Genomic DNA, 57,671 nt, shown 5'->3' on the forward strand with positions numbered 1-57,671 from the left:
GCATCAAGACAATATCCTCTTCCATTGTTTGTGTAGGAACTTCAATGATACAGGATATCTGTTCTTGATGTTTTTTATTGTCCAAAAAATTTTGAGACAGTGGCTAACTTGATTCTAAAATGCGCGAAAGGATGTTTTTTCGTACCATTTATTTCTTTTCCGCCGCCGCCAACGCCTGCGCCAGATCACCAATCAAATCCTGTTGATCTTCCAAGCCGATCGCGATGCGGACATGCTGCGGCGTTAAACCGGAACCTGCGCGTTTTTCTTCCGGTAGTTTGAACCATGGTAGTTTGACTAAGCTGGAGACGGTGCCTAGTGAGTCGGCGAAGTCAAAGACCTTGGTACTGTTGACGAATTTCAGCGGATCAATGTTGTCGGCGAGCTTAATGGACAATAGACCGCTGGCGCCGGTGGTTTCCTGTTGGGCCAGCGCGTAGCCGGGGTCGCTTGGCAGTCCGGGATAGTAGACGTGGGCAACATCGGGGTGCTGGTTTAAAAATTCAGCTACTGCCTGGGCGTTGGCTGTTTCCCGATCAAGGCGAACGGCGAGGGTTGCGATGCCGCGCGACACCAGGCTACAGTCCAGTGGGCTTAAGATGGCGCCGATCGTGTTTTGCAAGAAGGCCAACTTTTCACTGAGGTCAGGGTGGGCGGAGACGACCAGTCCGGCAATTAGGTCGCCGTGGCCGCCAAGGTATTTGGTTGCGCTGTGTAGCACAATGTCAGCACCCAGATCGAGTGGCCACTGGTAATAAGGGGTCAGGAAGGTGTTATCTACAATCGTGGTGAGGTGATGGGCTTTCGCAAGCGCGCTAATGGCCTTCACGCTGCTGACTTTCAGTAGCGGATTGGAAAAGGTTTCAAAGAAGATGGCCTTAGTTTCAGGGCGGATCGCCGCTTCCACCGCCGCCAAGTCGCGCGTGTCGACCGCCGTAAAGGTCAGGCCGTGCTGGGCGAAGTATTGGTTAATCAGCCGATCGGTCCCGCTGCAAAGCGAGTCGCCGATGATGAAGTGACTGCCGTTTGGAAAGATGGCCAACACGGTGGCAATGGCGGCCACACCGCTGGAAAAAGCAAAGCCGGCGTCGCCATTTTCCAATGTTGCAATCTGCCGTTCCAAATATTCGCGGGTCGGGTTGCCACTGCGCGCGTAGTCCCAGTGGGTTTCCTGTCCATCAGGGGCAAACCGGAACATGGCGCTTTGATAAAGCGGCGGCACGATGGCACCAGCCTGATCAGTCTGTAGTTGCGGTCCATGAACTAATTTCGTATTGAATTGAGTCATAAAAACCCGACCTCCCTTTGATGAACATGTTGACTATGTATGGCCGCGAATTTCGAACATTCGCGGCTTGAAAGTTTAAAAGCAATGCTACAAGTTATTTTGTCGTCAAGTCGGCACCGAAGTATTTTTGCGACAACTTCTTCAGAGTGCCGTCTTTGCGAAGTTCTTTGATACCTTTAGAAAGAGCAGCTTGGAGCTTAGGTGATTTCTTGCTGACCATTCCAGCAATGTCGTCGGGCTTTGCTGCGCTGACTTTAAGCGTTTGACTTTTTAGGCCCGCGGTTGAGTTACTCTTGGCATAAGCATACCAAGCAGCGCTGGAGTTAATGGTGCCGTCAGCACGCTTTTCTTTGACGAGGTTTAATGAAACCGTGAAGTCACCTGATGGCGTGATGGTCGCGCCGTACTTTTTCGCTAAGGCGGCGTTAGGGGTGCCAGTACCTTCAACGAATTTCTTGCCCTTGATGTCACTCAGCTGCTTAATTGAAGTATCATCGCTGCGAGTAATCAAGGCATAACGCGAGTACATATACGGTGTCGTGAAGGCATAAACTTTCTTACGTTGTGGCGTTTCGGCAATGTTGTTGAGCACCAAATCGAACTTTTGGCTGCCAAGACCGGCGATCAGGGAATCCCATTGAGTAGGGACGAACTTGGCTTTAACGCCGACTTTTTTGGCTAAAGCCTTGCCGAGCTCAACTTCGAACCCCTGCAGCTTACCGTCTTTGCGATAGGAAAACGGGGCATAGGTTCCTTCAAGACCGATCGTGAGCTCGTTCTTATTAATTAATTCGGTTTTGACGTCACTGTTTTTAGACGTGCTGGACGATCCGCTGCTGCAGGCCGTCAGGGTAAAGGCAACGAGCGCCATGATTGGCAACATGAACCACAACTTTTTCTTCAACATCATATTTCTTCCTTCCATAGATGAGGTTGTGCATTCACCGGCTTCTGCGCCAGTGAACGCGCGATGGTAAACACCTTACAACTGAGTCGACTGCGTGTTTGCCGTATAGCGCGAGGTGACTTTTTCGAGGTAACGCTGACCCCAGGATAAAACGGTGCAGACAATCGCATAGAGCAAGGCAACCAGTGAGTACATCAACAATGGCTGATAGTTCTCGGCCGCAATTTGCTGGCTGACCTGAAACATTTCAACAATGGTGATCGATGCCGCCAAAGAAGTGTCCTTGACGAGACTGATGAAACTATTTGACAGCGGCGGGACCGCGGTTCGCAGCGCCTGAGGGATGATGATTTCCCGCAAAACCAGGCGGTGCGGCAACCCCACAGCGTATGCCGCTTCCCACTGGCCGGAATCGATGGACAAAAGCGCAGCCCGAATCGTTTCCGCACAGTAAGCGCCAGTATTCAGCGAAAAGGTAATGATTCCCGCCACAACCGGATCGAGCTTAATGCCATGCGGGAAAATACCCGGAATGACTAGGCTGGGCAAGCCAAAGAAAACGATAAACAATTGAACCAACAAGGGGGTTGACCGGAAAAGCCAGACGTAAAACGATGCAACGCCCTTAGCGATGCTGATTAACACCCCTTTACGTGCCGAGATCCGTGTCAAGGCGGTGATTAAAGCGATGATGAGGCCAATGGCAAATGAAACAATTGCGATCGGAATGGTGTATTTAATTCCGGCGGCTACCATTTGCGGCACGGCGTCAACGATGATTTTCCACATAATGTTCCTCCTCTTAAGATACATGCCGGTACTTTCCGCTAAATGTCAAGCAGACTGCATGCTCTTAAGCTACTTTTCTTAACGGCATGCTGTAAACGAACGGGCAAATAAAAAAGCATTTCCGCCTCTGTCCATTTTTCATAGACAAGGACGAAAATGTTCCGCGTTACCACCTTGATTAGCCGAACTGATCCGGCTCCCTTTAAGTACAACACACCACCTCATGTGCGAATACCCTGACTCAATAACGGGAGCACCCGTCAGCTGCTTGCGGTGAACGTTCACAACTGAATGCATGAAAAGACCATCTTCGCCAGAACCCGATCATTGTCTTCCACCAAATGACAACTCGCTGCGGATCTTCGCCTGGCTACTCATCTCTCTGCCGCTAAGATATTGACATTACATTAGGCTAAAAAACAGGCGTTGTCAATAGCGGAGAGCGAACTGACGAGACAATTAGATAACGCTTTCGCCGCCTAATCTTCCGGCAAATAGCTTGTAAGACGGGCATTATGCTACCTGCAAAAGCTGGAACAATTGACAACTCCCAACATAAAGACAGACGCAATTTGAATGTTTGAAATTGCGCTTGTCTTTCGTTTCTCCATGAATAATCTTTTTAGATTACTTTTTTATGAACGTAAGCACGTTCTTCTTGTCTGATTTCATGCTTCCCGCCAAAAACGCAATTATGATTGCAATAGCAGAAAGCACAAACTCCAATACTGACCACTTAAAAACCAATGTTAAAACCAACAGTATCACCGCTGCAATTAACAAGATGCCATCTCTGGGGCCTAAGTTAATATAAGGATACATCATCATTGAGTGTCACTTCTTTCATTGCCGACGAAAATGTAAACGCTTGTCAGTCATTCCAACTACGTCATACGCTCATATCTTGTAACTGTCAATAGGTGACTTTGCCATTAAGAACGAGAGCCACCGGACCACGCCGCGCAATCTTTAAGCGAACGTTCTGGCCTTTTGATGCTTCTAACGTCATTAGGGAGCACCATGAGCGTCGAGGCTACTTTCTCTTGATGCTGCAGATTTGGATACGGTGTGTTAACTTGCCAGTCTGTTCTTCGACTCGAAATTGATCAGTTCGATGGCGATCTTGGAAGTTCAGCTCACGCTCTCTAGTCCTAAAGTCCAGTGACTTTATTTCATAAATGCGGTATATTAAATGCGGAGAAGTTATGTAAGATGTTAATGTTTTAGTGGAGGATAAGATGAAAAAGGCATGGGTTTACGGCTTAGCTGCCATGCTTGGCTTGGGTGTATCAACGGTGATTGGTAATCAGGCGTTGACGTTTGCAGCTTCAACGCCACCAGTTGCGGTACAGGCATCAGCACCAAGTTGCAGTAGCACACAACCAAAAGAAGACAGCGTGAAGACAACGCAAGACGCCACCGAAAAGACGACCGATGATCAGCAACCGGTCATCACAGTAGCTGACACGGATGAAACGACTGACAGTAAAGAAAATTCAAAAAGTTCCGTGGTGACTTCCGATAGCCAGGACGACAAAAAGTCATCTACAAGCACCGAAGCAATCAGCGGGGTCTCAGTACCAAGCAGCAAAGTATCGGAAACATCGGCAGACAAGCCAAGCAAGGTTTCCGAAAAAACAGTCAGTTCAACACCGACGATTAAAACCGAGCAGGAAGTCAATTCGCTGGCCAGTCAGTCAGTGACAAAGCCGACAGCAGAAGAGCAAAAGGAACAGGCCGTGGTTGCGGCAGCACAGGCAGCAACTCACGAGCATGACAAAGGTGGCCAGTCGTTACCGGTTGTTTCAAGTGGCATTAATCACTTTGCAACGCCAACATCAAAGCAGAAGCATCCGCGTAATGCTGTCGAACTCATCTGGCAGGCGTTAATCGACACGTTTTCCCAGCGGCAGCAATGTCCAAGTGATGTCAGTGACCGGCTGGTTGTCCATGAACCGACCGACGATCAGGGTATTGTCAAAACATCATTGGCGCTCATGACCAAAGAGCTCCACAAGGCGTTTTCTGTCAAGTCACTAGCGCAGAGTTTTCAAAAGGATATTCTGACACTGGCCAATCGAACAATTAAAGATGTCATCGGCTTACTTAATCAGGTTTTACTGAAGGACCTGATCAATACCGATTATCGGTGAATCTTTGCTAGGCTATATTTATAGAAGAAAACGTATAAAAATAAAGGTACCGATCGCAAAAACGTGATCGGTACCTTTTCATTTGGCGGGGAAATGTCTGATCAAGCAGCTTTTGATTAGCTGGCTTTTGGGATGATCAGCAAGAACGATGCCGTTTAATTTTGTTCAGCTTGAACCTTGGCTAAAGCCGTTGCCCGCCGTGTTTTAACGGTGTGGGCGACCAAGCCGATAACCAGACCGACAGCAGCCGGAACCAACCAGCCCAGACCCATTGCGGCGAATGGCAGGTAATGTAATTGGAAACTGTGTAAAGCCAAGCCAACTGCGCTTTGGCTCACAACTGCCGGGAATGCAGCAAACATTTCCAAAACAGCCGGTACTGCAGTAAAGGCAACGACGACGCGGTAAACGACCGGATCGTGATGGAAGGCTTTGCCGAAAACAGACATGAGGATGAGGACCATTGAGAATGGATATAGGAACATCAACATTGGCACGGACCAAGCGATGATTTGTTCAAGCCCGAAGTTAGCGGTCAAGAAGGACAGAAAACTGGTCAGTGCCAGCCATGCCCGATAGCTCACCTTAGGAAAATGCCGGTGGAAGTCCTGCGCGAATGCGGCGACTAAGCCCACAGCGGTTGTCAGGCAGGTCAGCGTTAGCAAGGTGGCTAAAACAGCGTGGCCAGCGGTACCGAAGTAATAAGTGACCACTTGATTGAAGGCAGTGCCACCTTCAGGACTCAGTTTGAAATGTGCCAGTGACATACTGCCAAGCACGATCAATGCAACGTAGATCAATCCGATAAAACTGGTTGCCATAACGCCGGCTTTAGCGGTTGCTTTGGCGACATGGTCATCATTTTTCAGCCCCAAGCCGCGAACCGCTGTGACAACGGTGACCCCGAATGCCAACGCAGCAAGTGCATCCATCGTGTTATAGCCTTGCAGGAAGCCATTCATGAAGCTGCCGTTTTTGTATGCAGCGGTAACGGTTTGCGCAGCCGGATTGCCCATTGGATGCAGGTAGCCGACGAAGAAGACGAAGAATAAGAGCACTAGAAAAATCGGGTTCAAAACTTTACCGACAGCCGTGGTGATCTTCCGTTCCTTATAGGACAGGAAAAACGCTGCGCCGAAGAACAAGGCGGAGAAAACAAGGAGGCCACCTTGCTGCCAATCTTTTGGCAACATTGGTAAAACGCCGGTGGTGAATGAGACGGTTGCAGTCCGCGGGGTGCCGAACATAGGACCGATCGTTGCGTGGATCAACACCATGAAGACGAGGGCAAAGACGCCACCAAGCGGCCGGCCAATATCATAAACGCCTTCCGCATGCGTGGCGGCGATGGCTAAAACACCTAGTAGCGGCAATGCAACCGCGGTGACCAAAAAGCCCAGCATGGCCGGGAACCAGTTAGCCCCAGCGAGCTGACCGAGGTGCAATGGGAAAATTAGATTGCCGGCACCAAAGAAGAGGCCGAATAAAAGTGATGCAATGACGACATAATCACGGGTTGAAAGTTTCTTTTCAGGTAATTCCATTTGAGTTCCTCCAATAAGTTTAAGTTAGACGTTAATTCATTCATGAGGCGACTAATGTGGGTAATGTCAGATTCCAATTGCATCACATCCTTAATTGGTTTGTTGATCTAGTTGCTACGCGAAAATACGGACAGGTTACGGAGATACAAAAAGTCGCCCTTAGATTTTCTAATATCTAAGGGCGACTTTGCGCGGTACCACCTTAATTCACCAAAGCATAGAGCCTTGGCCTTCATCGCATACGGTCCGTGGACGATATGCTAGCACTGTAATGGGTGCTCCCATGACACGTTACTGAAGGTTCGGTGTCCTGCTTGAAAGGGATCTTCATCATGCCCTGAATGCTTCCTCACACCAACCGAAGCTCGCTGAATCCATGAACATCACTACTTGTCTTTCGCGTTGCATTTGTATTTGATTATGAGTTTAACACGCTTTGCTTCCTTGTCAACAACTAATCTAAATTTAATGTTGCTAGCTGGGTCAGACAAAAACTCGGTGGCATTCAAAATAGTGCTCGGTAAACCTCGTGCGAAACAAAAATTATAATTTTTATATAATGCAACCAATAGATAACTTTGACTAAAGTTCATTAGTGCACAACTTATATTGGTTAACCAACATTCAAAATGACAATCACAAAAAATATTTTTTAATGGGTTCAATAACGCTGATTTGATGAACTGGTTAAAAACAAATTGCTAATGTTTATTATAAACTAACATTAATGTAAATGGCCTGATTTTATAAAAAATAAAATTTCAAAAATTCCGTAATATTGCCCGTCTTACGGGGCTGATTGGCTGATCGTATTGTTTGATTACCGATTCGGCAAGGTGCTATATTGATATTAGTAACACAGGTAAAGAAACTTTTCACAACACCCATGGAGGTAAAATCGATGAGGAAAATTAATTATATTGTAACTGGTATTTCGGCTTTGACGTTGGCAGGTTGTCTGGTACCAACAGGAAGTGTATTTGCTGCAAATGACACAAAGACTTCTGTGGCAGAAGTTAATATCCTTCCTGGTGATATTAACTTGGACAAGGTGCCTGATCTTCACTTTGGCACAATCAACATCAGTCAGATCACGGCAGGCAACGTTGATCTAAAGCTTGATAACAATACGATTGACGCAACAGGTCCGGTTAAAGACGGTACCAATGCCATGGACGGTAATGCTGACGGCGAACTAACTGTGTCTGATAATCTTGGTACCAGTGCAGGTTGGGCTCTGACCGCCCAATTAGGCGATATGAAAGACTCTGCCGGTAGAACGTTGAATGGGTCACTGACACTCAAAACTGCTGACGTCACGACAGATAACCCGACCCTCAATGCCGTTAACCCAACAGCTGGAACGACCCTTGATTTCGGTGGCGGTTCACTTCCGATCTGGAAGGCTGATGCTTTGGCAACCGGCACAAATGGGCAAGGGCAAGGTAAGAACACAGCCTTATTAAAGAAGGGCAGTGAAACGGTTCTTCACCTTCTCAAAGATCCAACAGCAAGCGCCGGCCGATACCAAGCAGCAATTACTTGGACGCTGGCTGATGCACCTTTGTAATTTAGTGTTCAAGCTAAAGGGCGGCGGGGCATCCGCTGTCCTTTTTTGGCAAATTAACGCGTTCGCTGGCGCAGGAGCCTGCGTGTAAGGACCTTGGTCGCAATGGCCTAAGTTCGGGCCATCACGGCCAAGGCCGCTTATACTCCGGCTCCTAAGCGCGCCGGATCACGCTCGGAGAGGGGTAAGCATGAAACGAAAAATTCTATTTGGCCTTATTGCACTGCTGGGCATGTTTTGGCTTGGCAATCTGCATCAGGTTCAGGCGGCTGAAGGCGCAGGTTTCACGATTAGCCCCGCTCTGCCGCAAAACCAGATTGACAAATCCACGTACTTCAATCTGCTAGTCAAGCCAGGCGAAACGCAGCGATTGCTCATTTACGTGAAGAATACGAGCGATCAAGCCAAGAAGCTAAAGGTCAGTCCGGTCAGTGCGTTCACGCAAAATAACGGAACGTTAGGCTACTATCCTAATAATAAAAAGGACAACTCGGCCGAATACACATTTGCCCAGCTGGCAAGTGAGCCGCAGACCATCGACGTTCCAGCCAATGGCCAAGTGCCGGTGACTTTTGATGTCAAAATTCCGGAACAAGGCTTCACGGGCCAAATTCTCGGCAGTTTGTACGTTGAAGACCCGAATGTGCATAAAAGCGGCGGTGGCGGCATGGCGATTAATAACAAATTTGCCATGCTGATCGGGGTGGTGTTGCAAACTTCAGAAACCGAAGTGGCTCCTGATCTTAAGCTGATGCAGGTCAAGCCAGGATTACAGGACAACCAAGCAGGCGTATTAGCGACCATTCAAAACTTTAAGCCGCGACTGTTTGGTGACATGACGTTAGACGGTAAGGTGTACCGGCAGGGATCGAATGAACCTTATTTAACCCGACATGAAAAAGGCTGGTCGTTTGCCCCTAACTCACATTTTGACTATGCCATTTTTACCAAAGAGGCGCTCGCTCCCGGAACCTACACCTTGGATTTGACTGCCAAGGCTGTCGGGAAAACCTGGCATTGGCGCCGTAACTTCACGATTACCCGACAACAGTCGAACGCCATCGAAGAAAAACTAGGCCGGACACCGCAAAAAACGCCTTGGGTATGGATCATCATTGCGATCATCCTTGCTGTGGTGATTCTGATCCTGCTTTGGCTTATTTGGCGGCAACGACAAAAGAGAGGAAGGGAGACTGATGGCGAAAAGAAAGCGTAACTTTTGGTTCATAATGCTCATGATGGTCGGTCTCACGGCAGGCGGAGCCGCAGCTCATAAGGTGCACGCCGAAACATCAGTGGCGCAAGTCGAACTCGTCGGCGAATTGCCGTCAACGGGACCGGATCCGACGCCACCACCGACCCCAAAACCTGATCCAAAACCCGACCCAGGAACCGATCCAAGCGGAAAGCCGAGCGGTGGTGATCCGAGTGATCCGACCGACCCAACCGATCCGGCTGGCGCAACCGATCCATCCAATGCAGGCGATCCGCATGGTGATCAATATGGAAAAGAACAGTCAATTCTGGACTACAGCCGCCTCCCACAAACGGGGGATGCGGTTCAACCATGGCTGATCGTGATCGGCGTCGAAGTTCTGTTGATTGTTATCTTAAGTGCGGTGCTCGTGCATGGACGTTCGCGGCAAGGAGGTAAAAAATGAAGAAAAAGACTTTAATCATGATTTGCCTTGCTGCGGTGTTCAGCATGATGCTTGGTCCGATACAATCCGCGGCGGCGGCAGCTACTTGGCCGGTTCCGAGCACTTATCAGTCACCGGGCGAAGGAAATTTTACGAGTTTGAACGGTGTTTTTTCACCAGTCAGCACGCAATCTCATATGATTTCAAATGGTCCAGATGAAGTTGGTCTTGAGCTGAATGCAAATATAGCAAGTCAGACAGGGAGCATTTGGAGTAACCACCCCTTTGTCGATTTAGATAAAAGCAGTTTTAACGCGCATTTTAGAATCAAGTTAGCCACTGTCTCAAAATTTTTTGGACAATAAAAAACATCAAGAACAGATATCCTGTATCATTGAAGTTCCTACACAAACAATGGAAGAGGATATTGTCTTGATGCAGAAACAGGATAGCACACACCGCCAAAAAGGTCAGCACTTAACATCACTCGAGCGCGGAAAAGTGGCCGGATTCCGCCAAGCTGGGAAGTCCAATCGTTGGATTGCTGCTGAAATTGGCGTCTGCCCGCAGACCATTAATAATGAAATCAAGCGAGGTACAGTAGATCAGGTCAAGAAGAGTAATGGCAAGCGCGTCTACCATCGACAATACCTGCCAGAGGCTGCTCAGGCACGTTACGAGACTGCACGCTTGAGCTGCCATCGTCCTGACAAGTTCGCCAGCGTACAGGTCTTCTTAGCCTGGTACGTACAGCGAGCTAAGCAGGACAAATGGTCGCCGGATGCTTCAATCGGCTATGCCAAGCGACACAAGCTGTTTACTCCTGAAGAGCTTGTTTGTGCCTCGACTTTGTACCAGTACATTGACGACCAACGCCTAGAGATTCGAAATATCGACCTGTTGGAGAAGACTAAGCGGAAGACCTCTCACCAGCACCACACCAAGGCTAAGCGCCTGGCTGGCCGCAGTATCGAGGAACGGCCTAAGGTCGTTGAACGACGCAGGCAGTTCGGTCACTGGGAGATGGATACCATTGTCGGTAAACGCAATGGCAAGGAGAGCGTCATCTTGACTCTGATTGAGCGCAAGACCCGTTGCCAACTTCTCCGCTTGATCGAAGGACGAGATGCAGACTCTGTGAGCTATGCATTGCGTGGAATCAAGCGCGAATGGGGAGCTTGCATCAAGACCATCACAGCCGACAACGGACCCGAGTTCACCGCCTTAAATACTGCTTTTGCTGGGACGGAAACTGAGATCTTCTACGCCCATCCTTACACGTCCTGCGACCGTGGCACCAACGAGGCACATAACCGGATGATCCGCCAGGACTTCCCTAAGGGCATGTCCCTAGATGACATTAGCCCTAGTCAAGTGCAGGCCACGCAAGACCGCTTGAATCAGTTGCCTCGCAAACAACAGGGCTACTGCACACCCCAGCAAAACTTTGAGGCCGAAGCTCGGCGCGTTCGCCGCATGGCCCAGTAGTCTCTCTAGCGCCACAACTTCTATTTGATAACGGCCTGTTCTGGGATTGTCCTCAACGACTGGCTAACTTGTTCTTGCAATTTACGAAAGCAGTTTTAAGTTGGACATGCGAATCTATTTGGGCAACACCACGAGTGGTGCGGATGGACTTGCCTTTGCGCTGGCAGGGGACAGACCAACCGAGACGAAGTCAGGTGGTGCGTCGCTTGGTGTCTGGGGCGTTCCTGAAATGAGTGGGGGAAATCCTACTCAAGTTGCTACGACTGGACTGCCTAACAGTTTTGTGATTGTGGTCGACACAAAGAAAAGTGTGGATCCGCTGAAAAGTGGTATGGATAAAAAAGTTGAATATGGAGGTTGGAACCCATCGAATCAATATATTGGCTCTGGGTACCCTGGCCAACCGAGTATGTATAATATTGGGCTTCCTTTTTGGCAGACCGAACTGGTGTTTAACAATTCACAATTCCCAAATAACGCCAAGGCTTTAAGCAAAAAGATTACGAATGGTTTATGGCAAGACCTGAGCGTAAGCTGGCGTAAAACCAGTACTGGCGGAACCTTGACTTATAGTTTGAGCGGTTCAGATTTAACAACTGTTAACCAGACACTCACATGGACCAATCAACAAATCAATGATATTTTTGGCTATAAGCGCCAGTTGTACCTGGGCTTCACGAGTGCTACCGGTAATGCCTTTGAACCACACGTGGTCGCAATTAAGAGTTTGGCCGATTTTATCACCGTCAATCCTGAGGTCACGTTAAAGCGTGAAGGTCAGGTCGTCGGAGAAACCACGATCCTGCAACCTGGCGATCAATTAACCTATGATTACAATCTTAATGTCGATAATCTTGATGGTAGCCCTTGGCCAATGCCGACAATCACCTTACCAAAAGGCGAGTACTTTGATTATCTGAAAGCTGACGGAAAGCCGGCCCAACCTGGCGACGAGTTGGAAGTGACATTAACCGTTGACGGCGTCGCGGGTCCGAAAGTTAAAGCGATTGTTCAGGGTGATCAAAAGTCAGCCGTCATCACTAACATGCCGGAGTTACCAAAAAATAAAAACACGACGGTAACGTTTAGCTTACCCGCCCAGGTAAAGCTGTATAATCTCTCCGCTAATCAAGCTTTTAGTGATGATGCCGGAATCATCAATGGTGGTTCGCCAGCTAAGGATTACAAGTTGATCAATACGGCTGATAGCTCAAATAAGATTAAGTATGTCCTTGGTGCCCACACCGGCGATCTGTTTTTAACACATGTACCGGGATTCGTTTTCAAGAAGTATGCGGGCGGGTTTAGCGATCCAAGTGTTGCGGATATTATTCGCGGTATCCCCGGAGATAATTCACTGCCATCAAGTCCTGAAGATTTCGAGAAGTGGTTGAACACGCTTAATGGTGGTGGTACCGAGGACTATCTCGAAGTGCTTGATACCCGTCCCGATCAACCGGGGTGGCACCTTCAAATGAAGCTTTCACCGTTTAAACTGGACGGTGGGGATTATGTTCTAGGTGACAACGGTAGTCAAACAGGTGGTGAGGCCGAAATCGTGCTGATAGATTCAAACGGCACCAGTGAAGTTGCACGTGTGAAGGATAACAACGATACAGTGACTGTCAAAAACATGCCAAGTGGGGGCGGTACCTGGCAAATTGGTGATGGTGCGCAACATGCACAAGCTTTAATGACCGTTAAAGGGACACCATCCGTTCGCACTGGGAAATACCACGCAACCGCCACATGGACCCTTGCAGACGCACCGGAATGATGCGTTAACGGACAAACAATTTCCTAAAACCGCAAAAATGAGTTGAACTATTCCGAAAATAAGAATATGATATGGACAATTCTTATTTTTAAATGTTGATTTGTCAGGATTGCGGTTATAGAGGGGTCTGCTAATGAAAAAACATTTCACACGTTCTCATTTACTGCCGGTTGTTGTTTTGGGCACACTGGCCTTCTTGCTAGAGCTGCCCATTCACGTTTTGATTGCCAGCTTTACCGGCTTCCTTTAGTCGATACTGGTTCTGGTCAATCAACGAATAAAAAAGAGATGCTGAAAGTTTCGGGATTTTCCCTAGACTTTTAGCATCTCTTTTTGATGTTCAGGACTTAGACTTTTGCCAAAGCTGGTGAATCAGCCGTTTTTGAATACCCTGAATTTTTTTGAACGGCAGCGCCTGCAACAAGGTGTTCAAGACAATGAGGATGCCGCCGAGCCATTCTGCCGGACCAAAGGCGATGTGTAGGCGGGTGACGGCGAGCGTGGTGGCGGTTAACGGTTCGAACGCGCTTAACATGCCGGTTGCCACGGGTGAAATGTAGTTGAGGCTGCCGAGTACCAGCAGATAAGCGAGCATGGTGCCGAAGATGACGACAAACCCAATTGCGCCTAGATCTGGCAGCGTGAGCATCGGGTTAGGATGCAGCACGTACTGAGGCAAAAATGGCAAGCTGCCGAGCAACATGGACCAGCCCGTGACGGCGCGCGCATCATATTTGGCCAGCAAGGTTCGCGGCAGCAACGTATAAAGCGCCTGACTCACGCCGGCCATAATTCCCCAGAAGACAGCGGCAGGGGCGAGCTGCAAACTGGTGAGATGGCCGCGCGTGACAAGTAAATAGGTGCCGATCAGGGCTAAGGTGATGCTGATAAAATCGATCCGCCGCGGCATTTGCCGGGTTGTCAGCGCCATGTAAAGCAAAATAAACACCGGCCCTAAAAACTGCAAAATCGTCGCAGTTGCAGCATTGCCGGCATTAATGGCAAGAAAATAAGTCAACTGGGATGGCACCATGCCGAAGAAGGCAAAAAAAATCATAAGACCAGCATCCCGCCGATTTTTCCAAAGGGCCAAAAACGATTGCGGATCGCGCACGGCACTCCACAATACAAGTAGCAACCCGGCGAAAAAGAGCCGAATGCCCACGAGCCAAAGCGGTTTAACCCCGGAATTGGTAAAAAGTGTTTGCGTAAAAATACCGCTGGCACCCCAAAAAATGGCACCCACAACGGCAAATGTAACGCCTTTTATTTTTCGATTCGAATCGTTCGTAAGATGAGCTTCAGTGCGCGGCATAGCAGTATTCCTTTCAAATTAAGACATCCAGACTACTATACGCAAAAAGAACCTGATTGGCTAGTTCGTGTTATTTTGATCAAACTTGCCACACGTGCATGGAAGCTTGCCGGCATTTTGCTCGATCAATCAAAATCGCCCCTAAAGACAAATTTCGTCTTACGGGGCGATTTCAGAATGATGTTCATTTTTGGAATGTTAAGTGGTTATTCTGGCTCAGTGTTGATTCTTAATTCGTAACGGAGATTGGTGCGGTAAAAGTGCCCTAGCAGCAAGCCAAACGTCAAACCTAAGAGTGTCAAAGCCAGTGGGAAAATCCAGCCGGAAAGAAAGCCGCCAACGAAAATAACTATGGCTCCGATGATCATGCCGCCGATGATGCTGATCATACCGATCGAACCGCCGTGCACGTTGGCGTTAGCTGAATAAACGCTGGCAAATGGAAACTGTCCGCCAACCATTGGCCAGCCCATAATTAACGTGATGCCATAGATGAGAACGATGATGGCAACGCCAGCCAGAAAAGCATCCAAGCCGCCAATAGCGGTCGTGACGATCGTAATCAACACCAGTGGCAACAGGAATAAGCGGGCAAACATTGCCTTTACGACACCACGCAGTAATAATCCGTGTGTGGTAAATGGCACATATTGAAAAATCGCCATGGCTTGTGGTTGGCTTGAAAACCGCAGATTAACCAGCGCCGGTGCCAACGCGACAACGATTCCGATACCGGCATAAGCAACATAATGGCTCGCGTTTGTAAAACTCATCTGGCGCAACTCATTGCTGACGATGACCAATGGCAAAATCAACCCATAAGCCAGCTGTGGATAAACGCGCAGCTTGTAGTCGCGTTCATTACCTAAAACGCGCCAACCTAAAGTGAAATAAGTCCGCTCTTCGCCTGGCCGCGTCATTAAGGCGCTGATGCCACGGAACCACCAACCGAGTTTACGAGTTCGATCGTTGCCTTGGTTTAATTTTTCCAAATAGGTTTCAAACGAACCGGAGAAGTGGAGGAAAATCAGGGTCAAGACAATTGGCATCACAATGCTTAAGCCAGCCAATGTCATACTTAAGGCGGTGACTTGTCCAGCAAACATCATCGGCAAGCCGGCAAACCATGCAGGGAAGGCCGGTATAAAAATCCAGTTAAATGAATCACTAAGAGACAAACCAAAAAATGACATCGAGTGCGGCAGTAAATTAGGTAATTGGCTGCCAACATAGATCCCGATCATTAGTAAAATCTGCACCAGATTCAACATGTTTCGCAAACGCTCGCCATCAAAGAATCGCAAAACCAGCAGGTAAACAAACAATGCCATCATCAGACTCAACACGCCGCTAAACACCAGCGCAATTAAGCCGCCAAGCGCTACCACTGGCCCATAATGCAAGCCGCTGATGATGATTCCCGGGCCACCCACGGCGAGCAGCGTCATCCCCAGATAGTAGCAAATGTTTAGAAGACGGGCAAAACTAAGCGTACGGTCATTGACGCCGCGTGCAGCAAAGACCGTGCGATCACGTGGATCCAGGATCAGGCTGGAGTAAGTGGTTAAAATGACTAGGAAACTGTTTAGAAGCTGGATCGTCATGAACATGGTAAAAGTTGTCAGGATGGAGGTAGGGATAAGCAGCACCAAACCTAAAATGGCGCCAACCAAAGCGTTCCACAAGAAAGCAGTTTTGAGGCGTGTTTCCTTCCGGCGTCTGTTGCTCCTAAACATGCTGCCTAGGCCGTTTGTTTCACGGGCAGCTAGCAAGCCTTTACTAGCAAGAATCAGCCGTAGTTGGTCAAACTGAATGCCGCGTTTTTCCAACGTTGGGCGGAGACGCGTCAACCAGCCAAACGCTTTTGGTAACGGCAGAGCGGCTGAATCAGTTGTTTCAGAAACATCAGGAGTTTTTTTTTTAAGCAAGTTCATGCGAGTCACCGCCTGTCACAATATCCACGAAGCTCTGGGCTTTTTGACCATGTTCCGCAAAACCGGTCAGATCATTGAAGAGCTGCTGCAAATTGGTGTCGGCTTCCTTGGCAATGGCTTTGAATGGCCCATCTGCCACCACTGTTCCGGCGTTTAAAACGATGATCCGATCCGACAGTTTTTGGACGACATCAAGAATATGGCTGGAATAGAAGATCGTTTTGCCTTGATCGCGCAAGTCCTGAAGCACTTCTTCAATGACCAACACGGTGTTGGCATCAAGCCCGTTCAATGGTTCATCCCAGAATAAAATGTCCGGATTGTGCAGCAAACTGGCAATGATCAGAATCAGTTGCCGCATCCCTTTTGAATAGGACGAAATCCGGCGATCAAAAGCGTCGCGTAAGTTGACCAGTTCCGCCAGCGCGAAGGCCTTTTGCTCGGCATCGGCGGCGCTCAAGCCGTAAAGTTGGCCAATGAGGCTCAAATATTCCCGCGCCGTTAACGCGTCGAAAACATCGGCACTTTCCGGGACATAGCCGATTCGCCGTTTGTAACTGGGATCTTTAGGGCTAATCGGTTGGCCGAATAATTCGAGTGTGCCATCATCTGGCTCAAGCAGGCCGAGCATCATTTTAACCGTTGTACTTTTACCAGCACCGTTGGGACCGATGTAACCAACGATACTGCCAGGGGTGATTGAGAAGTTGAGATCTTTCAATACTTCTTTGGGTCCGAAACTCTTCCGAATGTGACTGAGGGTCACGATGGGTTCTGTCATAAAAATGGCCTCCTCTTGACCGAGTTGTCTACATGCTGTGATGCGCTGATTATGACAGAAAAGATTATTGTTGTATAGGGAAATGCTTGTTGTATAACGCCGCTAAAAAGGCCCATAAAAAAACACCAAGCGTTCTGCTTAGTGTTAAACTAGTCTGCTGTTCGCCGGACTAGTCCAAAAGAAATCGTAATAAAAAAACGAAAGAATTTGTTCAGCCCGTAAACCGTTTGAAGAGCGGACGAAGGATAAAATACAATATCGGCACGATAAAGGCAGTTGCAATTGAGTTGATGACAGTTGCCGGAAGACTTAAAAAGGCGCCGACAATCGCAGTTTTAAAGATCGTCCCAACCATGAGTGCTTCAACGATGCCAGTGAGATAAGAGGTAACGATTTTCGTTAATCCGGCAACGATGCCAATGATAATGATGTTGCGCGGCTGATCGTCGTGCTTAAACGCCTTGACAAGCGCACTGACAACGACTGCCATCACGATCGCTTCCAAGACCGTCAGCCAAGATGTGGCGGCATAGCCGTTCAGCAAGTCGAACCCACCCAAGCCAATCGCAGCTGCTAAGCCGCCTAGCCGCCCGCCTAAGAAGAGAATGGCCAGCACCATCAAGGGATTGCCAAAGTGAATAAACGGCCGACCAACCATGGCCGGAATCGGAATGCGCAATAGTGAAATCCCAATATAAATAATTGCGGCGAATAAGCCGGTGAAAATGATGTTTTTCAAAGTGTTATGCGATGTTTGCATGTTTTACCCTCCAAAGATGAGCGTGAGCCCGCGCGGTTAGAAGCCGGCAGCACGCTAGCGTATTTGTATGATCTAAGGCAGTTGCTTACTCAATGCCGGGATAACCCCAGCGAGATTTAACCCATATTTTGGATCAGCATCAGCGGCTAGCGTAGCTTTGATCGCCAAGCGCGCGGCTACCATGGCAGTTGCTGCCGCTTGCCGCAAGCGCTGGCCTTTCAGCAAGCCAGTTGCCAAGGCCGCAGCGAAAAGATCGCCAGTGCCAAAATAATGCCCGGGTTCTTTTGGCTGGGCCAGTGCCAGCGTTTCTCCAGACGTATCTATCCCGACAACGGCAATCTGCTTATGGAACGGGACCCCAGTGATTAAAACCGCATTGTGGAACTGGGCATGCAGCCGCTTGGCCAAGGCCATGACGGCTGATGGTTCCGTCAGTGATACCAATGCTTCGTCTAAAAGCAGTTGTGCTTCGGTGACGTTTGGCGTCAAGACCGTTGCGCGGTAGGCTAACTGCTGCAACGTTTCGACGTAGGCGGCATCAAAACCTTTATAAAGCTTGCCGTCATCTGCCATAACCGGATCGATCAGAACCAGCGGCGCGGAAAATTTTGGCAGCCAGCGTTGCCATTGAAGCGCGGCATTTTGGCCAAGATAGCCGAGATAAATGCCGTCGGGTTGCAGTTGCAGCCGTTGCCAATGGGTCAGAATTCCTGACATCTCGGAACTCAGGTCAAGATAAGTATTAGCGCCCAGACCGCCAGTGTGACTTGACAGTAAGGCGGTCGGCAACACATACGGCGTCAACCCCAGACCGGCCGCTAACGGCAAAGCTACGCCCATGGAAACCTGGCCGACACCGCATAAATCCTGACTAATGATCAGACTTTTCGTGTTCAAAGTATGAATCCTTTCTAAAAGTATAGGTGCTTAACAAAGAGCATGCGCAATTTTTAACGAACTGTCAATGAGTTTTTTTATATATTGGCACAAACTGCCTTCTGTGCAAACTAAAATGGCCCTAGAACCGCGCCAGGACCATTCATATTGAAGGTATCAAAATCAGTTAAGCATTCCGAATTGTCTTTGTCGCTGTGGCAATGCGCTTGACGACCGTGGGATTGTCCATGGTGTAGATGTGGATGCCATCGACACCATGCACTAATAAATCAATAATTTGATCAATGGCATAAGCAATCCCCGCATCGCGCATGGCTTCTTTGTTGCCGGAAAAATGCTGCATCATGGCGACAAATTTTGGCGGTAAATTGACGCCAGCCATGGTGGCCATGCGTTCGATTTGATGCTCGTTGATCACCGGCATGATCCCGGCTTCGATGGGCACGTGAATCCCCGCAAGCTCGGTGCGTTCGCGGAAACGGTAGAAAACCTGATTGTCGAAGAAAAGTTGGCTAATCAACTGGCTGGCTCCGGCATCGACTTTTTCCTTAAGGTGCCGAATATCACTGACCACATCTGGTGATTCGGGATGTTTCTCCGGGTAACAGGCTGCCACGACATTGAAATCGCCGCGTTGGTGAATGTGCTCGATTAAATCGCAGGCATAAGGGAAGTCGTTGCTGACGCGGCCGCTTTTGGGAATATCACCGCGCAAGGCGAGAATGTTATCAATGCCGGCTTCTTGAAAACCGTGCAATTCTGCATCGACCTGCGCGCGGGTGAGCTGGGCAGCCGGTAAGTGGGCGACCGGTTCCAGATCAAACTCGTCTTTGATCAACTTGGCAACCTCCAGCGTGCCCATGTGTGGCTTATTGCCATTCGAGCCGAATGTGACGGAGACAAAATCGGGATCGGCTTCTTTTACTGCATCAAGGGTGTTGAGAATTGGTGTCAGCGCAACGTTGCTGGCATTTTTGCGCGGGGGAAAGACTTCAAATGAAATGACTTGATGATCTTTAAAGCACTGGTTGATTTTCATGAGTGAGTTCCTTACGTACTTGTTTAGCTGCTGCAACCATGTTGATCAGGCTGGCCTTGGTTTCCGGGACGTCGCGGGTTTTAAGTCCGCAATCAGGGTTGATCCAAACATGATCAGCCGGCAACCGTTTCAGAATTTCGTGGATGATGTGGACAATTTCGTCTTTGGAAGGGATGCGCGGCGAGTGAATATCGTAAACACCAGGGCCGACATGGGTCTGGAAATGAGTGGCTTTGAGAATGTCCAAGAGGCTGAAATCAGACCGCGCAGCTTCAAAAGAAATCACATCGGCATCAAGATTATCAATCGCCTTAATGATGTCGCCGAACTGCGAATAACACATATGGGTGTGGATCTGGGTCTCCGGTTTCACTTTGCTGGCAACGAGGCGGAAGGCCGGCACTGCCCAGTCCAGATACTTAGGATACCAATCTTTCTTACGCAGCGGCAGATTTTCCCGCAACGCTGGCTCGTCGATTTGAATAATTTTGATGCCATGCTTTTCAAGATCCAGCACTTCATCTTCCAAGGCCAATGCAATCTGCTCGACGCTGGTTTTTTGACTCAAATCTTCACGTGGAAACGACCAGTTGTAGATGGTGACCGGTCCGGTGAGCATGCCTTTGACGAGGTGATCGGTTTGACTTTGGGCAAAAACCGTTTCCGCCACTGTAATCGGCTTGGTACGCACCACATCGCCCCAAATAATCGGTGGTTTTACACCGCGGGTCCCGTAACTTTGTACCCAGCCGTTGTCGGTGAAGCGGAAACCACCGAAGTTTTCGCCAAAATATTCAACCATGTCGTTGCGTTCAAATTCGCCGTGAACCAGAACGTCTAAGCCAATTTTTTCCTGGAATCTGATCCAATCGACTTCTTCTTGATGATTGAATGCCATATATTCGGCTTCCGTAATTTCATGGCGGCGGAATTTAGCCCGATTGCGCCGAACTTCTGCGGTTTGTGGGAAGGAGCCGATGGTGGTCGTCGGCAGTAGCGGCAGGTTGAATTCCTTAGCCTGAATCGCCAGCCGGGTTTTGCGATCAGGCGTCCGCTTATAGTCTTCCGGCGTTAAGGCCGCAATTTTGGCGTTTAAGGCTTTATTTTCCTCGTAGCGTGGCTTGCTGAATAAGGCGACGTTGGCCTGATAAGCTTCGTGATCGGCGCCGGTGTGGAAAATAGCGTCCAGTTCGTGCAACTCATTTAATTTTTCTTCAGCGAAAGCCAGATATTGCTTTTCTTCGGGTTTGAGATGCGTCTCGTTGCGTAGTGTATAAGGGACATGCAATAGCGATGTGGAGGTGCTCAACACAAGTTTGTCGGTGATGGCTGCCAGCTGCTTAATGGTTGCCAAAGCATCGGCATAGTGCGTCCGCCAGATATTCTTGCCGTTGACAATACCGGCAAACAAGGTGGCATGCGCCGGGAAGCCGTGCTTTTCCAACAGATCGAGGTTCGCATAGCCTTCCACAAAATCCAGGCCGAAGCCATCAAATGGCAGTTCGGAAATTTGTTCAAACGAATCGGTTAAATCGCCGAAATAAGTCTGCACCAGAATTTTGGCGGTGTTCTTTTGCGCGAGAATCGGCGTATAAAGCCGTTCAAACAACGCTAAGTCAGCATCGGTCTGGTCATAAACCAGCGCTGGTTCATCAAGCTGAATCCACTCGGCGCCGGCTGTATGAAGTCGCTGAATGATCGTGCTATAAGCGGTGATTAAGTCGGTTACGAAATCATCCGGAGCAACATCAATGAACCGCGACAGTTTCAACAACGTGTACGGGCCGATTAAAGTCGGCCGCGCCGCGATGCCCAAATCCTTGGCTTCTTGATACTGTTCGAAAAGCTGCCAGTCCGTCACTTGAATGTGCGTGTCACGATCAAATTCGGGCACCAGATAGTGGTAGTTGGTGTTGAACCATTTCTTCATGGCAAGTGCCTTAACATCACCAGCATCGCCTTGATAGCCACGCGCCTGGGCAAAATAGGTATCGAGAGGCGACAGGTTCAAGTCCAAATACCGCTTTGGCACAATATTCAAAAGGTTGGCAACATCCAAGGTGTTGTCGAAGAATGAAAAATCGCCGGTGGGAATCTGATCAATACCCGTCGTTTGAATGGTTTCCCAGTGCTGCTGGCGCAATGCTTTGGCTTTTTCCTGCAGCTCCTGTGCCGTAATCTGGTGCTTGAAATACTTCTGAGTGGCAAACTTCAATTCACGATGTTCACCAATTCGTGGATAGCCGATGATGGTTGTTGTCATAATAAAACCTCCTATTTAGGCATAATGTCAATCAGTCCAATGATGAATTGAAGAACACTTGCTAATGATCGAAATGAACTGTCGAAAGACGTGGCTTGTATTTGCACGCGGAGATGGAAACCAAAAAAGCCGTCCTTGGCCCAGACAAAAAATGTCTAGGCCAAGGACGGCTTACCGTGGTACCACCTTGGTTTAAAAGCCGCTCACACGACTTTCCTCAATCAGTCCGACAGCCATGCTGTGAGACCTAACGCAATAATGGGCGTCCCCATGTGTGCTTTGCTCGCGCTCGACACACCTGCATCACCAAGACCATATTCGTCGTCGTTTCCAGATGTCCTTGCACCAAAATGGACACTCTCTAAGCAGGAAACCGCCAACTACTCATCTTTCCGCATTTCAATGTTGCGACTAGCATACTGACAATTATGGCAGCTGTCAAGATATTTATTAAATTAAGATGAAGCCTTCTATGGCTGTTAACTCTTAGCCTGTTGCGAAAACACCTGTTTTATTCTCATTATTTCGTAAATAATGGCGCGGGTTTGTTAAGATGACAATACCAGCGTCATGCTTGCTCTTGAGATTGCGCAGCCGCGACATGAACAAGAAAAGTCAAAGAGCGTTAACACTGACTTGTTTTAAATTTTAGGGTAAGCTATTAGCACAAGTCATCGGAGGAAGAATGCTATGAAAGTTTTGGTTCCATACATTAAGAAATATCGCTGGGACGTGGTCTGGTCAATCCTGGCTATTTTTGTGGTAGCGTTCGCGACACTTTGGCAGCCGCATCTGCTTCAGGTGATCATGAATGCCATTATGAAAAATGACAAGCAGACCGTCTGGACCAATGGCCTGTATTTGATTGGGCTGGCGGTGATCGGGATTGTTGGCGGGATTATCAATACCATCTATTCGGCGCGGGTGGCACTGGGTGTTGCTACTGATTTGCGCGCAGATGAATATGCTAAAATCCAGAGTCTGGCTTATGCGGACGTTGAAAAATTTTCACCGTCAAATCTGGTTGTACGCATGACCAATGATATTAATCAGGTGCAACAGATTGTCATGGGCTTTTTCCAGCAAGTCACGCGTATCCCGATTCTGTTTGTCGGCGCCGTGATTCTTGCCATCGTGACCTTGCCGGAGTTGTGGTGGGTCATTGCGGTCATGATGGTGTTGCTGCTGGGTGTCAGTCTTTTTTCGTTTAGTCGTATGGGCAAATATTTTGGCCGGATGCAACAGCTGATTGAAAAAGTGAACACCTTGGCGCGTGAGAATTTAATGGGCATGCGGGTGGTAAAGTCGTTTGTTCAAGGCGCCAATCAGACAAAAAACTTTGCGGAATCAAGTGACGAGATGCGGAATGTCAGTGTCAAAATCGGTAATTTGTTTGCCTTGTTGATGCCGGCGTTTTTCCTGATTGCCAATTTAGCGATTGCCTTAAGTATCTGGATGATCGGCCAGAACATTACGAGCCATCCAAGTAACTTGGCGGCGATTACCAGTTTTATCAACTACTTGATGCAGATTCTGTTCGCGATTATTAACGGAAGCTTTATGCTGACATTCGCGTCGCGGGCGCTGGTTTCTTTACGGCGGATCCATGAAGTCATGGACACTAAGCCGAGCATGACCTTTGTGAGTGGCCCGCATCGGGATCTGGACGGTGGCGTTGAATTCAATGACGTGACATTTACCTATCCGGGGGATGAAAAGCCGACGATTCGCGATATCAGTTTTGCGGTTAAGCCAGGTGAAATGATTGGCATTGTCGGGGCGACCGGAAGTGGCAAGACCACATTGGCGCAACTGATTCCGCGGTTGTTTGACCCAGACACCGGGATCGTCAAGGTTGGTGGGCATGATGTCCGCGCTGTCACCGAAGCTGACTTGCGCCAGACAGTTGGCTTTGTCTTGCAACGGTCCACGCTTTTTTCCGGCACCATTGCCGAAAATCTGCAACAAGGCAATCCGGATGCTGATTTAGCGTCGATGAAGTGGGCAGCCCGAATCGCCCAGTCGGCAGAATTCATTGAGCGCTTGCCGCATACGTACAATGCAGAAGTGGAAGAGCGCTCCTCAAACTTTTCTGGCGGCCAAAAGCAGCGGCTTTCGATTACACGCGGAGTCATCGGGCAGCCGAAGATCCTGATTCTCGATGATGCCACCTCGGCGTTGGATGCCCGCTCGGAAAAATTGGTTCAAGAAGCCTTGGCGCATGAACTGAAAAACACGACGACCATTATCATCGCCGAAAAAATCAGTTCGATTATCAAGGCTGATCGCATTCTGGTACTTGATGAAGGTCGGTTGTTCGGTAGCGGCACACATCATGAATTGGCTCAGCATAATGATGTTTATCGCGAAATTTATGCAACCCAAAAGGCATTGGAAGAGGGGGTGTAGCTCATGAAAGACTTGAAAAATGCGGGTAAATTTTATGCCCATTATTTACGGCCTTATTGGCTAGAGTTTTTGATCACGACGATTTTGATCGCGATTTCTACATGGGCGATTGTTGTTGCACCGACGTATATGGGCCGCGCCATTGAGGAACTGACTGTCTACGTTCAGCAATGGGCGAACCCGGCAACGCGTGCGCAAGCCTCTTTTACGGCGTTTAACCACACCCTGGCAATTTTTGTGCTGTTGTATTTGATCGATGCCTCCAGTATTTTGATCTCGAGCCTGCTGCTGTCAAAAGTCAGCGGTTATTCGACTGGCACCATGCGAGTGGGCCTGTTCCGAAAAATGCAGCGCATGAAAGTCCAGTATTTTGACAGTCACAGTGACGGTGATATTCTGTCGCGGTTTACCAGTGATTTGGATAACATTTTCAATGCCATGAACCAGGCGCTGATCGAAATATTCTTAAGCGGTGCCCAGTTTATTGGGATTATCTGGATGATGTTCACCCAGAATGCCACGTTGGCGTGGATCACCATGGCCTCGACCCCGGTGGCGATTGGCTTGGCCGCGTTTGTGATGCACCAGGCAAGTGTGTCGGTTGATCGCCAGCAGGACGACATCGGCCGACTTAATGGTTACATCAACGAGCAAATTACCGGTCAGAAGATGTTGATTACCAATGGCTTGCAGCAGGAAAGTGTTGCCGGCTTCCAACCGTATAACAATGCGGTACGCAAATCTAACCTGCGTGGGCAGATTTGGAGCGGGATCTTAAACCCGTTGCTTTTGGGGTTGTCGTTTCTGAACACGGCGATTGTAATCTTTGCCGGTTCCTGGCTGGCGCTAAACGGCTCACTGAGTCAAGGCGCGGCTTTGGCCTTGGTGGTTGTGTTCGTTAACTATGCGCAGCAGTACTATCAGCCAATTGTGCAGCTGACCAGTCTGTTTAACATGATTCAGCTAGCCATTACCGGTGCCCGTCGGATTACCGAAGTGCGAGAACAGCCGGATGAAGTCGATCCGAAAAATGGTCGCACCCTCGATGGTTTGAAACACGAGCTCGTGATTGATAACGTGCATTTTAGCTATATTCCGGGTAAGGAGATTCTACACGGCGTTACGATCCATGTTGAAAAAGGCGAAATGGTGGCGCTGGTTGGCCCGACTGGCAGTGGGAAAACCACGGTTATGAACCTGATGAATCGTTTCTACGATGTTGATTCCGGCTCGATTACCTTTGACGGTGTTGATGTGCGTGAATTTAAACTCGCATCGCTGCGGCAAAATGTCGGCATTGTTCTGCAGAATCCGCAACTGTTTTCGGGAACCATTCGTGACAACATTCGCTTTGGCGACCCGGAGGCCGATCAAGCGCGGGTTGAAGCCGCCGCCAAACAGGCCAACATTCATGACTTTATTGTGAGTCTGCCGGATGGGTATGATACGTTGGTTTCGGATGAGCAAAGCGTCTTTTCAGCCGGCCAAAAACAGCTCATGTCGATCGCCCGGACTATCTTAACCGATCCGCGCTTACTGATTCTTGATGAGGCGACCAGTAACGTGGATACGGTCACTGAAGCCAAGATTCAAGCGGCGATGGACAATGTGATTCAAGGACGGACGAGCTTTGTTATCGCCCACCGGCTGAAAACGATTTTGAATGCCGACAAAATTGTCGTCCTTCGCGATGGCAGGATTATTGAAGAAGGCAATCATGAACAACTGCTGGCGCAAAATGGCTTTTATGCCGAGCTATACCATAACCAGATGGTCTTTGAATAGCGGTCCGAAAGATTACGAACTATTTCGGAATCTTTTTTAATATAATTCGTATATAAAGCGATTTAGAGACCTTTCTAAAGCTTAAAACTTATGATAATCTTTCTATATCAGAACAATGCTGTTCGTTGTTTTGATCAATAAAGACTTCGTGGAGGTAGCGATGAGCAAACGTAGGTATTTAGTCGCTTTAGGCGGTATTTTGCTGCATTTGATGATTGGTTCTGTTTATGCATGGAGCGTGTTTACCGGTCCGATTGCCAAACAGACAGGGTGGGCGTTGTCCTCGGTCACAGTCGCGTTTAGTATTGCCATTTTCTTCCTGGGCATGAGTGCTGCCTTCATGGGGCGGGTGGTTGAGCGCTTTGGCCCGCGGTTGACTGGGACAGTTGCTGCGATTTTATATGGTTCGGGGATTTTGTTAACCGGGTTGGCGGTTCAAATCGATTCGTTGCCGTTGCTCTATCTTGGGTACGGCGTGATTGGCGGGTTAGGTTTGGGCGCCGGTTATGTGACGCCGGTTTCAACGATTATTGCGTGGTTCCCGGATAATCGCGGACTCGCGACCGGAATGGCGATTATGGGCTTTGGATTTGCCGCCATGTTGACTGGCCCGGTTGCCCAGCAATTGATCGCAACTATCGGCTTGGTAGCCACCATGTATGTGCTGGGTGCGGTTTATATGGTGATCATGTTGGGAGCAGCTCAAGTAATCCGTAAGCCGCGACCGGATGAAGTGCCGGCAGCCGATCTTGCCAAAAGCGTGAGTTTGACCGGTAAGGCGATGACCGCCAATGAAGCAGTCAAAACGCCAGCATTCCGCTACTTATGGCTGATGTTCTTTATCAACATCACCTGTGGTATCGGACTTGTGGCGGTTGCATCGCCGATGGCCCAACAGCAAACCGGTATGTCTGCTGCGACTGCCGCTATGATGGTTGGGGTTGTGGGTTTGTTTAATGGTTTTGGCCGCTTGGCTTGGGCAACGTTGTCTGATTTGATTGGTCGGCCGCTCACCTATACGTTAATTTTTGTGGTAGATGTCATCATGCTGGTCGGCATTTTGACCGTGGGCTCCCCGCTGCTCTTTGGGATTGCGTTATGCCTGATCATGTCTTGCTATGGCGCCGGGTTCTCGGTCATTCCGGCTTATCTTGGGGATGTCTTTGGCACCAAACAGCTTGGGGCGATTCATGGTTATGTGCTGACGGCCTGGGCCGCTGCGGGAATCGTTGGCCCGACGCTTCTGAGTTTTAGCGAAGAATATTTTCACAATTATACTGTTAGCTTGATCCTCTTTGTTCTTCTCGAATTGCTGGCTCTAGGGCTGTCGATTCGCATTCGGCGGGAATTCAAAGCAACTGCGCAGGATGCGAAGCATGTGACTGACTAACGGTTTTGTCTGCGAAAAGATCGACAGAGAGACTTTAGGATGAATGAAAAACATTTTGACGTTGATGTTTTGCTGGTGATATAAACGCCGTCTAATGTGGATATTAATATATCAGAACCCCGTATTTAGGTACGGGATTTTTTTATGTCTCAAAATGCTGATATGACAACATTTTTAGTTTATGCCACATATTATTGACCAAATCCAAGCGTCTTTTGTTGACAAACCTGTACGTACAGGTAAAATAAGCTCTGTAAGTGAAATCGCTTTCTGGAGGGGGAAGAAATGCGTAAGTACGATGTCATTTATCAGGATCTGAAGGACAAGATTGAAGCAGAGATTTATGTAACGGGATCGTTGCTACCAAGTGAACGGACGTTGCAGGAAATGTACCGGGCGTCGCGCGACACGATACGAAAAGCATTGCAGCTGCTCAAAGACGACGGGTTTATCCAGTCGCAAAAAGGTAAAGGTTCAACGGTGATTAATCGGCAGGAATACGTTTTTCCCGTTTCAGGAGTTGTGAGTTATGCCGAACTGGCCAAACAATTTCACTTACAGACGCGAACCGTCATTTTGGCCAATCATTTTGCAACGTTACCAGCCAAGTCGTTTAAGGACGTGGATCCACATGTGACGACTAAACAGATGCGGTTTTTGAAGCGGGTGCGGTATTTGAAAGGCGAGCCGGACATTATCGATATCGATTATCTTGATCCTAAGGTAGTGCCGCCGATTCCGGAGTCGGCAGCCAAGGATTCGTTGTATGCCTATCTTGAAGGTCAGGTGGGATTGACCATTGCCTATGCGACCAAGGAAATCACGGTGGAAACAACCACCGAAGAAGATCGGCGTTACCTGAAGTTGCCCCAAGCCGCAGTGGTCGTCGTGGTTCGCAGTTGCAGCAGTCTGGTGGATACGACAAAGTTTCAATACACGGAGTCGCGGCACCGGGCGGATCGGTTTAAGTTTCATGATTTTGCGCGGCGAATGCGGCCGTGAATGGTGGCAGGTCGAGCTTCAGTTAAAGGTGAAGATTAAGGAGGTGCATGATGGGATTTCATAAGAAAGTCATTTATCAGCTGTATCCCAAGTCATTTTATGACAGCAATGGCGACGGGGTCGGCGATTTGCGTGGCATTATTGACAAGATTGATTATCTTAAGTCATTGCACGTCGACATGATCTGGTTCAATCCATTTTTCGTGTCACCACAATACGATAACGGTTATGATGTTGCCGATTATCGCAACATTGATCCGCGGTTCGGTACGATGGCGGATTTTGAAGAATTGGCTAAGAAACTCAAAGAAGCTGGTATCGATATCATGTTGGACATGGTGTTGAATCATACCAGCACGGAACATGAATGGTTCCAGAAGGCGTTGGCTGGCGACAAGCATTATCAAGCCTATTATTATATTCGCCCGCCAAAGCCGGATGGCAGCTTGCCGACTAACTGGGAAAGCAAATTCGGCGGACCAGCGTGGGCACCGTTTGGCGACACCGGCAATTATTATCTGCATTTATATGAACGCCGCCAAGCTGATTTGGATTGGCACAATCCAGCAGTTCGGCAAGAAGCTGCAGCGATTATTAACTTTTGGCGTGCCAAGGGTGTCCACGGATTCCGGTTCGATGTGTTGAACGTGATCGGCAAGGCAGAAAAACTGGTCGATGCACCGCCAAAGGTTGCCAGCAAAACGCTGTACACGGATACGCCGATCGTTCAGGACTATTTGAAGGAATTGGCCGCTAACAGCTTCGGCCAAGACCCTAACAGCGTCACGGTGGGCGAAATGAGTTCGACAACTGTTAAGAACTCAATCGCCTACACGAAGCCGGAAAATCATGAGTTATCCATGGTTTTTCAGTTCCACCACTTGAAGACGGATTACAAGAACGGTGAAAAGTGGACGAAAGAACCGTATGACTTCAATGCATTGCGGGACATTTTGCATACCTGGGGTCAACAGTTGGATCAAGGTGGCGGCTGGCAGGCGCTGTTCTGGAATAACCACGATCAGCCACGGGCACTCAATCGTTTTGGCAACGTTGACAAGTATCGGGTTAAAAGTGCCGAAATGCTTGCTGCGGCGATTCATCTCAGTCGCGGCACTCCATATATCTATATGGGTGAGGAAATCGGCATGACCGATCCGCACTACCATTCAATGGCTGATTATGTGGATATTGAAGCCAAGAATGCTTACAAGGCATTGCTCAAGGAAGGTAAGTCGGAAAAAGAGGCGTTTGCCATCATTTTAGCGAAGGCTCGCGATAACAGTCGGACGCCGATGCAGTGGGATGATTCGGCGAATGCCGGTTTTACCACCGGCACGCCTTGGTTGCGGCCGACGAATCAAAAAGACATCAACGTCAAAGATGAGTTGGCCCATGGTGAGATTTTCCGATTTTATCAAAAGCTTATTGCACTGCGGAAACAATATGACGTGATCAGTGACGGCAGTTATGAACCGTTTGGAACCGACATCGACCGCTTGTATGCGTACGAACGGGTTGCTGGTGCGGATCACCTGCTGGTCCTGAATAACTTCAGTGACAAGGCGATCACAGTACCGCTGCCAAATCGATTCCAATCCGCAAAAGTGCTTATTACCAACGAATCAGAATTAATACCAACTGCAACGATGACATTGCCGCCGTATGCGACGATCGCATTGTTGACATCGGAAGAGAATTAAGGAGGAACCAAAAATGGCTGATGAAAAGAAGCTACACATTTTGGCGCCTGTTTCAGGGCTTGCCATGGCGATTACAGACGTCTCCGATCCGGTCTTTTCACAGAAAATGATGGGTGATGGCTTTGGTATTGAACCATCAGATGGTCAGATTGCTGCGCCGGTTGACGGACGCATCATGATGATTGCCGATACCAAGCATGCAATCGGGATTAAAGCCGATGACGGCGCCGAGTTGTTGATTCACTTGGGCATTGATACGGTTGAGTTGAAAGGCGCACCGTTTGAAATCGATACGGCAATGGATGCCAAAGTCAAAGCCGGCGACGTGATTGGCTCCATGGATTTGGATGCAATCAAGAAAGCCGGCAAAAAGACCACGGTCATTGTTGCGATTACCAATACCAATGACGTGGTTGATCATCTTGATGTCACCCCGGGCGAAGTTAAGGTTGGTGAAGAAGTTGCCGTGATGACACCTAAGGCAGCGGCGGCTACATCAACAACCGCGGCGACGCCAAATAAGAAGGAAAGCAAGTATGCGGCGACTGCCCGCCAGATTATTGCTGATGTCGGCGGGGCGCAGAACGTCAATAGTTTGATTCACTGTATCACCCGGTTGCGGTTTTATCTGAAAGATGAACAAAAGCCGGACGATGACACAGTGCGCAACATTCCGGGCGTCATTGATGTTGCCCGAGCAAACGGCCAGTATCAAGTGGTCATTGGGCAAGCCGTCACTGACGTTTATGATGAAGTCATTAAACAGTTAGGCCCCGGCTACTCTAATGCTGAAGGTACTGCGGAAGCCATTAAAGAAACCCAAGCAGAGGCTAAAGATACCAGCTTCTGGGGCACAATCAAACGTTGGACCCAAGCGTTGATCGGGACGATAACCGGATCCATGATTCCGGTTATCGGACTGTTGGCCGCCAGTGGGATGCTCAAAGGTGTTCTCAACATTATGACCACCTGGTTCCATCTTTCAACAACGGATCCGACATACGTGATTATTAATGCGATGGGCGATGCAGCTTTTTACTTCCTGCCTGTGATCGTTGGTTTCACGGCCGCGCAAAAACTCGGCTCGGATCCGGTTATCGTTGGCATTATCGGTGCGTTCCTGATTTATCCATCAATTGCTAAGATTGCAACGGCTGGTAAAGTTAGCGGTACGTTACTGGGCATGGGGGTCAATGCCAGTTTCTTCGGCTTACCTGTCCACATTGCGAATTACACGTATTCGATTTTCCCGATGATTTTTGCGGCATGGATGGCAGCCAAGCTTGAACCGTGGATCAAGAGCTGGATGCCGCTGGTTCTGCGGATGATTTTCACGCCGCTGGTTGAAATCTTCTTAGTCGGCATGACGGTTGTCTTGGTTGTCGGGCCACTGATCACGGTGCTGTCTGGTGCGATCACATCCGGGATTCAGGCATTACTCAGCTTGACGCCAATGATTTCCGACGCCATTATTGCCGGTCTGTATCAGGTTCTGGTTATCTTCGGATTGCACTGGGCGGTTATCCCGGTTATTACCGCACAATTGTCTTCGGCACACCCAGAGTCCGTGCTTAACGGCATCGTCTCCATTTCTATGATTGCCCAAGGTGCCGGCGCGTTGGCTGTCTGGGTTAAGACCAAGCACAACCCAGCACTGAAAGGTTTGTCTATTTCCGCGTTCATCAGCGCATGCTGCGGCATCACCGAACCTGCGATGTATGGTGTTAACTTGAAGTACGGCCGGGTCTTCGTCTTTGCTAGTATCGGTGCCGCAATCGGTGGCGTTGTCAATGGCCTGTTAGGTGTTTCGATGTACGGATTCACTGGCAGCTTCATTGGTTTTCCATCATTTGCTGCTCCGGGTTGGGCACACAATCCAGGCAACTTTGCCGGATTCTGGATTGCTTCGGTTGTGACCTTGGTTGCCGCCTTCCTCTTGGTTTACTTCTTCGGTTATAAAGATGCCGATGCCAATGCGGCTAAGGCAGCACCTAAGAAGAAGCGCTTAGGTAAGACAGTTGAATAATGAGTTAAGACTTCACTGAAAAGTGGTTCGAAATGACAATCGTGTCATTTTGGCGAAGAATCAAAGTCTAGTAGTTAAAACACCGATGTCGTTGGGCATCGGTGTTTTTGCTTGGCAAAAAAGCGAGGCCGATCATGATTGGAGAAACGCCACAAAAATTTGTGCCGATTTCGATAAAAATAACTTGCAGTTGCCGCAGAATTAGGGCACGCTAAAAAGTGTTCTCATTGAACACTAATTTTTTATGGAGGAGGGGCCAAGATGTATAAACGGTACAAAGATGTGTCGCTGATTCTGAAAATTGTCATCGGAATCGTTGTTGGGGCAGTGTTAGGGGTATTGGTACCCTCCTGGTCCTTTATCGATATTTTAGGGAAGTTATTTGTTGGGGCGTTAAAAGCAATCGCGCCTTTACTGGTATTTCTGCTGATTATGTCGGCAATTTCAAAATACCGATCCGGCTCGAAGAACCACTTTGGCACCGTGATTGTGCTTTACTTAAGTGCCACACTGCTTTCGTCTATTGCGGCGGTCGCGGTTTCTTATCTTTTCCCGATCAAGCTTGTCTTGCCTGGTGCGATGAAAATTGCCGAAAGTGCGCCGAAGGACTTAGGCACGATTGTTTCTGACTTGCTGACCAATGCAGTGGCTAATCCGATTTCTGCGCTGGTTGAAGGCAATTACCTGGCGATTCTGTTCTGGTCATTGCTGATTGGGGCGGGGTTGCGTTTGGCGAGTGGCACAACCAAAAAAGTGGTGACCGAGTTTGCAGAAACCGTCAGCAGCGTGGCCCAAACGGTGATCCAGTTTGCACCGTTCGGGATTGTCGGTTTGCTGCATGAATCACTGAGTAAGACAGGTGTTAAAGGCGTCATGGCGTATGGGCAGTTGCTCATCTTGTTGGTCGCAACGATGGTATTTGTCTATCTGATCGTGTATCCATTTATGGTATGGCTGCTAACTCATCAGAACCCTTATCCGTTGACGTTTTGAACGTTAAAAGTCAGCGGCATTCCGGCGTTCTTTACGCGTAGTGGCGCGGTGAATATTCCGATCAATTTACAAGCTTGCGAAGACTTAGGCTTGAACAAAGAAAGCTATGCGATTTCGATTCCGCTAGGCGGTTCGGCTAACTCCGGTGGTGCTGCGATCACGGTGTCGATTATGACGCTGGCAACTGCCAACACTATGGGCGTGCACGTCAGCATTTTCCTAGCGTTGCTACTGTGCTTCCTGTCAGCCATTTCGGCAACCGGGGTGTCGGGAATTGCCGGTGGGTCGCTGTTATTAATTCCAATGGCGGCATCGCTGTTTGGCATCTCCAATGACATCGCGATGCAGGTGGTCGGTATCGGCTTCATCATCGGGGTAGTTCAGGACTCCGTGGAAACAGCGGTTAATTCGGCTTCCGATCTGCTGTTTACTGCCACTGCCGAGTATGCCGATGATCGCCGTGACGGTCACCAGATCGATATGCGCGCGGCGGTTAGAGCCGCAGGTAAAGTGAAAGTCAAAGCTGCTAAGCCGGTTGAAGAAGAAGGCGAACAGATTTAATCCGCGGCGTACAAAATCCATATGATGACAGATTGATGCCCAGTTCGGGATACCATTTAATAAACTAATGAAAACTGCCCAAGAGACGAAAGAGGTCGCTTGGGCAGTTTTTGCCTTTTAAAGTTGGTGCATTTTTTAGCTGTGAAATGTTGATTTAACAAGCAAATTGTCTAGCTTAAAAAATTGTAAGGTTATTTTTCCTATGATAACTGATGTCATTAAAAACACAGCGCTTTCCAGCTTTGCTAAAATGTGCTAACCTAGTTTTCATGGATTTTTTATTAACACATTGAAAAGACAGCATTAACTGTTTAATGGAGGTACCGATGGGCAAAGTGTGGCAACGACTGTTTCGAAAAGAGGATCCAAGTGTTTACGAAGATAAAGATTCGCATCTGCCGCGGGTGTTGCGGGTACGTGACTTTCTCGCTTTAGGGGTCGGGACCATTGTGTCGGCGTCAATTTTTACGCTGCCAGGGGTGGTTGCGGCTAAACACGCCGGTCCCGCAGTCTCGATTTCCTTTTTAGTCGCTGCGATTGTAGCAGGGTTGGTGGCGTTTGCGTACGCGGAAATGTCGGCCGCGATGCCGTTTGCCGGCTCGGCTTATTCGTGGATTAATGTGGTGTTCGGCGAGTTCTTCGGCTGGATTGCCGGCTGGGCTTTGTTGGCCGAATACTTTATTGCCGTTGCGTTCGTTGCTTCAGGGTTATCTGCCAATTTTCGTGGCTTGCTGGCGACGATCGGCCTGAATTTTCCGGCGGCGTTGGCCAATCCGTTTGGCACTGACGGCGGGGTTGTCGATCTGGTCGCCGTGGTGGTGATGTTGATGGTCGGCGTTTTGCTGTCACGCGGCGTTTCAAGTGCTGCGCGGGTCGAAAACATTTTAGTGGTCATGAAGGTTTTGGCGATTTTGCTGTTCCTGGTGGTCGGCTTGACGGCGATTCATCCAGAAAACTTCCATCCGTTTTTCCCAAAATATCACCTGAATGCTGATGGAACACCTTTTGGGGGCTGGCAAGGCATTTATGCCGGCGTTTCCATGATTTTCCTGGCCTATATCGGGTTTGATTCGATTGCCGCGAATTCGGCTGAAGCGATCGATCCGGAGAAAACGATGCCGCGGGGGATTCTTGGCTCGCTGTTAATTGCAGTTTTCCTGTTTGTCTCGGTCGGGCTTGTTTTGTTGGGCATGTTCCCGTATCAGGATTATGCCAACAACGCTGAACCGGTTGGCTGGGCGCTGCGCCACTCCGGTCATGCGGTGGTCGCGACAGTGGTCGAAAGCATTGCGGTTTTGGGGATGTTCACGGCCTTAATCGGCATGGCCATGGCAGGATCCCGGTTACTTTATAGCTTTGGCCGCGATGGCATGTTGCCACACGGTTTGGGCAAGTTGAACAGTCGCAAGTTACCGAACATTGCGCTGGCAGTTTTAATCACGATCGGTGTCATTATCGGAGCATTCTTTCCATTTGCGTTCCTGGCACAACTGATTTCCGCCGGCACGCTGATTGCCTTCATGTTCGTCACGCTCGGCATTTATCGTCTCCGTCCGCGTGAAGGCAAGGACATCGCCAAGCCGCGCTTCCAAATGCCGTTGTATCCGGTATTGCCGGCCGTAGCTTTTCTCGGCTCGCTGGTGGTTTTCCTGGGTCTGGACATTCAAGCCAAAATGTACTCTGGCGTCTGGTTCCTGATCGGGTGCGCCATCTACTTCTTGTATGGCATGCGGCATTCAGCACTGACAAAAGGGTCGGTTGTTGAGCAGGAAACCGAAGCATTGGAGCAGTCAAAAGAAGACTGAGTGGTTTAAAAGATATGGTTTAAATTAAAAACGCCCGCAAAGATTTTGTCTTTGTGAGCGTTTTTAATTTTCTTTGACTGATGAATACTGACTAAGCTTCCTGAGCCTTCTGGAGATTTTCTTTTAAAATCGCCGCAGAATCTGCTAGACGCTTATGATCTTCGGCATTCAAATCAAGTTCGATAATGCGTTCCAAACCGTTGGCACCAAGAATGACAGGAACACCGATCGAAACGCCGCTTAAGTCATACTCGCCTTCCAGATGAACGGACATGGCAAATGCTGCGCGGTCGTCATTTAAGAACGCACTGGTTAACCGTGTTAGCGAAGCAGCAATGCCGTAGAAGGTGGCACCTTTCTTTTCGATGATCCCGTAAGCCGCAGTTTTCACGCGCTCGCTGATTTCAGCAAGATCGCTTTCCTGCCGATTTTTCGGAATCCAGTCAAGAATTGGCTTGCCACCAAGATTGGTGTAATCCCAGACCGGAAATTCGGAATCGCCGTGTTCACCCATGATATAGCCGTGAACGATGCGGGCATCAATGTTGTAGCGCAAGCCGATTTCCGCTCGTAGTCGCGCCGAATCCAATGCGGTGCCGGAGCCGAGTACTTGATTGCGCGGCAAGCCGGATTCCTGTAAAACCAATTCTGCCAGTACATCAACCGGGTTGGAAGCCACCAAAATGAAACCATTGAAGCCGCTCGCCATGATATTGTGGGTGATTTCCTTCATAATCTTGGCGTTAATCGCTAGCAATTCAAGCCGCGTCTGCCCCGGCTTTTGCGCGATCCCCGCAGTAATCACAATAATGTCGGCATATTTGCAGTCTTCATAACTAGCCGCATAAATGTTCTTTTGCGATGTGTAAGGCAGTGCGTCCGAAAGATCTTCGACATCGCCTTGTACCCGTTTTTCATTGACGTCGATGATCCCCAGACTCTGGCCGACACCGGTTGTGAGACAGTTAAACGCGTAACTTGACCCAATGGCGCCGTCACCAATTAAAATAATATTGCCGCGATTTTGCATTCCAAAATTCCTCCTCATAACGATATTGACACCAACGTAGCTATCCGAAGCTGAACAATGACCGTCACCCAACAATGGTCATGGTCAGCTGTTTTTTATGTATCCGATTTCATTGTAACAGATGACAGTTGCGATAACTTGATAAACGTGATTGATGAGTTGAAAATTAGTTCACTCTTGCACCATAATGCGCTCGCAAAAAATCTGCGTGTAAGGAACTTTCGTGGTTCTTCCACTGGCCTAGCTTTGGAACTTGAACCCCCGTTAACTCCCATAACGCGTTCGCCAGCCCAGAAACCTGCACATAAGGACCTCAAGTAGGAATGACCAAAGCCCGGCCATTCCTACTTGAGGCCACTTATGATCCGGTTTCTAACCGGGCTGGCTCACGCTTAAAAAATTCTTATCATTTTGCCATTTTTCTGTTAGTCTTAAAACAACGTCCGTTACGTTTTTTGAGAAAGGTGGTTCCCCATGTCAGCAGCATCTTATGTGCAGTCAGTGCTTGCAACGCTTAAGCAACGTGATCCTAACCAACCAGAATTTTTTGAGGCGGCCTCAACGCTTTTAAACACGATTACGCCGGTGTTTGAGAAGCATCCGGAGTATGTGAAGGCCAATGTTCTTGGGCGATTGGTTGAGCCGGAGCGGGCGATTCAATTTGCCGTTCCGTGGCAGGATGATCAAGGAAGTATTCAAGTCAATCGCGGATTTCGCGTTCAGTTTAACTCGGCGATTGGTCCATACAAAGGTGGCCTGCGACTGCATCCTTCCGTCAATCTCAGTATTGTGAAGTTTTTAGGCTTCGAACAGATTTTTAAAAATAGTCTGACTACTTTGCCGATCGGCGGGGCCAAGGGTGGTTCCGATTTCGATCCAAAAGGGAAGTCGGATGCCGAAGTGATGCGGTTTTGCCAGAGCTTCATGACCGAACTGAGCAAGTATATCGGGCCGGATTTGGATGTGCCGGCTGGGGACATTGGTGTCGGTGCCCGCGAGATTGGGTATCTATACGGTCAATACAAACGGTTAAAAGGGGCGCAACGTGGCGTTTTAACCGGTAAAGGGCTCAGTTATGGTGGTTCGTTGGCGCGGACGGAAGCGACTGGCTATGGTTTGATTTACTACACCGATGAATTATTGAAAGCCAATGGCGAAACGTTGGCCGACAAACGTGCGGTCATTTCCGGTGCCGGTAACGTTGCGATTCATGCTGCTGAGAAGGCTGAGGCACTGGGCGTCAAGGTGCTGACCGTTTCCGATTCAAGCGGCTATGTGGTCGATGAAAACGGGATTGATGTTGCGGTGGTCAAACAAATCAAGGAAGTCGAACGCGGTCGCATTAAAGCTTATGCGGACCGAGTGGCTGGAGCCGAATATCATGAAGGTTCAGTCTGGGATGCCACCGATCTTAAGTTTGATCTGGCATTGCCTTGCGCCACGCAAAACGAAATTGATGGTCAACAGGCGGCGCGGTTTAAGGCAGCTGGCGTGATTGCGGTTGCTGAAGGCGCCAATATGCCGAGCAATCCGGACGCGATCGCTGCCAATGCTGGCGGTGTCGCTGTTTCAGCGCTGGAAATGGGCCAGAATTCCCGCCGCGAAAGTGACAGTTTTGAAAAGGTCGACAGTCAACTACACGAAATCATGCAACACATTTTTAAGGCGAGTGACGATGCTGCTGACGAATACGGCGTGCCCGGTAACTACGAAGCGGGGGCGAACATCGCCGGTTTTCTGAAAGTGGCAGATGCTATGTATGCGCAGGGAATGTAGGCAATTCGTTATGATGACAAGAGGTGAAATAGTGGATTTAAAGCGCTGAGTTTCCGCATGGCCTCTCCATTGACGAGATCAAAAGCACGAAAACAACGGCGGTCGGATAATCATGAGGTTATCTGATCGCCGTTTGTTTTATATGTGCGCGTGAGCCAAAAAATTATCAACAGAGCAGCCGTCCGTAAAACGGTACTTGGCATCAAATTCTGTTCCTTTTCTACATCAAAAGCCGCGCCACTGACGGATCAAGTTCAATCAGTTGCATGAGCCGACGAGCCGGCCCATTTGGTTTGCTGCGGTTCGTTTCCCAAGCTTGAACGGTACGAGGAGAAGCTGCCATAATTTGGGCAAAAACGAGTTGTGTTGCCGGGATTTGCTGACGAATTTTCTTGATTTCTTCGCCGGTAAACTCAGGCGGTGTTGGTAGATGTCGCTCATGCCGTTCAACGCCAGGATCATTTCCGTCTAATAGCTGATTGGGCTCTTCAATACTTCTTTTGAGTGTACTTTTAGTCACGTTATTCGCCTTTTCTTGAGACGTTGAACAACTTTTTTCAACGCTGCTGTTTGCGAAAATAAGGCGGATCATGAAATTAGCGCCATTGTTCCACCCTGCTACGTTTTGATAGTATACGATTTTATGGTATGTGTCGACTCATATTATCCATTTTACGACGCTTAAGCACGACGCACGATGAAGTCACAATGACAAATTCCTAGAAAGAGATGACGGCATCAAAAAAAGGCTCGGAATTCCAAGCCTTTTTGCTACGGTGACAACTAAATCACCGTATTGGTTAATCCGATGGCAACCTAGACGCGACTAATCGTGATAGACGCGCTCGGCCCATTTTTCGTTTTCTTCATCAAAAAAGTGCGGATTATCTTTTTGATCAGGGTTTGGTTTGGCAATGTGGTCAATTTCTTTGATCAATTCCACATTTTCTGGCGTTTCTTTGTAGGTGGCGTCCAGATAGGCCTTGATGATATCGTATGCCAGATGTTCACCGATGCTGGCACCGCCGAAGCCCAGTACGTTCGCATTTAGTTGCTCGCGAGCATACTTGGCTGCTGCAGCGTCGTTCACCATGGCAGCGCGAATACCTTCGTTTTTATTGGCGGCCATGGTAATGCCGCTGCCGTCGCCACACAAAACAATGCCTAGATCAGCACAACCATCGGCGACATCTTCAGCAACCTTCTTGCCATAAATCGGATAGTGCGTCCGGACGGTGTCGTAGGTGCCTTCATCAATAACTTGATAGCCAGCATGCTTTAAAAAATTCGAGATCTTAATCTTCATGTAAGTCACAATATGATCATTACCTAAAGAAATAATCATGGGGTCAGACTTCCTTTCTTCCAAAGCTAGATCATTTTCGCAAGCATATCGAGGCGAACTTGGTGGCGGCCGTCGACGTATTCCGCGTCCAGGTAACGTTGAATTAGGCCGAGCGCCCGATCTAGGCCGATAAGTCCAGTACCGATCGCAATGGCTTTGGCACCATTATGTTCGGTAGTTTGATGTGCAGCGGTTTCGTCACCGACATTGGTTGCGACCATACCCTTGACTTTGGTAGAAGCCATTGTTGAGCCAACGCCGTAACGGTCAAACATCAAGCCTTTATGCGCCTTGCCTGCCATCACTTCTTTGGTCACACCCAAAGCAGACTCAACAAAATTCTTCGCTGGTTGCGGCGTTACATCAATGACATGGTAGTCGCGCTGCTTGAGATAGTCCTTGACCTGTTCCTTCATAGCAAAACCGTCCTGATCAGCACCAATCACAACATCCAAAATTGTCACTCCTTTGATTAATTGAATAGCATTTGTGACTCAGATACTGGCGGGGCAAGCTGATCGTTTTGAAGAAAGTCAGTGGGGGAGAGCCCCCGAAGAAAAAAGTTACAAGCAATTTTTTGCGGAATGTTTATATTTGTTTCTGTGTGTTCACTTATGTTTCATTCGTCAACCACAATGTAGCATCGAATCTTTTTAGTGTAAAGGCCTAAAATACACTTTCTAGTTAGAAGAGGAAGTTTTAGCACGTCTTAAGTTGATGGAAAAATTGAATCGAGCTACACGTAAAAGTGTGACGTGGTTTGATTCGTTTACTGGGTAAATCATCGTCATCAGAGTGATCGGTAATTTGCCAACTAATAAAATCAAGTTGCTATGCGCATTGGTCTAGACTAATTGCTGTGCTGACAAGCCTGATTTTCTTGTAAGTGAGCGCTATCAGCAAATTAATTGCGGTTAATTTGCAAAAAAATTAGTTTTTTTTTGCCGGACGTGTTATAGTCTATTCATGGTAATACTTGAACGGGAAACATCATGTAACATGAATTTCCTTTTTAGGATTACGGTTGTCTGTTGTTGTTAGTTTTGAAAAGGAGATTCACTTTCATGCAAAAAGGTACAGTTAAATGGTTCAACGCTGATAAGGGTTACGGCTTCATCACTGGTGAAGACGGCCAAGACGTCTTTGTACATTTCAGCGCCATCAACGGCGAAGGCTACAAGAGTCTTGACGAAGGTCAGGCTGTTTCCTACGATGTAGAACAATCTGATCGTGGCCCTCAGGCTGCTAACGTTACCAAGCTTTAATTCTTGGTTCGTTAAAGAAGGATCCACCTAGGAAACTAGGTGGATTTTTTTTGTGCTAGGGAGCGCGTTATAAAACACAACAGTCGACGATGCCATTGCCGTCAATAGAAAGCCTCAAGAGCAGACTCGGATCTCATGACACAAATTCACCGCTCCAACGTCAACCGCCACACACTCGTCAAAACCCAGCAAGCAAAGGGCATTGCCGCAAGAAACAAACCTAGGGTGACAAAACATGCGAAGATACCAGCGAGCGTCACCCAACCGCCGATCAAGGTGATGATGAGTGCGGCTGTGATTCGGGACGTGAGCACTAATAAAATGGTGGCCCAGACGCCAGTCGCCAGAAAAGCGATGCTGCCTAACCACATACAAAGCGCCAATCCTAAATGATGCGTTGTTTGTCCGTTACCTTGCTTGATCATCCTTACCATCTCCACTTATGGTCAAGTGTAACGCGCACGGTGGATTAAGGTTTTGAGATACAGAATTCTTGACGGAAAAATAAAAAAAGTACGTCAGAAGTCTCGGAAGATTCCTGGCGTACTTTTTTGCTTAAGCGAATGTAGACGAAGAACGGCTATTACCGCTCATTATTCACCTAACGTCGGCTCATCGGTGAACTCGTCAACAATTCGGAAGCTGACATTTTCGTTTTCTTTTAACAGTTTAGCGACTGGGCACTCATCTAATGCCTGGGTCACAATTTTTTGCGCTTCTTCGCGTGTGTGACTTGGCATGAGAATTTGCGCGTCGACAATGAATTTGTAGCCGATTTTGTCGCGCTCAATGTCCACCCGGGTGCGTAGTTGCGAATCTTCTGCAGTACCTTCACGATGCTGGACGATGCGAATCGTTGCGTTGAAACAAGTGGACAGGGCAAATGCAATAAATTGCTCCGGATTGGTACCAGGAGCGTCCAGAAGCGAACTGGAAACACCAAGAGCTAACCCTTGATTGCCTTCGACATAACTTTCACCGACTAAACCATTTTCGTTGCGGACATAGGTATGATACAAAGATCGTTCTGCCATGCTATCCATCCTTTCTTGTTTTGAAGCTTTCACCGTGAGTATACCATGGAACCGCTTAATTTGCGGGCAATGTGTCTCGGATATCATGCCGGGCGGCTCCGTTTCTGATTAGGTTAGTGGCGTCAGGCGGACAACTTTCGTGGCAATTTCATTGATAAAATGCTCATCGTGTTCCACAAATAGCATCGTTGGCTGATAGCGGGTGATCGCGGCCATGATCTGGTCTTGATTGTAAGTGTCCAGATAATTGAGCGGCTCGTCCCAAATATACAGAGAGGCTGGCGTCGCCAATGAACGCGCGACTTCGACTTTCTTTTGCTGACCCATACTAAGGCGTTCGATCGGCGTGGCAAAATCGGCGCGCGGCATCCCGAGCTTACGCAAGTTGTTAAGCAAAACTTCGAGGTTGAGGTGCCGCTTTTCGGCAAAGTCCGGTAGTAACCCGCGATTGTCAGGATATTGCTGGCGCACCAAACTCAAAGCAACCGGCGCCAAGGTCAGAAGCCCGGTTTGATTGCCGGTAAAATGGCCCAGTAAAGCACGGATCAACGTCGATTTACCGCTGCCATTTTCACCGACGATCGCCACTCGGTCGCCGGGGTGCAACGTAAATGAAATTGGCTGGAAAAGCGGCTGATCATAACCGACCTGAACATTTTCGGCCACAATCAAATGGTGATGATGGGTTGGGTGTGGCGCCATGGTGAGTGGATCGACTTTCTCCAAATTTTTAAGCAACTGTTCTTTTGCCGCAATTTCCTTATCCATGCGGTGTTCCAGGTTTTTGCTTTTTTTCATGGTCCTTGCTGCCCGGGCGCTGATGAAGCCGCGGGTATTATTGTGCCCGCTATCTTTCTCGTGGCGATTGCCGTAAACGCTGCGTTCTTTGTTTTCCGCCCAAACTTTTTTGTCATGGGCGGTTTGTTTCAATCGATTAATTTCATTTTTTAGCTGAGCATTTTGCGCGAGTTCGGTTTGATCCTGCCGCTGCTTTTCCGTGGTAAAGGTGGTGTAGTTGCCTTGGTAAAGCGTGATCTTTTTGCGTTCGATAGCCAGTGTGTGGTCGGTGACGGCGTCAAGAAAATCTCGGTCGTGACTGACCACGATGAAGCCAGATTTTTGTTTTAGGTAGGCAGCGACTTGGCGACGACTGCGCAAGTCGAGGTGATTCGTCGGCTCGTCAATGAGTGCAAAGCCATCGTCTCGGATGAAGAGCAAGGCGAGGCGGACCTTGGTTTGCTCACCGCCAGATAGATCTCGAAACGGCCGCCACAAGATATCAGGGTCGGCATGCAGCAAATTAAGTTCGCGTTCCAGTTGCCATTGTGCTACGTCCTGGGAGGCTTGTGCTGCGTGAAGTGTCAGTTGGCTTTCATCCAGCGCTTGTGGAAAATAGCGCAAGGATACGGGGACCGTGATCGTTCCGCGATAATCCAATTGCTGCTGCAATAACCGCAGCAACGTGGTTTTACCGCGTCCATTCCTGCCAACCAAGCCAAGTTGCCATCCTGTATCGAGGTTAAATCCGGCATCGCTAAAAAGTGGCGCCTGGCCGTCATAGGCAAAATAAAGATGTTTGATTTGAATCGTTGACATACAGCCACGTCCTTTCGCGGATATGCCTGTGTTATCAGAAGAAAGATCAGCTGACTTTTTGAGTTTTCGGGACTACGGCGGTGGTAGCGACATCGTAACTGACAACGCTTGGCAATTCATGTCCAACTTTCCGTAACGCGTGAGCCGGCTCCTGAGCGCGCCGGTTCACGCTCATAAAAAAACAGCCCTAAAAAATCTAGGGCTGATCAAAATAAACGGAGTCTCCGCCATTGATCAAGCCCAATTGTCAAAAAGTCCGCACTGATCCCGTTGCTGAGAACAGGACTTGGACATTTTCAACAATTGGCTTACTTCAATGGACAGACCTCACTTTCGCTTTAACGTTGTTTTTAAATTAGCACGGCTGGACCGGTTCGTCAACTTTTAACGGCTTCAGCGATTGGCGTGTTGCCACTGGCGATTTTGATTGTTTCGCGCTGGCGGTTGCTGTCTAAAGCAGCGACGAGGACATCAGCGACATCGGCTCGCGGAATGGTCGATGGCCGTTGCGGTTGCAGCGTGATGGTGCCTTGCGCCGGGTCATTGGTGAGGGCAGTCGGCTGGACAATGACATAGTCCAGATCAGTGTTATGGATCAGCCACTCATCAGCGTAGTACTTGGCAATATAATAATCGTGCAGCTCATCAGGCCACTTTGCGGGATCCTCGGCATCCAACGCGCTTAACATAATGAAGAGGCCAACATCATCGGCTTCAGCAGCTTTCATGGTTTTAATTGCGCCGTCGAGATCCACGCCGAGTAGGTCCTTGCCCCGCGAACCGGCAGCAAAGATAATGGCGTCGTGGCCGGCAAAAAGTTCCGTCAAGCGTGAGACCGGCCATGCGAGATTAAGTTCGACTGCCCGAAAGTTTTTCTGCGGATCTGGTGTCTGGGTGAGGGGATCGCGATAACCGCCTGTCACGGTATCGCCGCGATCCAATAGTTTGTGCACCAATAGCTGGCCAATTTGGCCGTGGGCACCGACAACAAAGATTTTCACAACAAAGGTCCTTTCCTGAAAAATAGTTGTTATCAGTATAACGGTTTTTATTGAGGCATGAAAGCGCTCGCCGAATTTTTTAGACTAAGCGACGCTCAAGACCGGCAGTGTGCTAGGTTTAAATTATTTCAAGCGGAATATGGTGACGCGGTGCCGGGAACGCTTGGTCAAACAGCGCTAGTTCATCCGGCGTAAATGTAACGTCGGCAGCTGCGATATTTTCGGCCATGTGGCTCGCTTCGCCGGTACGCGGGATCGACAGCACATCACCATTACGCAGTAGCCACGCCAGCATAAGCTGATGGGTTGAAACGCCCTTGGCTTTGGCCAGATCCACGAGCTCCGGGGTCAACTTGATTGACTTACCACTGCCGGAACCATAAGGCGAGTAGCCAATCGTCGTGATGCCGGCTTGCTTTTGACGTGGTAGGAGGTCATATTCAATGCCGCGTGATTGCAAATTGTATAACACTTCGTTAGCGGCAACTTGATCGCCACCGGGTTCCATCGTGAGTTGATCCATGTCGTCAACATCAAAATTGGAAACACCGTATTGGCGAATCAGGCCTTCTTTTTTCAATTCCTGGAGGCCTTCAAGCGTTTCTGCTAACGGGGTTGCCCCACGCCAATGCAACAAGTAGAGATCGAGGTAATCGGTTTTAAGGCGGGACAGGCTATTGGTCAGCGCCGTCCGCATTTGCTTTTTGTCTGCATGGGACGGGTAGAACTTGGAAATCAAATAAATGTCGCTCCGGTTGTAATCACCCAGAAAACCGCCGATCAGTGATTCCGCAGCGCCATTCCCGTACATTTCCGCAGTATCAATCACGTTCAAGCCGTGATCCAGCCCGTATTTTAAGGCTTCGGTTTCACGAGCACTCTGCGCAGCGTTGCCTTCGCCCAGATACCAAGTACCCATGCCCACAATTGGTACCGTGACGTCGCCAATATTGATCGTTTTCATAAAAGCAACCTTCCTTTCTTCCTACAAGTCCATTATACAAACTAGTGAAGAAATAAAAACATGATCGGAAAAATGGAACAAAAGATGAGAACGCGGCTTCTTTTAAAAGTGAAAAAATGCAAATTTTTCACTGCCTAAACCGCACTAATTCTTAGCGATGATCGTTATCAGGCTCGACTGGCGGAAGTTTTTTCGCCCCGGTGCGATAGTGGAAAAAGTAGTGCACGCAGACCAATGCCAAGAAGATCACGCCGACTAACAATGAAATGCTGGTTTCGGGATTGAGCAACATGAAAAATAAAGTGAACGCAAGGAAAATAAGTGTGAGATAATTGCTGTAAGGTGCGAATGGCATTTTAAAAGGATGGTCAGGCATTTTATCGGCGTGAACCTTGCGGAAGCGCGTTTCGCTGACGAGAATGACGACCCACGGCACCATGCCGGGTAAAACGCTGGAGCTATAGACCAGCACGAAAACATTCTTGGCGGCAGGCGCCACATAAGGCAATAAGGCGTTTAAGATGACACCAAGTAAAATGCCGGCGCCAACGGAAACGACCGGGTAAAACGGCACGCCATGACGATTCAGTTTGGTGAAAATTCGCGGCAATTGTTTGGCATCAGCCAAGGTATACAGCATCCGACTGGCAGAATAGATGCCTGAATTTGAGCCGGACAAGGCAGCCGTGATCACGACGAAGTTAATGAGGGATGCCGCAAACGTAATGCCGATTTTGGCAAAGGTCTGCACAAACGGTGATCCTAGTGTATTGAGCTGATCCCACGGGTAAATGGCCACGATGACGAAAATCGCGCCCACGTAGAAGATGAGGATTCGACCAATCGTATCTTTGACCGCCTTAACAATCGTCGGCTTGGGATTAGCGGCTTCGCCTGCTGTGATCCCGATAAGTTCCACACCTTGGTAAGAACCGAGCACAATCGATAAGGCGAAGCAAAAGCCTTTAAAGCCGCCGGTGAAGAAGCCGCCGTGGGTCCACAGATTACTGATACCCACGGGATGGCCGCCATTGCCAAGACCGAATAAAATGACGCCGAGTCCGGCAACGATCATCAAAATAATGGTAACAACTTTGATGAGTGCAAACCAGAACTCCAATTCGCCAAACATTCGCACCGAAATCAGATTGGCTAAAACAAGGAAGGTGATCGCTACGAGCCCAGGAAGCCATCCCGGCAGCCCGGGCCACCAGAATTTAAAATATTCACCAATGGCAATCATTTCTGACATGCCCACGACCACGAACTGGAAAATATTACTCCATGCGGTTAAGTAACCAAAAAGCGGGTGCATGTATTCGCTGGCAAATTTGGCAAACGAGCCGGTTGCCGGATCGACATACAGCATCTCACCCAAGGCCCGCATGATGAGATAGAGAAAAAGGCCGGCAACAATATACGCAATCAGAACTGATGGTCCCGTCCATTTAATTGTTGCGCCGGCACCCATGAACAGGCCTACGCCGATGGTGCCGCCAAGCGCAATCATTTGCATATGGCGTCCGCTAAGTTTTCGTTGCATGTTGATCCCCATTTCTTTCATCTAGTGGCATACAGAAAAAGACTATACAAGAAAAGTCTAGTTTGCGCAAACAGGTGAACGCAAAATGCAGACATTTTTGAAACCGGCATGTACTACATTTGTAAGTATAACGCTTGCTGTTCCAAATCATGTTCGTTCGTCCTCGTTTGCGTTAAACTAGTACCGAATCATTTAAATTTAAGTAGGATATGAGGAAATATTTTGGATAAAGATAATAAGTTAAAAACATCATTAAATGCTTATATGGCAAAGCACCAACTGAACACCAACGCCACATCCGTTGCCATCGGCGTATCCGTGCCGACGTTACGCAAAGCCTTGCGCGGTGAAAAAGTCAGCCGCAAGACGACTGCTAAGATTGAGAGCATTATTGCATCAGGCAAAGTGCCAGCAGGTGCAGCCACCACCAAAAGGACAAAGAAAACTGTTGCCAAGAAACCAGCAGCTAAAGTAGCAACCCGTAAGACCGCTGCAAAGACGTCGGCTACGCCAAAAGCGGCAGCTAAGCGAACTTCAACCGGAACCGTTGGACGTCCGGCACACAGCCAAGCCAACTCAACGAGCGCATCGGCAACCAATCACAGTCAGTCAACGACCCAAGCGGCTGCTAACACGCAGGAAAATGCGGCAAGCACGCAACCAAAGCGTCGGACGACAACGCGGGTTAATCGGGCAAGCGTGACGGCACGCCAGGCTAACCGGACGAATAATCAGCATCAAAACCAGGCAACTAACTCAGAAGCGCCAACCGAGCAGCCGACCACAAGTAAGCGACCGTCAACTCGGAACCATCGCTTTACCATTCGGCAGCAGCCGGATGTTGCGACCCAAGAAGCTCAGGCTGAAGCAAAGAAGCGTCAGACGCAAACGAACAGCCAGTCTGCTGCGGCTTCGGTGAAACCGGCCGAAAGTGATGAACGGCACGAAACAACGGCGCGGCATACTAAACAGCACACGCCAACCGGTAAAACCGAGACGTTCCGGCGTAATGGCAAGTCTGAACATGAACCGGTTCGCAACGAACGGCGTAATGTGCGGACCGATCGTAACAAGCCAAATAGCACCCGACGTCCGGGGCGGCCTAAGCAGAATCGGTTTGCGGCCAATGCCGATCCGCAAAACTGGCAGCCAATGACGCAATCGGCTTCTACCAGTGCCTCGCAGTCAATGACCAGTCAAGACGCAACCAAGCAACATGTGCCGGCTGTGGTCAATAAAGTTGAAACCCATACGCCAAGTGTCATCCGCTCTTCGTCAAATGAGCGCAATGGTGTAAATGGTGCAACCGCAAGTAGTACGAGCAACAACACCTCTGCGACCAACGCCACCAGTCAGCGGAATCAGCGTGCCAGTTATGGTATGCATACCGAAGCGCCATTGGTCACTGGTAAGCAATTGCAGCTGTTCATCGATGAAAGTTTTGAAGAACGGCGGCCAGATCCGCGCATGATGCATATGGGAATTGCAGCCGTTTTCCCGGAAGGCGACGATGAAAGTCTTGCCGGTTTTCGGGATGCGCTTTACCCGTATGGTTGGGAACCTGGCGATGAAGTCAAGGCACGCGGCAAACAAGTCGATGCGCTGACGCAGTTAATTAAAGCAGCGCAACATGAGCATATGGGGATGTACACGGTCTTTTCACGCAAAACGACTTATCCTGATTTTGCGCCGTCAATGGAATATCTCTATCCGTATATCGGTGCAACGATTCATGTGCTGCGGGATGTGGATACCACTTTTGACAGTATTGTCATCATGATTGATCATCGTAATGAGCTGGAAGGCAATCAGCTTGTGATGGGGGCCGATATTGTCAGCCGCTATCTGACACTGTCACTGGAGCGGCCGATCAAAGTTCGCTTCGAGTTTGCTGATTCGCGTGAACATCTTGGCTTGCAGTTGTCTGATTTTGTTGCCAATGCAGCTTTGCGCTTGAGCCACGACGAACTCAGTCTGATTGGGATTAACCCGATGCCTGAGCTTGGTGTTTCGCAGCACGATCAACTTGTACGCCTGACATTGCTTGGGTTGCAGCAGGTTGTCATGGGCGTTCGCGCAGAGCGGGCGGCAACCCCGTCGAAGCACTCGCAGCCTGATCGGTTCATGCAACTGATTTTCGATGCCACGTATGCGGACTCGGATCGGGTTCGGGGCGCGTTGCCGGTGGTTAAAAATGCCTTGGAACAGTTGATCGATGTTCTGCCAAACGCGCGGGTCGGTCAGATTTCTGGCATGCCGAATCAGAGTTGGTACGACATGACGGCACGAATGGCTGGCTTGTTGCGGTATATCAATAAGGATCCGAAGCCGTATGGCAAGGTTTTGGCGAAAATCGAAAGTGTTGCCAAGACAGCTGCGGATGAACTGGAAATGGCGCTGGATTCTGACTCAAAAGCCAAGCGTTAAAGTTAGGCTAGGAGTTTTATGCCGTGCCAAACTACGCAATCTCCGGCCAGCTGGGGCTGGAACGGAGTGGGCACGACTTAGAGCCTCTGCAAAAGCGGCAGAGTCTCTAAGCTCGGCCTTGTTGTAGGCGGGGCAAAAGGCGCCCCACCAACAACAATTTCACTCCTGAGCCCCATCTGGCCTACGATTGCTCCGCTTTGGCACTACAAAAGTGTTCAGTCGCCTTTATATTTCGATTGTGAATATAGACCTTGAATCATTTCGTAGTTACGATAACAATTCACAGTCACCACAACAGCAAAACGGTTTCGGAAAGATGATGATAACCTCATCTTTCCGGAACCGTTTTTGTGTACGCGCAGTCACACGATGAAACTATCCTGATTTTTCAGATAGGTAATTTCGTCAAATGTGATGCGGGTTTGCAGGCGTTGCATGATGTCGCGGCTTAGCTTGCCGTCTGCGAATGCTTGCTGGATGAATTCATATTCGGCGTGGAAGGCCTTGAGGAACATGGCGTAGAGGATGTCGCCGTTGAAGGAGTCGGAGTGAACCCGGCGATGGCGATCGCGGTAGAAGCGGCGGATCGTGTTGACAGCACTGCGGTTTTGGACATTTTCGATATGTGTCAGATATTTCATGACCGCATCATATCCCGCCTGTTCGATTGGCAGAAGATCCTCACCATGTGCGGTGAATTGCCGCTTCCAAAAGATCGGTTCCAGGTTAAGCGGCGTGGTCAAAAAGGCGTTTTGAGCTTCATTAAATGCCTTGTACATGCGCCCCATGTTAATGGAAAAGCGTATTCGCAAAAACAGGTTTTTCCATAAGCGCTGATCAGCCGTGAAATCATTTAAGTCGATAAACCGGTTATAATAATACGCCTCATCTTTTGTAATCGTTCCATTAGCTCGTAACGCTTCAATCGCCGCTTTTTCCGCTGTAATGGTGCCTTCAAAAATGCTCCGCTGCAGCCGGCGCGATGGGTTGTCGTTTAGAATCATTTCCTGCGACAAGGCATCAGCGACGATCTGGGCCTCACTGTGATGTTCGGTTTCGTCGCGCATAGCATCGATGCCCGCCGACAACATGCGCCGTAACCAAATATATTGACGATTGCGCTTCGGCTGTTTTGGTACGCAAAATGGTAACACCACCACCGGGACAATCAGGCTCAGCAGGATGACCACCGCCGCAATCAGGATTAATCCCTGGCGTAACGCAAATTCGTGTCCGTTAATTGTTCGTGGCATTGAAAAGGCCAACGATAATGTGATAGTCCCGTTTGCGCCGCCCAGCATCATAATCAAAGCATTGCGCCACCGATTTTTCTTGCCGATGCGTAAAAGTGTGCGGCTCCAAAAGAAGCGAACCAGTGATTTTGCCGCGTAAATGAAAACACCGATTCCCACGAGCAAACTGAATAAGCCGGCTTGGCCGCGTAAGGCTTCGATGACAACATTCGGTAACGATAAGCCTAACAGGACAAACACCAATCCGGACAAAACCGCCGCAATCATTTCCCAGACATTGGCGCTGATGATCTGCATGCGGGCGCTGGTCAGCCGTAATCGGTCACGCTCAACACCTTGCGCAATCCCGGCCGCCACCACTGCCAAAATGCCGGAAAGTGCCAGCTCTTCAGCCAAAAAATAAACTAATAACGGAGTCAGCAGCTGAATGCCGACCATAATGAGCGGCTCATCGTCACCGATCCGAATTAACCACGCTCGGAGATTGACGATCAAGGTACCAATAATTGCACCAACTAAAATGCCACCAAAAAAGACAAACAGAAAATCCAATAACGCATCGGTTGCCGAGAAACTGCCGGAAACATAAGCGGAAAGCGCCAAGTCAAAGGCAACAATACCAGCTGCATCGTTAAATAGACTTTCATTATTTAACAGCTGCATCTGGCTGTCACTCAAAGGATTCGTCTGCGCAACGGCACTGACTGCCGATGCGTCGGTAGGCGTGACAATGGCGATCAAGGCAAATGCCAAGCTGAGTGGGATAACAGGGAAAAGGGCATGAACACTGAAGCCTAAAATAATGACCGAAAACAACACCAAACCAACCGCTAGCGACACAATGTTGGTCAAAGACCGGCCGATCTGGAGTCGTGATGCATTTTGACCTTCGTTAAACAGCAATGGGGCAATGATGGCGAAGGAGAAAACCGATGGATCAATGGCAAAGTTCCGCAACGACGGCATGACAGCCAACGCTGCACCAAGGCCAATCAGGAAGAAAGGTAGAGGGATCTTAGGAATATGACGGGCAAGCAGATTGCCAACAATCACGGTGGCCAACATAATGCCGAAAATAACAACCTGACTCAAAGCAATCCCCCCTTAGAGCGTGAGCTGGCGCAGCGAACGCGTTTCACCGGTTGACCCGATTCGATGCCTCAATTCTAACACCAAATTTATAAAAACACTGATTGCTAGCTCGTTGCAGTGGATGTCGGATATCAGGTAAACAAAAACTGTAGTATCTCAGCATCAATACAAGGATTTTGGTGCAAGCTACTGTGGTAGGCTCCGATTGGCGTTCCGCGGTAAATGTAAAGGGATGTGGGAACGCCGGCTGCTTTAAGCTCTTTTTCGTACCGCTTGACGCCAGCAAGGCTGACAGCCCAGTCGCCTTTTGCGCCGAAGATCTGGCCGCCAATGACGAGCGTTTGAACGGATTTAGGAAAATATGCGAGTTGCGGTGTGGGATCACGATAAAATTCGCTGGCAAACGAGATATATTTAACCACTTGCGGTTGGGCGTCAGTGTGCTGCGTCGTCAGATACCGAAAGCTGAGGTTACTGCCCATGGAATGGCCGACAAGGTTAATCCGCTTAACCTGATGTTAGGTGCGCAGCCAATGTAGCAAGGCGGTGAGTTGCCGGGTTTCTTTGACCGGTGCCTTGGCATCTTCAAAGACAACGCTGATAAGTGGATTTTTTCCGTCATAGCGCTTGGCACCGGTCACTGTGCGTTTCCCGGTGGCACTGATTTTAATGGTCGTGACTTGATTAGTGGCGTGATCCTGCTGAAACCGGCTGACCATGGGCCCAAATGTCAGGCTGTTACTCCCGTAGCCCGGTATGAAAACCGTGACGACGTTGGTATTGCGATAAGTTCGGGCGTGGATCGGTCGGCTGCCAATTTGCCACCAGAACCAATAACCGCCAGCGGCCAACAAGAATAAGCCGAGCACAGTTTTTCCTAACCAATGATGACGTTTTGGTTGTTTGCGTTTCATAATGCACCAGCCTCCTGAGCGTGAGCATGGCGAGTAGACGATAATAAAAAAGTTGGGCACCGCGACCTCACAATGACGGTGCCAAGCCTATTTCGATCCTTGCAAAAATGGGCCACGCAAAACTGGACGATCATTGCGGGCCTGAAGCTGTCGATGATTGTCCGGGAAAAGTTGCTGAAAACGTTGGCGTTGGTGAGGACTGATCGTGACGGCGGTTTGATCGATGACATACCAAGTGACGCCTTCAGTTAGCGGCGGTGTGGTCAGCGAACCGAGGTAGCGATAGACAGTTCCTTTTGGCGGCAGCAAACTGTCGAGTTGCAGTGCCACTGGCTGCGCGCTGCGGGTCACGAAATGATCAAGCGCGCTGTCCATCACCGGCGCGCCATCGCCCAACGGTAATAAAACTGCCACGACGCAAAGTGCGCCGATAGCCGATTGGTGCACAAAATGCCATTCTGCGGCGCATTGATGGGTGGTTTGGTGTTCTGCCGGCACATGCAGATGCGCCTGAATAAAGTGCCATTGGGTCTGGTCAATCTGCGTGCGGCCGTGTCCGGTTAGGCGGATGGTAACGTGGTCGTCAATTTCCTGATCCACCAGCCAAGGCTCCTCAATGGTTAACGTTGAAGGATCCGCAGCGGTTGCGTCACGCAGGTCAATCGGGGACTGTTGCTGGCCAAAACCATTCGGCCAAGTATCTTGATGGTGATAGTCTAACGGTGGCATGTCACGCTAATTCCTTTCGTCGCATTGAATAGATGAATGGTTTCAAAAACAGGCCCTGCCAAAGCAAAACCTGTTTTTCCTCGTGAGCGAGGTGAGTTGGATTGTTAGTGAGAGGTCAGACTAGTCGAGCAGCTTAACTGCCGTTCCATAAGCAACAACGCTTTGCATGTCGCCGCCGATTGAACCGGAGTCAAACCGCATCATGACAACAGCATCGCCGCCAACTTTGCGAGCTTCATCGCGCAACCGCTCGATCGACTTTTCCCGTGACTCATGCAGCATATTGCTATAAGCTTTGATTTCGCCGCCGACAATATTTTTTAAACATGCGCCGATGTTGCTAATCACGTTTTTAGACTGGGTGGTTAAGCCGAAAACCTCGCCAATAATTTCGTAATGCTTACCGGGAATGTTCTCGGTCGTTGTAATCAGAATATCTTGTGCCACAATAAAACCCGCTTTCCTTATTGAAATGAATGTCAGAAGATTCGTTTTACACAGTTACAATTTAAGTACATCGTTATGCTGTCGAGTGTCCATAACCAGCATCAGATTACCACCCGTGTATGGAGATCACAAGTAAAATAGCCGCTTAAGCGACGTAGAAGACATTATGGTAAAGAACGATGCTTAGATGCTAATTAACAAGGTCACTATCGTTTAATGATAAAAATACATTATTTAGTGAGAAACAAGTTTTAAAAAATTGAAAAGTTTAAATGTTAATCAACGAAAAGGGCGTTGCATCGAACCTTAAAAGCACCTTTATATAGTAAATAGTAATGATTATTAGTTCGAAAAAGGGCTTTTTAATTGACTTTAGAAAAACAATAATGATATAAAATGAGTGTCGATGAAAATACTAAGGTAATGACAGAGGAGGACTTTTAATGGCACATACGATTGCGGAAGTAGATGCCCATCATCACCACAGCCTTGCTTGTGGGCACACCAAACTGTTGCATGGTGATCATGTGGATTATCTTGAGAACGGCCATCTTCATCACCCACATGAAGACCATTTTGATGAGGCTGTGATTCCTGTCTCTGCTAACAATCCTGATGGTGAAAGCCCGGTTGTTGAAGGCGAGTTGCATGATGAGTACTGCGGCCATGAACAAGTACCGCATGGCGATCACATTGATTATTTGGTGAATGGTCGATTGCAACATGTTCACGGCGACCATGTTGACGATCATGGGCCGGTGGATGTTGTCAATTGATATCAGGTTCAAACAAGTTGCAAAAAAACCGCGGTTTGCGTGACCGCGGTTTTTTAATATTCGCTCTTCCGGATGATCTAAGCACCACTTCTAAGTTAACGGTTTGATCATCAGGACAAAACCGAGCTTGATTATTTAGAAACCTTAATGACAATTCGACCTTCATGCTGCGGATCATCTAGCAGTTGATGGCCTTTGATAAAACCTTCGCGGGTAAATGGCAACACGTAGCCGACTTGGACGGTCAATTTGCCTTGCGCCATTAAATCAACGAGGGTTTGCAGCGCCCGTCCAACTTCGGAGCCGCCGAGTGGTCGCGTGTGCACGAACCGAACACCGCGACTCAGTAAAGGCTCAGTATGGCTAACCGAAACGATCAGCCCACCATCCTTGGCCATTTCGACATCATCATCGCCGCCAAGCCCATTCATCGCTGCATTAATGACGACATCAGCTGTCCGGCGTAGCTCATCGACGGGGTTGCCGCGATCATATGCGACAAAATGTTCGATTCCTAGGCGGTTGACCTCGGCTTCATGCCGGCTGGCGGCGATGCCGATCACGGAGGCACCACGTTCAACTGCCAGTTGGATCGCGGCAGAGCCAACGCCGCCGGAAGCCCCTTTTACAATCACCGTATCGCCGGCCTTGATTTTACCGAGTTCGACCATGCGATAACCAGTGACGCCAGGGGTAATCAATGCAACTCCGGTTTCCGGAGTGATGGCAGCTGGCAACAAGACACTCATGTCAGCCGCTGCGGTCACGATTTCGGCATATGCACTGGTGGTTCGGGCAATGACGCGATCGCCTTCGCTAAATTGCGTGACACGACTGCCAATTGCACTTACGACGCCAGCAACATCATAGCCCGGCACAGTCAAGCCGCTGCCGCCCATTTGCCGTGCGATCCGATCACGGTTGTTAAGGCCGATTGCTTCGGTTTTGATTTGAATTTCCCGCGGACCCGGTTGCGGTGTCGGCAATTCAATCGCATCAATGACTTCCGGACCGCCTGCCTCGCTAAATCCATATCCGATCATATTCTTCCCTCCATACACGTCAATGTTAAACTAGCGGCATTTTAACCATGATTAGGGAAAAAGACAATTAAAGTGCCTTGAAGTCGTGGAGGAAAAGTGAACGGTTACAGTTGGCGTCCTCTTAGTCAACCTTTTAAGCGCAATTCAATTAGCGATCATCTTGATGTGGTCGCGGATCAAAGCCATGGAGTTGTCCCTTAAACTCATCCGGAAATGAACTGACCGGCGTGTGGTGTTCCCAGCTAGCCGCAACCTCTTCATCAACCGGTTCGGCATGCTCACTGTAGTCCAAGCCCATTTTTTCAGCGGCAGGGGACACGCGGATACTGACGAATCGGGACAGTACAACGGTAATGATGGTGACCATTGCCCCGACCAGGACGATGACAATCAACGTGCCGGCTAACTGGATCAGCAGCAGGTGCCAGCCGCCGTTATAGGCCAGACCGGCGTGGGCGATGTTCGGCGCGACCTGTTTGCTGGCGAAAACACCGGTCAGAATGCTGCCGACAATGCCTGCCACACCATGACAGCCGAATGCATCCAAGGTGTCATCGATCCCGAGGCGTGGTTTGATTTTGCTAATAAACCAGTAGCTGGCTAACGTTGCCAAAACGCCGATGCAGGTAGCGCCAAAACTTGTGACATAGCCAGTTGCGGGCGTGATGCCGACTAGGCCACACAAAGCGCCGGTGCAAGTGCCAATCAAGGTTGGATGCCCGGTTTGCCAGATGTCGAGACACATCCATGTAACCAACGCTGCCGCCGCGCCGACCGAAGTTGTCAAGGCGGCGGTCATGGCAGCTTGATTGACGCCCAGCGCAGACCCGGCATTAAAGCCATACCAGCCGATCCATAAAATCGCGGTTCCCAGCAACACCCATGGTCGATTATAAGGAACCGTGTGCTCGTCAGTCCGGCGCCCGAGAAACGCGGAGAGGGTCAGTGCGGTGATCCCCGCATTGATATGGATCACCGTCCCGCCGGCAAAATCGAGAACGCCGAGACCCGCCAGCAAACCATCAGGACTCCAAATCAAATGCACCAGCGGATAATAAACCAGCAGTGACCACAAAACGATGAACCAGGTCAGAAATTTAAAATGCATCCGCCCGACAACTGCCCCGACAAATAAAGCCGGCGTGATGATCGCAAACATCATCTGGAAAAGAATATAAACCCCGGTCGGAATCCGCGCCGCTGTGACCGCGCCAAGCGAAATGTCACTCAGGAAAAAATGATGTACCTGACCGATGACGCCAAATAGATTACCGTTAAAACTCAGTTCGTAACCAACGGCGACCCACAATAAAATGGCAATGCCGGTGATATAAAAGACCGAAAGCATGGTATTAATCACGTTGCGTTTAGAAACAAGCCCACCATAAAAGAAGGCTAGGCCCGGCGTCATAAACCAAACCAGTACACTCGCAATGATCACAAACCCTGTGTCGGCTAAATTCATCTGTGCCACCCCGTTCATCTTGAATGGTGGTATTGTAGCACGGGTTTTTGCCGAAGCAGGGTTACGCCGTCTAGTATTTATCTAGACCAATGTACGATTGAATTATACGCTTGCTGATGTTAAAGGGTTTTTCGGGTTGCAAAAAATTATTTTCT

Annotated in this window: 46 protein-coding genes, 2 pseudogenes and 2 other annotated features (1 of these 50 only partly in view); of the genes and pseudogenes, 19 read left to right on the forward strand and 29 right to left on the reverse strand. The window is 49.0% G+C overall.

Features of this window, described 5'->3' with window-relative positions; translation table 11 throughout:
* From LBCZ_RS01985 to LBCZ_RS16290, 5 genes are all read right to left on the reverse strand, one after another.
* A protein-coding gene (locus LBCZ_RS01985) for an IS30 family transposase (protein ID WP_010620018.1) crosses the window boundary here: on the reverse strand, positions 1–4 show its start. It extends 1,049 nt beyond the left edge of the window; 4 of the gene's 1,053 nt are visible here — the first part of the coding sequence; its start codon is at positions 2–4; its stop codon lies beyond the left edge, outside the window.
* A gap of 144 nt (positions 5–148) precedes the next feature.
* The gene (locus tag LBCZ_RS01990; protein ID WP_025013756.1) at positions 149–1,288 is read right to left on the reverse strand and encodes a trans-sulfuration enzyme family protein; all 1,140 of its coding nucleotides are present in this window, start codon (positions 1,286–1,288) and stop codon (positions 149–151) included.
* 94 nt (positions 1,289–1,382) lie between these two features.
* Complete coding sequence (locus tag LBCZ_RS01995; RefSeq protein ID WP_025013757.1) at positions 1,383–2,195, reverse strand: transporter substrate-binding domain-containing protein; 813 nt, start codon at positions 2,193–2,195, stop codon at positions 1,383–1,385.
* A gap of 75 nt (positions 2,196–2,270) precedes the next feature.
* On the reverse strand, positions 2,271–2,984 hold the full coding sequence (locus LBCZ_RS02000; protein WP_039639589.1) for an amino acid ABC transporter permease: 714 nt from the start codon (positions 2,982–2,984) through the stop codon (positions 2,271–2,273).
* Between the two features lie 143 nt (positions 2,985–3,127).
* Positions 3,128–3,381 (reverse strand) — a binding site (T-box leader).
* 230 nt (positions 3,382–3,611) lie between these two features.
* Positions 3,612–3,812 (reverse strand): hypothetical protein, encoded by a 201-nt coding sequence (locus LBCZ_RS16290; RefSeq protein ID WP_025013758.1) that lies wholly within the window; start codon positions 3,810–3,812, stop codon positions 3,612–3,614.
* A gap of 410 nt (positions 3,813–4,222) precedes the next feature.
* Here LBCZ_RS16290 and LBCZ_RS02010 point away from each other — a divergent pair, with 410 nt between their 5' ends.
* Entirely contained in the window at positions 4,223–5,137 is a 915-nt protein-coding gene (locus LBCZ_RS02010) for a hypothetical protein (RefSeq protein WP_025013759.1), read from the forward strand.
* 155 nt (positions 5,138–5,292) lie between these two features.
* Here the strand turns inward: LBCZ_RS02010 and brnQ are convergent, their stop codons facing one another.
* Positions 5,293–6,681 carry a branched-chain amino acid transport system II carrier protein gene (brnQ, locus tag LBCZ_RS02015; protein ID WP_039639586.1) on the reverse strand — a complete coding sequence of 463 codons (1,389 nt, stop codon included), beginning with the start codon at positions 6,679–6,681 and terminating at the stop codon, positions 5,293–5,295.
* 174 nt (positions 6,682–6,855) lie between these two features.
* Positions 6,856–7,093 (reverse strand) — a binding site (T-box leader).
* Positions 7,094–7,582: 489 nt separating this feature from the next.
* Between brnQ and LBCZ_RS02020 the strand changes: the two genes are divergently transcribed.
* The 6 genes from LBCZ_RS02020 to LBCZ_RS02045 all read left to right on the forward strand — a co-directional run bounded on the left by LBCZ_RS02020 (position 7,583) and on the right by LBCZ_RS02045 (position 13,153).
* Positions 7,583–8,251: a WxL domain-containing protein gene (locus LBCZ_RS02020; protein ID WP_025013760.1), complete on the forward strand. Its 669-nt coding sequence runs from the start codon at positions 7,583–7,585 to the stop codon at positions 8,249–8,251.
* A 187-nt stretch (positions 8,252–8,438) separates the two neighbouring features.
* A complete protein-coding gene (locus LBCZ_RS02025; RefSeq protein WP_025013761.1) occupies positions 8,439–9,464 on the forward strand; it encodes a WxLIP family cell surface protein in 1,026 nt (341 codons plus the stop codon).
* On the forward strand, positions 9,445–9,909 hold the full coding sequence (locus tag LBCZ_RS02030) for an LPXTG cell wall anchor domain-containing protein (RefSeq protein ID WP_025013762.1): 465 nt from the start codon (positions 9,445–9,447) through the stop codon (positions 9,907–9,909). The genes LBCZ_RS02025 and LBCZ_RS02030 overlap by 20 nt, the downstream gene beginning before the upstream one ends.
* Entirely contained in the window at positions 9,906–10,253 is a 348-nt protein-coding gene (locus tag LBCZ_RS02035) for an L-type lectin family protein (RefSeq protein WP_070098473.1), read from the forward strand. The genes LBCZ_RS02030 and LBCZ_RS02035 overlap by 4 nt, the downstream gene beginning before the upstream one ends.
* A 70-nt stretch (positions 10,254–10,323) precedes the next feature.
* Positions 10,324–11,376 carry an IS30 family transposase gene (locus LBCZ_RS02040; protein ID WP_010620018.1) on the forward strand — a complete coding sequence of 351 codons (1,053 nt, stop codon included), beginning with the start codon at positions 10,324–10,326 and terminating at the stop codon, positions 11,374–11,376.
* A 106-nt stretch (positions 11,377–11,482) separates the two neighbouring features.
* Positions 11,483–13,153: a WxL domain-containing protein gene (locus tag LBCZ_RS02045; RefSeq protein ID WP_025012784.1), complete on the forward strand. Its 1,671-nt coding sequence runs from the start codon at positions 11,483–11,485 to the stop codon at positions 13,151–13,153.
* 340 nt (positions 13,154–13,493) lie between these two features.
* Here the strand turns inward: LBCZ_RS02045 and LBCZ_RS02050 are convergent, their stop codons facing one another.
* The 7 genes from LBCZ_RS02050 to metE all read right to left on the reverse strand — a co-directional run bounded on the left by LBCZ_RS02050 (position 13,494) and on the right by metE (position 22,142).
* The gene (locus LBCZ_RS02050; protein ID WP_025012783.1) at positions 13,494–14,468 is read right to left on the reverse strand and encodes an EamA family transporter; all 975 of its coding nucleotides are present in this window, start codon (positions 14,466–14,468) and stop codon (positions 13,494–13,496) included.
* Positions 14,469–14,674: 206 nt separating this feature from the next.
* Positions 14,675–16,402: a hypothetical protein gene (locus LBCZ_RS02055; RefSeq protein WP_039639583.1), complete on the reverse strand. Its 1,728-nt coding sequence runs from the start codon at positions 16,400–16,402 to the stop codon at positions 14,675–14,677.
* A complete protein-coding gene (locus tag LBCZ_RS02060) occupies positions 16,389–17,183 on the reverse strand; it encodes an ABC transporter ATP-binding protein (RefSeq protein ID WP_025012782.1) in 795 nt (264 codons plus the stop codon). The genes LBCZ_RS02055 and LBCZ_RS02060 overlap by 14 nt, the downstream gene beginning before the upstream one ends.
* Before the next feature lie 211 nt (positions 17,184–17,394).
* On the reverse strand, positions 17,395–17,943 hold the full coding sequence (locus tag LBCZ_RS02065; protein ID WP_025012781.1) for an ECF transporter S component: 549 nt from the start codon (positions 17,941–17,943) through the stop codon (positions 17,395–17,397).
* 72 nt (positions 17,944–18,015) lie between these two features.
* Complete coding sequence (locus tag LBCZ_RS02070; RefSeq protein WP_025012780.1) at positions 18,016–18,840, reverse strand: PfkB family carbohydrate kinase; 825 nt, start codon at positions 18,838–18,840, stop codon at positions 18,016–18,018.
* A 166-nt stretch (positions 18,841–19,006) separates the two neighbouring features.
* A complete protein-coding gene (gene metF / locus LBCZ_RS02075) occupies positions 19,007–19,879 on the reverse strand; it encodes a methylenetetrahydrofolate reductase [NAD(P)H] (protein ID WP_025012779.1) in 873 nt (290 codons plus the stop codon).
* Complete coding sequence (gene metE / locus LBCZ_RS02080; RefSeq protein ID WP_025012778.1) at positions 19,857–22,142, reverse strand: 5-methyltetrahydropteroyltriglutamate--homocysteine S-methyltransferase; 2,286 nt, start codon at positions 22,140–22,142, stop codon at positions 19,857–19,859. The genes metF and metE overlap by 23 nt, the downstream gene beginning before the upstream one ends.
* A 690-nt stretch (positions 22,143–22,832) precedes the next feature.
* Between metE and LBCZ_RS02085 the strand changes: the two genes are divergently transcribed.
* The 8 genes and pseudogenes from LBCZ_RS02085 to LBCZ_RS02125 all read left to right on the forward strand — a co-directional run bounded on the left by LBCZ_RS02085 (position 22,833) and on the right by LBCZ_RS02125 (position 35,816).
* A complete protein-coding gene (locus tag LBCZ_RS02085) occupies positions 22,833–24,551 on the forward strand; it encodes an ABC transporter ATP-binding protein (RefSeq protein WP_025012777.1) in 1,719 nt (572 codons plus the stop codon).
* A gap of 3 nt (positions 24,552–24,554) precedes the next feature.
* Entirely contained in the window at positions 24,555–26,336 is a 1,782-nt protein-coding gene (locus LBCZ_RS02090) for an ABC transporter ATP-binding protein (protein WP_039639581.1), read from the forward strand.
* Positions 26,337–26,496: 160 nt separating this feature from the next.
* The gene (locus tag LBCZ_RS02095; protein WP_025012776.1) at positions 26,497–27,726 is read left to right on the forward strand and encodes an L-lactate MFS transporter; all 1,230 of its coding nucleotides are present in this window, start codon (positions 26,497–26,499) and stop codon (positions 27,724–27,726) included.
* A 285-nt stretch (positions 27,727–28,011) separates the two neighbouring features.
* Entirely contained in the window at positions 28,012–28,728 is a 717-nt protein-coding gene (gene treR / locus LBCZ_RS02100; RefSeq protein WP_025012775.1) for a trehalose operon repressor, read from the forward strand.
* Between the two features lie 50 nt (positions 28,729–28,778).
* Entirely contained in the window at positions 28,779–30,431 is a 1,653-nt protein-coding gene (gene treC, locus LBCZ_RS02105) for an alpha,alpha-phosphotrehalase (protein WP_025012774.1), read from the forward strand.
* A 13-nt stretch (positions 30,432–30,444) separates the two neighbouring features.
* Positions 30,445–32,457, forward strand: coding sequence for a PTS sugar transporter subunit IIABC (locus tag LBCZ_RS02110; protein ID WP_025012773.1), 2,013 nt, complete (start codon positions 30,445–30,447; stop codon positions 32,455–32,457).
* Between the two features lie 261 nt (positions 32,458–32,718).
* Positions 32,719–34,011: pseudogene (gene sstT / locus LBCZ_RS02120) on the forward strand (serine/threonine transporter SstT).
* A 326-nt stretch (positions 34,012–34,337) separates the two neighbouring features.
* Positions 34,338–35,816, forward strand: coding sequence for an APC family permease (locus tag LBCZ_RS02125; protein ID WP_025012772.1), 1,479 nt, complete (start codon positions 34,338–34,340; stop codon positions 35,814–35,816).
* A 91-nt stretch (positions 35,817–35,907) separates the two neighbouring features.
* On the opposite strand, the gene LBCZ_RS02130 is transcribed toward LBCZ_RS02125, so the two are convergent.
* Entirely contained in the window at positions 35,908–36,846 is a 939-nt protein-coding gene (locus LBCZ_RS02130; protein ID WP_025012771.1) for an L-lactate dehydrogenase, read from the reverse strand.
* A gap of 474 nt (positions 36,847–37,320) precedes the next feature.
* Here LBCZ_RS02130 and gdhA point away from each other — a divergent pair, with 474 nt between their 5' ends.
* On the forward strand, positions 37,321–38,622 hold the full coding sequence (gene gdhA / locus LBCZ_RS02135) for an NADP-specific glutamate dehydrogenase (protein WP_025012770.1): 1,302 nt from the start codon (positions 37,321–37,323) through the stop codon (positions 38,620–38,622).
* 220 nt (positions 38,623–38,842) lie between these two features.
* Here gdhA and LBCZ_RS02140 read toward each other — a convergent pair whose 3' ends face one another.
* The 3 genes from LBCZ_RS02140 to lacA form a co-directional block, all read right to left on the reverse strand.
* Positions 38,843–39,142 (reverse strand): helix-turn-helix domain-containing protein, encoded by a 300-nt coding sequence (locus LBCZ_RS02140; protein ID WP_025012769.1) that lies wholly within the window; start codon positions 39,140–39,142, stop codon positions 38,843–38,845.
* A 306-nt stretch (positions 39,143–39,448) separates the two neighbouring features.
* Entirely contained in the window at positions 39,449–39,967 is a 519-nt protein-coding gene (lacB, locus tag LBCZ_RS02145) for a galactose-6-phosphate isomerase subunit LacB (RefSeq protein ID WP_039639577.1), read from the reverse strand.
* Between the two features lie 26 nt (positions 39,968–39,993).
* Positions 39,994–40,422 (reverse strand): galactose-6-phosphate isomerase subunit LacA, encoded by a 429-nt coding sequence (gene lacA / locus LBCZ_RS02150; RefSeq protein WP_025012768.1) that lies wholly within the window; start codon positions 40,420–40,422, stop codon positions 39,994–39,996.
* A gap of 609 nt (positions 40,423–41,031) precedes the next feature.
* Here lacA and LBCZ_RS02155 point away from each other — a divergent pair.
* Positions 41,032–41,232: a cold-shock protein gene (locus LBCZ_RS02155; RefSeq protein ID WP_003563620.1), complete on the forward strand. Its 201-nt coding sequence runs from the start codon at positions 41,032–41,034 to the stop codon at positions 41,230–41,232.
* Positions 41,233–41,378: 146 nt separating this feature from the next.
* Here the strand turns inward: LBCZ_RS02155 and LBCZ_RS02160 are convergent, their stop codons facing one another.
* The 6 genes from LBCZ_RS02160 to LBCZ_RS02185 all read right to left on the reverse strand — a co-directional run bounded on the left by LBCZ_RS02160 (position 41,379) and on the right by LBCZ_RS02185 (position 47,370).
* A complete protein-coding gene (locus tag LBCZ_RS02160) occupies positions 41,379–41,657 on the reverse strand; it encodes a hypothetical protein (RefSeq protein ID WP_025012767.1) in 279 nt (92 codons plus the stop codon).
* A gap of 168 nt (positions 41,658–41,825) precedes the next feature.
* Complete coding sequence (locus tag LBCZ_RS02165; protein WP_025012766.1) at positions 41,826–42,266, reverse strand: OsmC family protein; 441 nt, start codon at positions 42,264–42,266, stop codon at positions 41,826–41,828.
* Between the two features lie 108 nt (positions 42,267–42,374).
* Positions 42,375–43,862 carry a ribosomal protection-like ABC-F family protein gene (gene abc-f / locus LBCZ_RS02170; RefSeq protein ID WP_025012765.1) on the reverse strand — a complete coding sequence of 496 codons (1,488 nt, stop codon included), beginning with the start codon at positions 43,860–43,862 and terminating at the stop codon, positions 42,375–42,377.
* A 377-nt stretch (positions 43,863–44,239) separates the two neighbouring features.
* A complete protein-coding gene (locus LBCZ_RS02175; protein WP_025012764.1) occupies positions 44,240–44,863 on the reverse strand; it encodes an SDR family oxidoreductase in 624 nt (207 codons plus the stop codon).
* Between the two features lie 118 nt (positions 44,864–44,981).
* Entirely contained in the window at positions 44,982–45,827 is an 846-nt protein-coding gene (locus LBCZ_RS02180) for an aldo/keto reductase (RefSeq protein WP_025012763.1), read from the reverse strand.
* Between the two features lie 151 nt (positions 45,828–45,978).
* Positions 45,979–47,370 carry an amino acid permease gene (locus LBCZ_RS02185; RefSeq protein ID WP_039639574.1) on the reverse strand — a complete coding sequence of 464 codons (1,392 nt, stop codon included), beginning with the start codon at positions 47,368–47,370 and terminating at the stop codon, positions 45,979–45,981.
* Between the two features lie 222 nt (positions 47,371–47,592).
* Here LBCZ_RS02185 and LBCZ_RS02190 point away from each other — a divergent pair, with 222 nt between their 5' ends.
* Positions 47,593–49,797 (forward strand): DUF3800 domain-containing protein, encoded by a 2,205-nt coding sequence (locus LBCZ_RS02190; protein ID WP_039639572.1) that lies wholly within the window; start codon positions 47,593–47,595, stop codon positions 49,795–49,797.
* Positions 49,798–50,159: 362 nt separating this feature from the next.
* Here LBCZ_RS02190 and LBCZ_RS02195 read toward each other — a convergent pair whose 3' ends face one another.
* From LBCZ_RS02195 to LBCZ_RS02210, 4 genes and pseudogenes are all read right to left on the reverse strand, one after another.
* Entirely contained in the window at positions 50,160–52,142 is a 1,983-nt protein-coding gene (locus LBCZ_RS02195; protein WP_025012762.1) for a cation:proton antiporter, read from the reverse strand.
* A gap of 131 nt (positions 52,143–52,273) precedes the next feature.
* Positions 52,274–53,056: pseudogene (locus LBCZ_RS02200) on the reverse strand (alpha/beta fold hydrolase).
* Between the two features lie 87 nt (positions 53,057–53,143).
* Positions 53,144–53,785: a carbonic anhydrase family protein gene (locus LBCZ_RS02205; protein WP_025012761.1), complete on the reverse strand. Its 642-nt coding sequence runs from the start codon at positions 53,783–53,785 to the stop codon at positions 53,144–53,146.
* Between the two features lie 120 nt (positions 53,786–53,905).
* Positions 53,906–54,232 carry a heavy metal-binding domain-containing protein gene (locus LBCZ_RS02210; protein ID WP_025012760.1) on the reverse strand — a complete coding sequence of 109 codons (327 nt, stop codon included), beginning with the start codon at positions 54,230–54,232 and terminating at the stop codon, positions 53,906–53,908.
* A gap of 443 nt (positions 54,233–54,675) precedes the next feature.
* On the opposite strand from LBCZ_RS02210, the gene LBCZ_RS02215 reads away from it, so the two are divergent.
* Positions 54,676–55,008, forward strand: a complete 333-nt coding sequence (locus tag LBCZ_RS02215; protein WP_025012759.1) for a hypothetical protein — start codon at positions 54,676–54,678, stop codon at positions 55,006–55,008.
* Between the two features lie 131 nt (positions 55,009–55,139).
* On the opposite strand, the gene LBCZ_RS02220 is transcribed toward LBCZ_RS02215, so the two are convergent.
* Both LBCZ_RS02220 and LBCZ_RS02225 read right to left on the reverse strand, forming a co-directional pair.
* Positions 55,140–56,051 carry a quinone oxidoreductase family protein gene (locus tag LBCZ_RS02220; RefSeq protein WP_039639568.1) on the reverse strand — a complete coding sequence of 304 codons (912 nt, stop codon included), beginning with the start codon at positions 56,049–56,051 and terminating at the stop codon, positions 55,140–55,142.
* A gap of 148 nt (positions 56,052–56,199) precedes the next feature.
* Positions 56,200–57,516, reverse strand: a complete 1,317-nt coding sequence (locus LBCZ_RS02225) for an ammonium transporter (protein ID WP_025012758.1) — start codon at positions 57,514–57,516, stop codon at positions 56,200–56,202.
* Between the last annotated feature and the right edge of the window lie 155 nt (positions 57,517–57,671).

Origin of the sequence: Lacticaseibacillus casei DSM 20011 = JCM 1134 = ATCC 393, from assembly GCF_000829055.1 — a bacterium.
In the GTDB taxonomy this organism is placed as follows: domain Bacteria; phylum Bacillota; class Bacilli; order Lactobacillales; family Lactobacillaceae; genus Lacticaseibacillus; species Lacticaseibacillus casei.

Bases quoted from the DNA above. Each gene is read 5' to 3' on its own strand.
- LBCZ_RS01990 (WP_025013756.1), bottom strand. From the start codon at position 1,288: ATGACTCAATTCAATACGAAATTAGTTCATGGACCGCAACTACAGACT.
- LBCZ_RS01995 (WP_025013757.1), bottom strand. From the start codon at position 2,195: ATGTTGAAGAAAAAGTTGTGGTTCATGTTGCCAATCATGGCGCTCGTT.
- LBCZ_RS02000 (WP_039639589.1), bottom strand. From the start codon at position 2,984: ATGTGGAAAATCATCGTTGACGCCGTGCCGCAAATGGTAGCCGCCGGA.
- LBCZ_RS16290 (WP_025013758.1), bottom strand. From the start codon at position 3,812: ATGATGATGTATCCTTATATTAACTTAGGCCCCAGAGATGGCATCTTG.
- LBCZ_RS02010 (WP_025013759.1), top strand. From the start codon at position 4,223: ATGAAAAAGGCATGGGTTTACGGCTTAGCTGCCATGCTTGGCTTGGGT.
- brnQ (WP_039639586.1), bottom strand. From the start codon at position 6,681: ATGGAATTACCTGAAAAGAAACTTTCAACCCGTGATTATGTCGTCATT.
- LBCZ_RS02020 (WP_025013760.1), top strand. From the start codon at position 7,583: ATGAGGAAAATTAATTATATTGTAACTGGTATTTCGGCTTTGACGTTG.
- LBCZ_RS02025 (WP_025013761.1), top strand. From the start codon at position 8,439: ATGAAACGAAAAATTCTATTTGGCCTTATTGCACTGCTGGGCATGTTT.
- LBCZ_RS02030 (WP_025013762.1), top strand. From the start codon at position 9,445: ATGGCGAAAAGAAAGCGTAACTTTTGGTTCATAATGCTCATGATGGTC.
- LBCZ_RS02035 (WP_070098473.1), top strand. From the start codon at position 9,906: ATGAAGAAAAAGACTTTAATCATGATTTGCCTTGCTGCGGTGTTCAGC.
- LBCZ_RS02040 (WP_010620018.1), top strand. From the start codon at position 10,324: ATGCAGAAACAGGATAGCACACACCGCCAAAAAGGTCAGCACTTAACA.
- LBCZ_RS02045 (WP_025012784.1), top strand. From the start codon at position 11,483: ATGCGAATCTATTTGGGCAACACCACGAGTGGTGCGGATGGACTTGCC.
- LBCZ_RS02050 (WP_025012783.1), bottom strand. From the start codon at position 14,468: ATGCCGCGCACTGAAGCTCATCTTACGAACGATTCGAATCGAAAAATA.
- LBCZ_RS02055 (WP_039639583.1), bottom strand. From the start codon at position 16,402: ATGAACTTGCTTAAAAAAAAAACTCCTGATGTTTCTGAAACAACTGAT.
- LBCZ_RS02060 (WP_025012782.1), bottom strand. From the start codon at position 17,183: ATGACAGAACCCATCGTGACCCTCAGTCACATTCGGAAGAGTTTCGGA.
- LBCZ_RS02065 (WP_025012781.1), bottom strand. From the start codon at position 17,943: ATGCAAACATCGCATAACACTTTGAAAAACATCATTTTCACCGGCTTA.
- metF (WP_025012779.1), bottom strand. From the start codon at position 19,879: ATGAAAATCAACCAGTGCTTTAAAGATCATCAAGTCATTTCATTTGAA.
- metE (WP_025012778.1), bottom strand. From the start codon at position 22,142: ATGACAACAACCATCATCGGCTATCCACGAATTGGTGAACATCGTGAA.
- LBCZ_RS02085 (WP_025012777.1), top strand. From the start codon at position 22,833: ATGAAAGTTTTGGTTCCATACATTAAGAAATATCGCTGGGACGTGGTC.
- LBCZ_RS02090 (WP_039639581.1), top strand. From the start codon at position 24,555: ATGAAAGACTTGAAAAATGCGGGTAAATTTTATGCCCATTATTTACGG.
- LBCZ_RS02095 (WP_025012776.1), top strand. From the start codon at position 26,497: ATGAGCAAACGTAGGTATTTAGTCGCTTTAGGCGGTATTTTGCTGCAT.
- treR (WP_025012775.1), top strand. From the start codon at position 28,012: ATGCGTAAGTACGATGTCATTTATCAGGATCTGAAGGACAAGATTGAA.
- treC (WP_025012774.1), top strand. From the start codon at position 28,779: ATGGGATTTCATAAGAAAGTCATTTATCAGCTGTATCCCAAGTCATTT.
- LBCZ_RS02110 (WP_025012773.1), top strand. From the start codon at position 30,445: ATGGCTGATGAAAAGAAGCTACACATTTTGGCGCCTGTTTCAGGGCTT.
- LBCZ_RS02125 (WP_025012772.1), top strand. From the start codon at position 34,338: ATGGGCAAAGTGTGGCAACGACTGTTTCGAAAAGAGGATCCAAGTGTT.
- LBCZ_RS02130 (WP_025012771.1), bottom strand. From the start codon at position 36,846: ATGCAAAATCGCGGCAATATTATTTTAATTGGTGACGGCGCCATTGGG.
- gdhA (WP_025012770.1), top strand. From the start codon at position 37,321: ATGTCAGCAGCATCTTATGTGCAGTCAGTGCTTGCAACGCTTAAGCAA.
- lacB (WP_039639577.1), bottom strand. From the start codon at position 39,967: ATGATTATTTCTTTAGGTAATGATCATATTGTGACTTACATGAAGATT.
- LBCZ_RS02155 (WP_003563620.1), top strand. From the start codon at position 41,032: ATGCAAAAAGGTACAGTTAAATGGTTCAACGCTGATAAGGGTTACGGC.
- LBCZ_RS02160 (WP_025012767.1), bottom strand. From the start codon at position 41,657: ATGATCAAGCAAGGTAACGGACAAACAACGCATCATTTAGGATTGGCG.
- LBCZ_RS02165 (WP_025012766.1), bottom strand. From the start codon at position 42,266: ATGGCAGAACGATCTTTGTATCATACCTATGTCCGCAACGAAAATGGT.
- abc-f (WP_025012765.1), bottom strand. From the start codon at position 43,862: ATGTCAACGATTCAAATCAAACATCTTTATTTTGCCTATGACGGCCAG.
- LBCZ_RS02180 (WP_025012763.1), bottom strand. From the start codon at position 45,827: ATGAAAACGATCAATATTGGCGACGTCACGGTACCAATTGTGGGCATG.
- LBCZ_RS02185 (WP_039639574.1), bottom strand. From the start codon at position 47,370: ATGCAACGAAAACTTAGCGGACGCCATATGCAAATGATTGCGCTTGGC.
- LBCZ_RS02205 (WP_025012761.1), bottom strand. From the start codon at position 53,785: ATGCCACCGTTAGACTATCACCATCAAGATACTTGGCCGAATGGTTTT.
- LBCZ_RS02215 (WP_025012759.1), top strand. From the start codon at position 54,676: ATGGCACATACGATTGCGGAAGTAGATGCCCATCATCACCACAGCCTT.
- LBCZ_RS02220 (WP_039639568.1), bottom strand. From the start codon at position 56,051: ATGATCGGATATGGATTTAGCGAGGCAGGCGGTCCGGAAGTCATTGAT.
- LBCZ_RS02225 (WP_025012758.1), bottom strand. From the start codon at position 57,516: ATGAATTTAGCCGACACAGGGTTTGTGATCATTGCGAGTGTACTGGTT.